The sequence below is a fragment of the Vibrio sp. A1-1 genome (assembly GCF_021728175.1).
GTDB lineage: Bacteria > Pseudomonadota > Gammaproteobacteria > Enterobacterales > Vibrionaceae > Vibrio > Vibrio diabolicus.
Genome location: NZ_JAKKCL010000002.1, coordinates 57,672 through 115,342 on the forward strand (window position 1 = coordinate 57,672; position 57,671 = coordinate 115,342).

The following is a 57,671-nucleotide window of genomic DNA, read 5'->3' on the forward strand; positions in this document are numbered from 1 at the left end:
TTCCAAGTAACATTTAATCAATAAATAACTACAAGTCAGTTACTTTGCCATAAAAAAACCGACAAAAGGCAATGCAAAAGGAGCACTACCCATGACCGCACTCGCTGTGACATTGAAGAACTGGTTCTTCACTCGCAACAGCATGATTTTGAACGCGAATATCGTATTGTTCATTATCTTGTTTAATACCCTACCCTTTGAGCCACAAGTAGTAACCGGCCTGAGCATCTTAGTTTTTGTTGCTATTCTTTGGCTAACCGAAGCGATTCACGTCAGCATAACTGCGCTACTCATACCATTACTTGCGGTATTTTTAGGCGTGTTTAACACTCAGACCGCACTGAACAACTTCTCCAACTCCATCATCTTTCTATTCTTAGGTGGTTTTGCACTTGCTGCAGCTTTGCATAAACAGAAGTTAGACCAAGCTATTGCTGATAAAGTGCTGTTACTCGCACGAGGCAAAATGTCTGTCGCTGTATTCATGCTATTTGGTGTGAGTGCTGGCCTGTCAATGTGGATTTCAAACACCGCCACTGCCGCTATGATGCTGCCCCTTGTACTGGGTGTGATGACAAAGCTAGACGCGAAGAAAAATCACAATACCTTTTTGTTTGTTCTGCTCGGCATCGCTTACAGTGCTTCGATTGGTGGTATTGCAACGCTGGTTGGCAGCCCACCAAACGCCATTGCAGCAGCTGAAGTTGGCCTAAGTTTTACTGAGTGGATGAAGCTCGGTGTGCCTATCTCATTAGTACTAATGCCAATCGCTATTCTCGTGTTGTACACCATGACTAAGCCTGACCTTAGCCACAAGTTTGATCTTGACCATCAACCAGTCGAGTGGACAAACGGCAAAATGATTACGCTGGCGATTTTCTTACTGACGGTCACGTTGTGGATTTTCAGTAAGCCTATTAACGCTATGCTAGGTGGCTTCGCTAAGTTCGATACCCTTGTCGCAATAGGTGCGATCCTTCTGCTTGGGGCTTCTCGCGCCGTCGAGTGGAAAGATATTGAGAAAACAACCGACTGGGGTGTGTTAATCCTATTTGGTGGTGGCATCTGTTTGAGTAACGTCCTAAAAGCAACCGGTACAAGCGTATTTTTGGCTCATAGCTTGTCGGGCTTCCTTGAGCAAGCTGGTATCCTTCTGACGATTCTTGCTGTAGTTGCTTTTGTTGTCTTCTTGACTGAGTTTGCAAGTAACACCGCTAGTGCTGCACTACTGGTCCCTGTATTTGCAACCATCGCAGAGGCCTTAGGCATGTCTCCGGTCATTCTCTCTGCATTGATTGCCGTCGCCGCTTCTTGTGCATTTATGTTACCAGTTGCGACGCCTCCAAATGCGATTGTGTTCGGTACGGGTCATATCAAGCAAAAAGAAATGATGCGAATTGGCTTCGTCTTAAACATTGCCTGTATTGCTGCACTAACGCTTTTCGCTTGGTTGTTCTGGTAAAAAATAGCAAGTTCGATTAGCACTACACTGCTGCTCACGGTAATCACATCGATGACCCAAACTTCCCCCTAAGTGGTGTTCAGCAGTTTCCCTCTTGGTGGCCAGTTGGCCACCTTTTTTAATTCCTTTGAGTGACGAATCGTTAGGCTTGCTTCTTTTCGCAGGCAAGCAAACCATAATGAACCTCGACCCGGTTGCGACCATTGCGCTTCGCTTGGTAAAGCACTTCGTCTGCTCTCGCCATGGTTTCGGAGACGCGTTCATTTTGCATCTGGGCAACGCCAATGCTGCATGTTAATGATTCACCGTGTACCCACAAATGACTCTCCACATTTTTGCGAATCATTTCCGACTTCTTCACAGCTTGCTCAATATTGGTGTCAGGGCAAAATACAACAAACTCTTCTCCCCCCCAACGAACAAGTCGGTCATCTGGGTAGATGGAACTTGCCACCACCATGACAAATTCGCGCAATATGTCATCCCCCATTTGGTGCCCAAATTTGTCATTCACCTTCTTAAATTTATCCAAATCCATATAAAGGATACTGAATGTACTATGCCCCCAGCGAACTTGACGTGATTGCTGCTCAAGCCAGTGCTGAACTGCGTGACGGTTCATCGCTCCCGTCAACGCATCGCGATGCGCCAACTCTGCAAACTCATAGTTTTGAGCTCGCAACGTACCATTCACCTTCTCTAAATGACGATGACGTTTTTTCGCTTTTTCATAAGCGACTCGATTTTTTCGTAATTCGTGCAGCGAAAATGCCAGCCCAAGCGCCATCCAAGAGAGTAAGAGCGCATACAGTAACGTTTCTTGTGCAAGGTAAGCGCCTTCAAACTCAATTTTATCAATCACAATTTTGTGCTCGCCAAGTGCCGCACCAGATCCGGTCGCTATATCAATACGTGTGATGTTTGAAAATTCAGGTGCTGAGTGTTCAATTGCGACTTTGTTGTCTACTAACCACCACGTCATCACCTGTAAATTTTTAATCGGAATTTCGATGATGTCGTTTGAACCGGACGGAGAAAACTGCATGCCATTGTATTTAATCGTGTACTCGTCGTCTGGTTTGGAATACTCAGGGTTATAGTTGCGCAGATATAAACGCAAATCATGGCTCGGATTGGGCCCCACCCCCGCCTCTTCATATCTCACTTTCAATCGAATCGTATGGTAATTGGAAAGGTCAATCCCCTGTGTTGGCGTTGTGGAATCGGTATAAACAGAGATTCCGCAATAAGGCCAAGCATACGAGCTTTGCTTTAAGTCACAGCTGAGAACTAGGCTTTGCTTATCGTAAAAAATATCAGCCTCACTCAAGCCACCTTCGCTGGCGTCTTTAGTCGCATAGATATTGAAATGTTCTGGTGTAATGGTCAGCTTTCGTGTATCGCCAAGAACACTATAAAGCGCAACCAAACTAATAGTGCAAATAGAGAGGGCAAAGATAAATTTATGGATCCACTTCATGGGCGAGTGACCTGCTCAGCTTATATACAACACAATGTACTCAATGATTTTTCGAACTTCAAACAAAGTCATTTATCAAGAAACAAAATTACTTTTAGCTTTCGTTCTTACTTTCGATACATGGTAACGTGTTTTGAACCGTTATCACGTTTTTAAATCTCTCAAAAATGCGGTTCACTTGTTATTTGCGAAGCATTTCACAGCCGTATTTCCTAACCCATGAAGGCCAGTGCATAACATTTCCGAGCGATACATTTCGCTTTAATGTGCCTGTCAACCCTGCATCTCATCACCACTTCGGATATACTGTGCAAAAACACAATAATGAGTAATGTCATGTCATTAATTGCAACTGGTACGCTAAATAAAATGCGTGCATCTCTGGACGGTGCTGTCAGTTACCGTCTACCTGTTGGTGAGGAAGAAATTGATCTATCGCCGTTTCTGGGTAAAACGCTCACACTGACTCACACGGGCAATATTTTTTGTTGCTCATGTGGTAAGAAAACGAAAAAGAGTTATTCGCAAGGCCATTGTTTTGTCTGTATGAAAAAGCTAGCAAGCTGCGATATGTGCATCATGAAGCCAGAGACTTGCCACTACGACCAAGGGACTTGTCGCGAGCCACAATGGGGCGAAGAGAACTGCATGGTGGATCACTTTGTCTACCTATCCAATACATCCAGCTTAAAAGTTGGTATCACTCGTCACACGCAAATCCCAACTCGTTGGATTGATCAAGGTGCGACTCAGGGTTTGCCAATTTTTAAGGTAAAAACTCGACATATCTCCGGATTAATTGAAGTTGAACTGGCGAAACACATCGCAGATAAAACCAATTGGCGCACACTGCTGAAAGGCGATGGTGAACCAATGGCACTGCAAGATCGTTTTGCTGAGCTATTACCTTTAGTCGAAGATAAGATTGCTGAGATAAAACAGCAATTCGGTGAAGATGCAATTGAAATATTAAGCGAAAGCATTACCGACCTTAGCTATCCGGTGCAACAGCACCCAACTAAGATCACCTCGCATAATTTCGATAAAAACCCGGTTGTTACTGGCACTTTGCAAGGCATCAAAGGTCAATACCTCATTTTTGACACTGGCGTGATCAACGTAAGAAAATTCACTTCCTATGAAGTGGAAGTAAGCGCCTAGCTGCATATACATATATATATATAGCTGGTTTGTTGAAATAAAAACGAAAAAGCTCGAGTTTGACTCGAGCTTTTTTTCTATCAGGAAGATATAATCAGTTACGCATCAAGGATGTTTTCTAGTACATCGAACAACATGTCGACTTCTTCTATTGTGTTGTAATGCATGCAACCAATTCGTACCACACCACCCGACTCTTCTAGACCAAGTTGACGAACTAAGCCCAGCGCATAAAAGTGGCCGTTCCAAACACAGATGTTGTGTTCACCCAGCGTTTTCGCGATAAACTCTGGAGAATATCGGTCGAATGTTAGCGCAAAAGTTGGTGTGCGGAGCTGGCTATCTTCTTTCGCAATGCCAAATAGATTGACACCATCTAGTGCACTCAGACGCTGTAAGAATCGCTCACTCAAGCGTTGCTCATGTTGTTCATACAATTGGTAACTTTGCTCCAATCGTTGACGAAGGGGTAAACTGGCTTCACCAAATTGAGCCAGATACTCAACCGCAGCAACGACACCAGCAAGACCTTCAAAACTTTGCGTCCCCGTTTCAAATCGGCCTGGGCCAATATTGGTAGCAGGCTCGACTTTGTACGGACGAATACTGTGCAGCCACTGATCGGCTATGTAAGCAATACCAACGTGCGGGCCGAAAAACTTGTAAGCTGAGCAAGCTAAAAAGTCACAGCCTAACGCTTGAACATCAACCAAATGATGCGGCGCATAATGAACGGCATCCACATAAACTTGTGCCCCAACGTTGTGCGCCATGCTTACTACTCGCTGCACATCCACGATAGAACCAGTCGTATTCGATGCATAGGTCACCGCTACAAGGCGCGTTTTATCAGAAAGAAGACTGCTTAAATTCTCCAAGTCCAACGTACAATCATCTTCGTTGATACGAACCTGATGAACCGTAACGCCTTTATCTTCTGCCGCTTGCTGCCAGCTAGACACATTCGAATAGTGGTCCAAAGCAGAAACAATGATCTCATCTCCCTCTTGCCAATCTCGGCTAATCGCACGACTAAGCTGAAAGGTTAACGATGTCATGTTCGCACCGAAGACGATATTGCCAGATGACGGCGCGTTAAGCAGAGCTTGCGCTGACTCGCGTGCGTTTTGCATCACGTCAACCGTCTTTTGGCTAGAAAAATAATGCCCGCCTAAGTTGGCGTTGAAACGACCTAAATACCCCACCATGCTGTCTAGCACTGATTGAGGTACCTGTGACCCGCCTGGACCATCAAAAAACGTCACAGGTTTGTCGTTATGGTATTGAGCGAGTGCCGGAAACTGCTCTCTGATCAGATTAAGATTGAAGTTCATTGCGCTTATCCGTAGCCGTGAGTACAAACACATCCATATGACCCGCTTCATCATCAATGACAGAACGGATTGGGCACGCGTTGTGCCACAGTTTACTGTCTGCCAATATTGCAACCTCACCCGTTTCTAACACCTTACGGAAAAATGGGGCTTGGTTATGACTGCTGTACAGCATGATGTCGCCACCAATGATGTTATGACGTCCCACGCCAACCATTGCAATGTGATCAAAACCGTCTTGGTGTACACCTTCAGGTGCCACTTGAGTTTCTTCTTCTAGCGCTGTGATTCGGATTTGGTGAATTTCTATTTCCTGGCCGTTAGGCAGATGATTCGCATTGACAAACAATTCGCACATTTCTCGGAAACCATCACTGGTGAGAATATCCTTCTCAATCGGCTCAAATTGTCTTACAACATCACCTTGGAATCGGTTGATATCAGACGATTGAACAAAGCTGTTTTTGTTTAAGTCAATGACTTTGCCATTATCAAAACCAACCACAGAATAACGCCTTAGTCGATACTGACCATCTGCATGCTCGGTACGAGGCAGTTCTTCAAACGATGGGGAAAGCTGCTCAATTGCTGCCATGCTGAGCTGTGTTAAATGCAGAGTATTCTCACGTGAATGTAACATCATTGTCTCCTTTAATGAGGCACATTAATTAACATTTAATTTACACACTAGGTTACGCAAATATTCTGCAATTGCCAGCTTTTAACGTTGATAGCTTCAACAAAATAACAAAAACAACATAACAGACCAATCCAAGGCACAAACACAGAGCCATGTTTCAGTTTTGCGCTTTGGCGATATTTGAAACTAGACTTCTCTACTACGAATAGAATTTTATGCTAGAAGTCAACGTTCTTTATCAATCTTTAGTGGGTTCTAATCTATAACCAATTATTCGATCACAATCGTTGTTTATGCTTTTAAAGCACTAAGAATTTCCATACAATCGAGGGAAATGTTCAGCCCTTTTTGGAGCCATAATGAGCGACGTAAAACATTGTAAACTATTAATTCTTGGTTCTGGTCCAGCAGGATACACAGCTGCCGTCTACGCAGCGCGTGCCAACCTAAACCCTGTGCTTGTGACGGGAATGCAACAAGGTGGTCAGCTAACCACCACTACTGAAGTTGAAAACTGGCCCGGCGACGCTGAAGGTCTGACAGGTCCTGCATTGATGGATCGCATGAAAGAGCACGCCGAGCGTTTCGAAACTGAAATCGTGTTTGATCACATCAACGAAGTAGAACTATCACAACGCCCATTTCGTTTAAAAGGCGATTCTGGCGAGTACACATGTGACGCATTGATTATTTCTACAGGTGCATCAGCAAAATACCTTGGCCTTGAGTCTGAAGAAGCATTTAAAGGTCGCGGCGTTTCTGCTTGTGCAACCTGTGACGGTTTCTTCTACCGTAATCAGAAAGTTGCAGTTGTGGGCGGTGGTAACACTGCTGTTGAGGAAGCACTTTACCTATCTAACATTGCGTCAGAAGTTCACCTGATCCACCGCCGCGATTCATTCCGTGCAGAGAAGATCCTTGTGAAACGTCTGATGGATAAAGTTGAAAGCGGTAATATCGTTCTTCATACCGATCGAACTCTCGATGAAGTACTTGGCGACGACATGGGCGTAACTGGCGTTCGTATTAAAGACGTCAACACAGGTGCGACTGAAGACCTTGAAGTGATGGGTGCGTTTATTGCGATCGGCCACCAGCCAAACACACAAATCTTTGAAGGCCAAGTAGACATGAAAGATGGCTACATCATCGTTAAGTCTGGCCTAGAAGGCAACGCGACACAAACTAGCATTGAAGGTGTATTTGCAGCAGGCGACGTTATGGACCATAACTACCGTCAAGCTATCACATCTGCAGGTACAGGTTGTATGGCGGCATTAGATGCTGAGCGTTTCTTAGACTCACTTGGTGACAAATAACTTTTCACATTTGTGTCATATCCTTAAAGCCCAGCGGTATTCCCGCTGGGTTTTCTTTTGTATACTACCGCCTCATTAAAACAATTATCATTAAGCCTTCACGATGGATAAGAAAAAGCAAAGCAGCTTGAATAAGTGGCTGAAGCAACAAAGTAAGTTAGCCAAGCGCTGGCTTATGATTGCGATAGGCCTAGGCGTACTTTCAAGCGTGTTTTTATTGGCTCAAGCAGCCCTGCTCGCCTCCATTCTGCACCAGTTAATCATTGACCAAGTAGACAAAGCCGACCTCATTTGGCATTTTGTTGGGCTTGGTGGCACGGTTATCGGTCGAGCTACTTGTACCTGGGGTCGAGAGCTTGCCGGTTACCGTTGCGGTGAGCAAATTCGAGTTTATATTCGCCAACTCATTTTAGATAAAGTTCATAAACTTGGGCCAGCTTACATCAAAGGCAAACCTGCCGGCAGCTGGGCGACGCTCATCTTAGAGCAGGTAGAAGATATGCAAGATTTCTTCTCTCGCTACTTGCCTCAGATGTCATTATCGGTACTAGTGCCTTTCATTATTTTGGTTGTCGTATTCCCAGTAAACTGGGCGGCAGGCTTGATCTTCCTAGTCACTGCACCACTGGTGCCTATTTTCATGGCACTGGTTGGGATGAAAGCCGCAGAAGCAAACCGCAAAAACTTTAAAGCGATGCAGCGTTTGTCCGGTCACTTTTATGACCGCTTGCAAGCAATGACGACCATTCGCTTATTCGATAGAACAAAATCTGAAACTGAAACTCTGAAGGGTGCTTCGGAAGTCTTTCGTACTCGTACCATGGACGTTCTGAAAATCGCGTTTCTATCTTCTGCGGTTTTAGAGTTTTTCACTTCCATTTCTATCGCAATTACCGCCGTCTACTTTGGCTTTAGTTATATCGGAGAGCTCGATTTCGGCTACTACGGCACAGGTGTTACGCTGTTTGCTGGCTTGTTCATTCTGATTCTTGCGCCAGAGTTTTATCAGCCATTACGTGATTTGGGCACGTTCTACCATGCGAAACAGCAAGCGGTTGGCGCAGCAGAAAGTATTGTCGAGTTTCTAGATTTGGAAGTCGATCAAATCAAAGATGGAACCCAAGCGTTAGATAAAAACAGCCCTATCCATATTGAAGCAGACGAGTTAACCATTTTTAGTCCGGAAGGTAAGCAGCTCGCAGGTCCCCTATCCTTCTCTCTTGAAGCCAACAAAAGTACGGCTTTAGTTGGACCAAGTGGTGCAGGTAAAACAAGCTTGGTAAACACCATCCTCGGTTTCATGCCTTATCAAGGTAGCTTGAAGATTAATGGTTGTGAATTGTCACAACTGGATCTAGCCACATGGCGAGAGGCCGTAAGCTGGATTGGTCAAAACCCAATGCTATTACATGGCAGCATTCGAGATAACGTCACGTTAGGCAAACACAACATTCAAGATGCAGACGTTCATTCTGTTTTGAATGACTCTCATGCTGCTGAATTTGTTGAAATGCATGGGTTGGATTACCCGATATCTGACCGCTCTGGTGGTTTATCTGTCGGTCAAGCCCAGCGTTTAGCGTTGGCTCGCGCTATGCTACAAAATGGTCGTTTTTGGTTATTAGATGAACCGACCGCAAGCTTAGATGCTCGTAGTGAAAAACTCGTCATGGAAGGCATTAACAAGTACGCACATGCCACAACGAATTTGATAATTACTCACCAGTTGGCACCTTTACAAAGCGTATCGCAAATTCTTGTTATGCAGGACGGCCAGATTGTTCAATGTGGTGATTACGACACACTGTCGACAGAAGATGGCTTATTTAAAGACATGTTGGAAGCGAACCTCGCACAACGTGAAACAGACAAGGGGAACTTAGATGCGTGATTTACTCCCTTATCTAAAACTCTATAAGAAACATTGGTTTGGTCTTTCTCTAGGTATGCTATTGGCATTTCTGACCTTAGCTGCATCTATTGGCTTATTAACGCTATCGGGTTGGTTTATTTCAGCCGCTGCGGTGGCAGGCTTGACGGTAGCTCGTGAGACCTTCAACTACATGTTACCAGGTGCCGGGGTACGCGGCGCTGCAATGGCTCGAACCGCAGGTCGATGGGGAGAACGTGTCGTTAGCCACAATGCAACGTTCAAACTGCTTACCGATCTACGTATCTTCTTCTTTAAGAAACTTGCACCACTGATTCCGGGTCGTGTCTCTACGATGCGTGATGCTGATCTGCTCAACCGCCTAGTGGCGGACGTAGATGCGATGGATCACGTTTATCTTCGACTTATCAGCCCTGTCGTGATTGGTATTTTTGGGATACTAAGTTTAACGGCTGTCCTGGCATTTTTTGACTGGCATCTCGCCCTGCTGCTTGGTTCGATTCTTACCGTCATGTTGTTTGTATGGCCGGTGCTGTTCTATAAACTGGGTAAAAACAATGGCGAGAACCTCACTTATCATAAAGCGCAGTTGCGAGTGGCGACTCTGGACTGGCTTCAAGGCTACAGCGAACTGAGTATCTTTGGAGCAGAAGAGCGTTATCGCAATCTCATTCTAGAGAAGCAAAAGCAGCTTTTGTCTAATCAGTTTGTGAACGCGAATTTAACGGGCATGGCTTCAGGCCTGCTTATGCTTGTGAACGGTCTTACACTGGTTGTGATGCTTTGGTTTGCTGCAGACGGCGTAGGAGGTCATGCTCCTGATCCTTGGATTGCGTTGTTTGCATTTGCAACGATGGCAAGTTTTGAAATTTTGATGCCTATTGCGGGCGCGTTCCAGTACCTGGGGCAAACGTTGACTTCTGCTCGTCGTTTAAATGAAGTAATTTTGGCTGAACCTGACGTTGTCTTCCCTGAGCAATCGAAACATAAAGGCACAACGTTAGACATTGAATTCGACAACATTGACTTCACTTACCCTGACGGTCAGCAAAAGGTGCTGAAAGAATTGTCACTCTCACTACCGTTGGGCACTAAAACAGCGATTGTAGGTCAAACAGGTTCAGGTAAATCAACACTCATTCAGCTTCTTTGTCGCTACTGGGATGTTAACCAAGGTGAAGTTCGAATCGGTGGTACAAAACTGCAAGATTGGAGCGAGTCTGACCTGCGAGAAGCAATGACAGTGGTCAGTCAACGCGTTGATGTACTGAATGGAACACTGCGTGACAACTTACTTATGGCCGCTCCAGAAGCAAGTGATGAGCGACTGTCTGAGATTCTTCAAAAAGTCGAACTTGGTGGCCTTCTTGAGGCTCCAGGGCTAGATGCTTGGTTAGGCGAAGGTGGTCGTCAGTTATCTGGTGGAGAGAAACGCCGAATCGGTATCGCTCGCGCATTGCTACGTGATGCGCCAATCCTACTCTTGGATGAACCAACTGAAGGTCTCGATAAGCGTACGGAACAGAAAGTGATGGCGCTTTTCAATGAGCACTTTGCTAATAAGACAGTGATATTCATTACACACCGACTAATAGAGCTAGAAAGCATGGATAGCATCTGTTTGATGGAACAAGGTGAGATCATCGAACAAGGCGATCATCCAACGCTACTCGCTCAAAAAGGGCGTTACTACCAGCTATTACAGTCTCTATAATTCGATTTTCAGTGACGAGAAGGGCTCATCAAACGATGAGCCCTTTTGTTATTCCTGTATTGTTAATTGCCTAGTTAAGTACGTATAAAAGGCTGATTTACCGACCTGATTTTTTGAGATAAGCCGCCATTTCATCTTCCGGAACCATCCCTCCACCTGTTGCCCAAACAAGATGCGTTGCGTTTCTGAGTTTTTCTTCGTCAAATTGCATTCGAGACTGATAAGCATGATTATTCGAGACGTGCACTACCCCAACCATACCGGCTAATGCAGAAGGCTCTAGATTAATGCCTTCTAGTTCACTTAACTCACCCAAGTGGTGATACATACGAGCATCATCAATGGTGTAAAAGCCATCAATTAGCCTTTCCATCGCTCTACCGACAAAGCCCGACGCACGCCCTACTGCCAATCCATCAGCAGCGGTCATGTTGTCGATACCCAAATCTTGTACCGCAATCTCGTCATGCAAGCCGGTATGTACGCCCAACAACATGCACGGAGAGTGCGTTGGCTCTGCGAAAATACAATGAACATGATCACCAAACTCGACTTTCAAACCAAACGCCACGCCACCTGGCCCACCGCCAACACCACAGGGTAGATAAACAAACAGCGGATGATGCTCATCAACCACAATTCCCAAGTCATCAAACTGCTGCTTAAGACGCTCACCCGCAACAGAGTAACCTAGAAACAACGTCTGCGAGTTTTCATCATCAATAAAGAAGCAGTTAGGATCTTGCTCTGCTTCTTTACGACCTTGCTCAACGGCAACACCATAGTCTTGCTGGTACTCCATCACTTTGACGCCATGTGATCGGAGCTTATTTTTCTTCCACTCCCGCGCATCAGAAGACATGTGAACCGAGACTGAAAAACCAAGCTTTGCACTCATGATGCCAATGGACATACCGAGGTTACCCGTTGACCCAACAGCAATACTGTACTGCTTAAAAAACTGCCGAAACTCATTGCTGAACAATTTGCTGTAATCATCGGTTTCGCAGAGTAAGCCAGCTTCAAACGCCAACTTTTCGGCATGGGTGAGCACTTCATAAATGCCACCTCTCGCTTTGATAGAACCAGAAATTGGCAGATGACTGTCTTTTTTGAGCATTAAACGACCCAATATTGGCGTGTCGTATTGCTGCTCCAAACGCACTTTCATCTTGGGAACATCCACCACAGAAGACTCAATGATGCCATGCGAAGCTTCCGTTTCGGGAAACGCTTTCATCAAATAAGGCGCAAATCGTGCTAGCCGTTCACTCGCAGCTTGAATATCTTTCTCATCTAGCCCCACATAGGGCAAACCTTCTGCTAAAGAGGTTATGTTTGGGTTAAACCAGCAAACCTCCTTAAGATCGATAAGTGGCGCCAAGAGTGGGAACTGCTTGATCAGCGCTTCAATATTCGCCTTGGTCATTTTACCTTCCTGGAGTGATGTGAGTTGAGATAAACAAAAGCGCCGCAATTGCGACGCTTTCATGAATAACAGTGAATTTGATTTTATGCGTAGTTTTTCTCAAACTCTTGCATAAAATCGACTAACGCTTGTACACCTTCTAGCGGCATGGCGTTATAAATGGAAGCTCGCATACCACCAACGGCTCGGTGCCCTTTTAGTGATTTCAGCCCTTTGGCATCGGCTAGTTCAAGGAAGGTTGCATCCAGTTCAGGTTTCGCAAGTTGGAATGGCACATTCATCAAAGAACGGTTTGCTGAGTGCACGCCATTACGGTAGAAATCAGACTGATCGATGTAATCATACAGTAGTGCGGCTTTATCGCGGTTCACTTGCTCGATCGCTTTTACCCCACCCTGCGCCTTTAACCATTTAAAAACTAGGCCAGACAGGTACCATGCAAAGGTTGGTGGCGTGTTGAACATTGATTCTTTCTCAGCCAGAACAGTGTAATCCAAGATACTTGGCAGTACCTGCTTCGCCATACCTAACAAGTCGTCGCGCACGATAGCGATAGCAATGCCTGAAGGACCAATGTTTTTCTGAGCGCCCGCATAAATCACACCGTATTTCGATACATCAATCTCACGAGAAAGAATCGTCGAAGACATGTCAGCAACGATTGGTTTGTCGGTGACAGGAAGATCGTTAATCTCGATACCGTCAATGGTTTCATTTGGACAAAAATGCACGTAAGCCGCTTCTGGAGCAATTTTCCATTCGTTTGCAGGTAGAACGGCTACTTTTCCGTTGATTTCTGTTTTTGCATCAAATACGTCTGGCTCGCAGTATTTTTTCGCTTCAGCTACCGCACTTTCAGCCCAATAACCGCCGTCGATGTAAGTTGCCGTCTCGGCATCACCAAGTAGGTTTAGAGGAACAGCAGCAAACTGAGCACGAGCACCACCTTGGCAGAACAGCACTTTATAGTTGTCCGGAATATTCAGAAGATCACGTAAATCTTGCTCGGCTTCTTCTGCAACTTTGATGAACTCTTTGCTTCGGTGGCTGATTTCCATGACCGAAGTACCAAGACCTTGCCAATCAATTAGTTCCTGTTGTGCTTGCTGCATAACTGCTTTAGGCAGACCTGCTGGCCCTGCACTGAAGTTAAATACGTTGTCCGTATTTTGTTCCATGATGCTCATTGCTCCTGCTATGTAAATATTACGAAATTAATATCACGTTTTCGCAGCGATAAAAACAAGAAAAGAGGTCTTACGACCTCTTTTTAAAGACTAAGCGTTAAATTGGATTAATTCCGCAACAATACTTGGCTACTGTTGTTGCATCAAGGCAGGCATAAGTAGCGCCACTAATGGGAACTCATGTCCATTTTCGAACTTCAATTTGCCTTCACCGATTTCTGCTTTGAGTTGATAACCGCCCTCTACTTTCTCGATCAACTCCATTATTAGCAGCTCATCAATTCCTTCTTGAATAAATGGGTAGTGCGTCACTAATTCGTCAGAGAAGTAAGTGCTGAGCTCACCAGTAGTCGCCGTCATCAACTTCATTGGGTCTTGAGTAATGTGGTCAGTACCTTCAGGAATGGATAATTGCCACTCGTTATGGAACTTACCGTCACCAAACGCAAGTGAAAGCTCATTCACGGATAAATCAAAACCTTTGCTAAACAGCGTGTCAACATGCGGCAATAAGCTCGCAATTTCCTGCTCGTCTAACATTGGAGAGCTTTGATAGATAGACATAATTTGGTCAAATGACTGGCTATCCACATCTGCAATTGAGAAATCCAACTTAAAGTTATCGACATCCGTACCATCAGTTAAACGCAGTTTCTTAGCATCTAGGTTCAGCTGACTGTTCAGCTTATCACCAGACTCATTCATCGTAGTGTTGCCGCGGTAACTTGCATTCTCAATCAAAAAGACAGGCGTTAAGTTCGAATCAACCACATCCAGCTTCTCTAGAGAAAAAGATTGCTCACCCAGCCAATAGCCTTTTGCTTGCTTACCTTTACCCTGACCTGTCAATGCATTCAGATGAAGCTCTTCACCGTTTTCAAAATCCACTTGAACAGAAGGAACAGAAACTTGGTAATTGAGATCACCCAATACCGTCACATCCCCTGTCACTTTTGCAGGGCTTGTAGAAACAGAAACACCTTGCGCTTCGTTACGATAATGCCAACTGTCTAGGTCAAGGGTGAATGCCGTATTGCCATTTAGTTGGGTCTGACTATGCATCGTGAGAGGCAAAAAGTCATTGTCCACCAATTTTGAATCTGCTGTTAGGCTTGTTAGACCATGGCTAACATCACTGGTTACATCAAACGTCGTTGGCATGCCATCACGCTCTAGCTGCGTTTTAAGCTCAGGGTCAACAACTGAATAACGAGTCAGCACGACTGAAGACAAATAGCCACGCTGATACTCGACCACCTCGCCTTTAATCATTTCATCATTCATATTGGTAATACCATCTTCAATGATGGACTGACCAATTTGTCCGACAGCCAATGGCCAACACAGCGCTAATGAGATAGCACCACCAATGGCGCCGATTTTTTTAAGATTTTGCATAACGTCACTTATTAGGTATTTTCGGTCAGTCTACCCCAAACCTTCTGCGGAGAAAACATTGAGACAAATCAGACTATTGATGCTTATTCTAGTCCATTAATCAGGAATCATACTTGGCTCCCACTCATCATGTCCTTTTATTGTTAAAGTTTGCGTGGCGAAGTTTTAACCGGAGCTAAAACATCTGTGAATCGTTATGCTGTGTTGTGTCTCGACAACAACCCAATCAGTGCTGAACAGTTTCGATTGGAGCTGTCTGCCTTCTCAAGTAAGTTTGATATTTTTTCTGTCGAATCGATAGAAGAGGCTCAAAGCGCTTTAGAGTATCTAGAAGAAAGAGAACAGACTGTTGCTTTAGTTATAGCGAGCCATCACGCTCATTTTAATGGCGTGGATTTTCTTATTGGTTTAGACCGGATGCCGCATACCGAGCAAGCAAGAAAAATTCTTATTAGCTGCTCGTCTGATATAGAGGCAATTCTCACTGCCGTTAATGAGGGCAGGCTCGACCACTGCCTCACTAAACCTTTGCCAGATCACGTCTTATTTAACACAGTGCAAAAAGAGCTGACCCAATTTATATTGCGAAACGGTAAAGAAGACCTGCTAAGTTACAGTCAGATATTGGATCATCACAGCTTGTTGCGAGCGCACATCAATAATCAGATGAGCCATTATCAAGCGGGCTTTTTACACGACTACCACTCGATGTCTGATGCCGAGTTAGCCGAGCAAGTGATCTCCGCTCTCCAGCAGTTTTTCAAAGATAACGACGAAACAAGAGCGTGCCGTACATACTCACCTGAACACTTATTAACCGTGGAAGGCGAGCCAAATAGCTTTTTGTGGTTTATTACCGATGGTGAAGTGGCTCTGTACAAGCGCGATGAACAAGGCATGCAGCGAGAGGTTGTACGCCATAACAAAGGTAATATTGTCGGAGGCATGTCGTTTGTTACTGGGGAATGTTCTTTCTCGACAGCCCTAACGCTGACAAAGACAGAGGTCATCAAACTCGATCGCAACGTATTCAATAAAGTGATGCAAAGCGACTCAAACTTGCTGCCTCTTTTTACAAACTTGCTCTTACGCCACTTCAACCGTCGATTACAAAGAAGCATCAACACCAAGTTGCAACTTCAAAAAACGCTCGAATCGCTGGAGTCTGCCCACCAGCAACTCATTGAAAGAGAAAAAATGGCGATGCTCGGCCAGTTGGTTGCGGGCGTGGCGCATGAACTAAATAATCCGATAGCAGCGATATTGAGGGGCGTAGAGAATTTAACGCATACGCTAGAAAGATTACTTAACGAAGTACCCAGTTCCGATATACAAACCAAAGGCATTGAGTTGTTGAGCAAAGCTCAAACCGCAAAACCCGCTTCAACCGCTGAGCTCAGATCACGCGTTAAAGCACTTAATCATGCCCTTCCAGACCGAACATTGGCAAAGAAAGTGGTGAACCTTGGGCTAGAGTCAGATCACGAGTTACTCACTCAACTAACGAAAAAACAGCAAGTGTCTTCTCATGTTCTCGATACTCTTGAGCAATACCACAAAGCAGGTTCCACTCTTCGCTCGATTAACGTCTGTGCTGCGCGAATTGCAGATATGGTGAAAAGCCTTAAAGGTTACGCACGCTCAGATGATGAGACCCAGCACTATGCTGATATTCATGAAGGTATTGAAGACACCTTGGTGATCTTCGAAAACAAACTAAAAATGCATCAGGTTTCCACTGATTATGCGGATTTACCTCCTATCCTTTGTCAACCAATCGCACTCCAACAGGTATGGACGAATTTGGTCTCTAACGCCATTGATGCATTTCCGGAAAAAGGCGTTTTAAAAATACAAACACGTCTTGCAGAAAAAGATAATACACATTACGCCGTTATCTCATTTGAAGATAATGGGTGTGGCATTCCTGAATCGCAAAGAGAAGCCATTTTCGAGCTCAACTTCACGACGAAAAAAGAAGGTAACTTTGGTTTAGGCATTGGGCTGTCCATCTGCCAGCAAATCGTGACAGCACATAAAGGATGGATTGACGTCGAATCAGAGCTCGACAAGTTCACACGAATGACAGTCTGGTTACCAGTCATCGAAAAAGGAGATGAAATATGACCAAGTATTTAATTTTATGTGTCGATGACGAACGAGAAGTCTTGGATAGCGTGCTCCAGGATCTCGCTCCCTTTGAGGAACATTTTATTGTCGAGGGAGCGGAATCAGTCACTGAAGCAAGGCAAGTGATCGAGGAGATGGCGGAAGAGGAAGTTCAGCTTGCGCTCATTTTATGCGACCACATTATGCCGGAGCAAACTGGGATTAGCTTCTTAATCGAACTCAGTCAAAATGGTGACACAAAAGCGGCCCGCAAAGTCTTACTTACAGGACAAGCTGGCTTAGAAGACACCGTTGAGGCCGTCAATAACGCAAGTCTGGACTATTACATAGCCAAACCATGGAGAGGAGAAGAGTTGAGAAAAGCAATCGTGTCTCAGCTTACTGCTTTTATGATTGCAAATGATGATAACTTACTATCTTGGACTCAAGTCCTTGATTCTGAGGCGATCCTCAATGCCATGGCTGAACGCAGAGCAAGCTTCGGCGAGTAATATGCGTGGCTCTAGCTTGAATGTCACCAAAGCCAGCTGATCCACGTTATTTCGCGCAATAGCGCGAGTATGGAAAAGCATCACTATTTATCCGATTGATGCTCTTAGACGTTATGTATATGGCGTAGTTTTTGCTTAAACCAACTAACTATTAAGTTAATTGACAAAACATCGACACATTTTTGTTGGTCGTGGACCTTCCTTTTTATTATGATGTCGGACAAATCAGATTACGGTTCAAGTGGTTGCTTGAATCCATGGAAATAATGAACAAGGTTTATCGTTAGTTATGCGTAAAACACTATTAGCCGCTGCCTTACTAGTGGCATCAAGCCATGCCCTAGCCGCAAACGACCGCAATGCGCCAGCAACTATGAGCAACTTTAGCTACGACTATTTCGAAGCACGTATTGGCGCAAGTCCTGTGACATTTGGTGCTGGATTCAGCAAATCAATTCACCCTAACGCACATGTTATTGCTCGTATCGACTCTGAGTTTGAAAGTGATTTTGACTCAGCCGCTGGTTTTGGCTTTCATTCGCCACTAAACAACTGGGCTGACCTTACAGGTGAAATGCTAATGCGCGTTGTACAACCTTCAAGCGATAGCAGCACTGACGTAGGTATGGAACTGAACTTAGGTGTTCGTCAATGGTTAGGTCCTCAATTAGAAGTAGGCGGCAAAGTCGGCTACGTATCTATTGATAACGATGACGACTGGACCGGTGCAGCATACGCTCGTTTCCACTCAACTGAGCTTTTCTCTCTAGGTGCTGAAGCGCGTATCAACGACTTTTATGGTGATCAGGTAATGTTCACCACGCGTTTTAAGTTTTAAGATTTGTGCTTTAAGAAAAGAGCAAATTAAAAAACAAAAACCGAGGCCCATGCCTCGGTTTTTTTGTCTAATCTAATGACTAACTCAATGAAGTGGTCAAAAACTTCAATGTCCTTTTTCCGCTTTCAACACTTGCCTTTACGACCCGCTAACTCCATCAAAACGAGTCAATCATCGTGCGTTTAGCTTGCTTACTCACACAGCGCCAATAACTGCTTTTTACGCGGCTCTTGAATCAGTTTCCAATGAACACCGTCAGTTGCACCAGCGAATTTCCAAAGCAACTTAACATCAACGTCATTGCCATAAGCCACTTTAACTTTGTTGAAGACTTTTACAGGTCCAAGTTCTAAAAAGGTTTCTACGTCATCAACACCTGCTTTCTTGACCATTCGCTCAAGAGTTAACTGCATATTTGGCAGATCTCTCAAACGTCTACTGGCAGAAGACTTTTGATATTTTCGTTCCTTAATTGAGTATTCAATTGATTTTTGTACCAGTTCATCGAGCCCTGCATATCCGGATTCAAATAAATCTGTTACGTCATAATAATTTACGGTTGCCGTCGTCTGTTTTTTGACGTGCTTATATTTTTCGCAATTCAGTTGAGTAAATACTTCGTCCAATCCATTACCACCACGTAAGTAGCAGCAATCATTGCTAACAAGCGCAAACATAGCGTCATCGGTGAATAAACCGATACCACCGAACATAGAACGTTTTTGATACTCACTAAAGTTGCGTACATATTTAAAAAAAGCTTGGTCTGTCATGTCCATTGACCTCTTTAATCTGAATAAATTACCCCGATTAGCGATGTCACCAGATAAACAGCAGCTTATAGCGAATTATAAATGTCGATTTGTTGGCGATATTTTTGTGAGTTGTGCTCACCAACTTGCTTAATCATACTTAACGTTGAAAAATAAGTTAGGACATAGGTCACATATAAAAAAGTATATATTCTGCATACGTGATTAGTTTCACACTTATTATTCATGTGGTGATATTTTTTTGACGCACGGCATGCCCAAAACACGCCATCATTATGATCTCGCTGGCAATTACGAGCACGTGATACGCATTTAATTGATAAAGAATACGCTGTAAGGGTACACTGTACGAAAGATCTCAAGTACAGCGTCACAATGGAACATTTATCATTTTTTTGGCTGCCAAATAATAAAGATAAGCTTATAAACGCACTGGAATCCGAGTTTGCTCAGCTGGTAGAACAGTCCATCTCAACGGGTAAGATTTCATTACCCCCTATTCCTGATGTCGTGCTTAAAATTCAGCAGTTATGTGTCGAAGAACACACCACTATTTCAGATGTTGCTAACTGTTTGTTAGAAGATCCCGGCTTGGCGGCGGTCGTTCTGCGAGTAGCAAACTCTGTAATTTTCAATCGTAGAAACATTACCTGCAACGACTTAACCACCGCGGTATCTCGCCTTGGTATACTGCGCGTGCGTGATATTGTTACCGCACAAGCGATTGAACAACTTAAACATTCAGTAAATTTAACCAAAGAATGTAATGCTATCTTGGTGAAAAGTGCAGCGGTATCCCGAGAACTCGGTGCCGTCATGGTGATATTGGTTCAAGCGTTTCGTAAACACGAGCCAGGTACTTACGGGCACTTGGAGCAAGAAAAAGCATTGCTGGTTGGTCTGCTAGCCGATATCGGTTTGTTTTGTCTAATTAACGAGTACCACCTGTACTTAGATAGAGGCAATTACCTAGATCCTGAAATTGCGTTGCAAATCTTCCAAACTCGTTGTTCAGCAACAAGCAAACTGGTGCTCGAGCGCTGGGGATTTGACAATGACTTTAGAGAGGTCTCCTCAAACGAGAAGTACGAGCAAACGCGACCGGAAGTGAGTTATTTAGACATTGCAAGAATCGCGCATCACCTATTGATGTTCCGCAATCATGATGAACGCATTGATGAACACGAAGTTGAATTCAACTTAACAGGTGCAGAGGTCTTGTATGAACTCAGCAATATGAGTGATACTGACTTCAATGACCAAATACGTGCAGTGCTAAGTGCTAGCGGCTTGTAATTTATCGTTTTCTCACACCTAATTCGCGATAAACGATTCGCTCAAGGCTGAGCAGCGTTTGGTATTTGGTGAAATATCTCTCTAATTTCAACCGATAAATAATTTGATTTATGTGTGTTGGTATTATCTCAAAAAAGGAATCATAGAGCTTTATGTTCTCAGGGATGCTATTTATTTTCGCTCCACTTGTTGTGGGGTATCTAATTCCTATATCTCGAGCCTCGTTACTGGAGAAGATCAATCAATCAACGTCCTACCTTATTTACGTCATTTTGTCGTTGATGGGACTAAGCCTAGCAGCGCTCGATAACTTAAGTAGCAACTTACAGAGTATTCTCCTCTATGCGAGTACTTTCTTTTTATGTTTAAGTACCTGTAATCTGTTGGCGCTGCCTATTATCGATAGGATTATTCCTCTCCAGACCAATCAGAATCAAAAGAAGCTGCCACTATCCTCGATGGCTTTAGAATCAGTAAAGCTGATTGTTGTCGTTGGTGGCGGGCTAGTAGTTGGTCTGCTGTTACCCATCGATTTAAGTTGGGTGGATACAGCGAGCGAATGGATACTCTTCCTGCTCCTATTTTTTATTGGTATTCAGCTTCGCAATAGTGGTCTTACTCTTCGCCAAATTCTATTAAATAAACAGGGTATGGCCATTGCGGCAGTTGTGATCGCAACATGTATGCTTGGTGGCGTTATTGCAGCGATACTTTTGGACCTTCCTCTCTATCAAGCCCTCGCGATGGCTTCAGGGTTTGGCTGGTATTCACTCGCAGGAATTTTGATGGGAGACGCTTTTGGCCCCGTGTTTGGGGGGGCATCTTTCCTGATCGAATTGATGAGAGAGCTGGTCGCGCTGGTAGCCATTCCTCTCTTTATTCGTAGCTATCCGTGCACAGCAATTGGTTATGCAGGGGCAACAGCGATGGACTTTACACTACCTGTCATTCAGACTACAGGTGGTGTGCGTTGTGTCCCAGTTGCCATCGTTAGTGGGTTTATTTTGAGTTTACTGGTACCAGTTATGATGCTTTTCTTTGTATCACTTGCTAGCTAGATCTCAGGTTTTCGCTTTAACATCCATTACAATACGGCAAAAATTCAAATACCCAGTTAACGTCAAAGTGATCAAGGTTTTGGCAATAATCCGCTTTCCTTTTGTCAATTAGCCCAATGATTTATCACGACTAAAGAGAAAGAAGGGTGAAACATCAACTTATGTGCCTTGCGTTAATAAAGGGATAACAACCAGAAGGAAGAAGAATGAAACGCTTTGTCGTTGCAGCGCTCCTCGCTACAAGCTCAACTTTTACGTTTGCCGCAGATCAACAATGTCTTGCTAGCAAATACGACGGCTATGTTGATGCCTCACTACAGTGGTATCAAGATCTTGTTGATTTGACGGTTACCCAGTATCCAGATCTAAAAGAAGTTAGCCAGTGGTTCTTGGACGGCCGTAAACATCACTTTGAATTAAACCGTGAAGCAGTTCACTATTTTCTAGAGAACGATCCTAGCCGTGTTGCAACAGAACAGCCAATCGAAGCATGGCTAAAATTAGAACAACACGACGTTAAGCAGCTAGCAAGCCGAAGTGATAAGTTAGGTGAAGTCGCAAAACAAACGTTTAGTGACCGTCAATCGACTAACCATCCAAAAAACTACGAGCTTCGTTCAGCATTCGCCGACCTGCTTAGCCATCCACAACAAATTGATACCGCGCTTAATAAGTACAATCAGTCAATAGAGAAGATTGAAAAGCAGAAGTGTGATTAATTAATCGTTGGGGATGCTCGAAAACACCGAGTGTTTTAACACATTAAAATCAACGATTTTTTAATGCGAAGATTGTAACCCTCACCTAAAATTTTCATTTCAGCAACATGGGTTTCAACAATTAAAACGGGACTTTGCGCCCGTTTTAGTTTAGATTGTGCCGCTCGCATTACCAAAATAACTACAAAGATTCTTTGCTATGGTTAAGGAACAAAAAACCGCTGACGTTAGCTTTGAGAGCTTGCTAAAGATCTTCACTGTCCCAGAAGGTCCTGACTCAACGTTAACCAAAATTGACGAGAGCCTCTCGCGAAATCTAAATCAATTTCTTCGTGAACACATCGTGGCAGAAGAAAAGCCTTTACGCGAAATCGAAAAAGACTTTTCTTCTGCTCAGATTCCCGAGCAGCCAGAGTTCGTGTCAGATCATACAGAACACTTACTCGACACTTTGGTGTCGCACTCCGTTCACACTTCTTCACCAAGCTTCATTGGTCATATGACATCGGCGCTGCCTTATTTCTTGATGCCACTGTCAAAGATCATGATCGCCTTAAACCAAAACCTGGTAAAGATAGAGACTTCTAAAGCCTTTACCCCGCTTGAACGTCAAGTTTTGGGCATGCTACATCGCTTGATCTATGGTCAGAGCGATACGTTTTACGATCAGTGGATGCATAGCGCAAACCACTCATTGGGCGCATTTTGCTCCGGCGGTACCATTGCCAATATCACTGCACTTTGGGTAGCACGTAACAAGGCGTTAAGAGCCAATGGTTCATTTAAAGGCGTTGAGAAAGAAGGCCTATTTAAAGCCATGAAGCATTATGGCTACGATGGCTTAGCGGTATTGGTGTCTGAGCGTGGTCACTACTCCCTTAAGAAAGCAGCCGATGTACTAGGTTTAGGTCAAGACGGATTGGTTGCGGTTAAAACGGACGCCAACAACCGTATTATTGTCGACGACCTTAAAGCGAAAATTGTTGAACTAGAGAAACAAAACATCAAGCCTATTGCTGTTATTGGTGTAGCTGGTACAACAGAGACAGGTAATGTCGACCCGCTACCTGAAATCGCAGAAGTCTGTCAAGCTCACGGTTGTCATTTCCATGTGGATGCCGCATGGGGTGGCGCAACACTTATGTCTAATCACCACCGTCACCTTCTTAACGGTGTGGAAATGGCAGACTCAGTAACCATTGATGCGCACAAGCAACTCTACATCCCGATGGGCGCTGGTATGGTTCTGTTCAAAGACCCTGACGCAATGAAATCCATAGAGCATCACGCTCAATATATCTTGCGTAAAGGCTCAAAAGACCTAGGCAGCCATACATTAGAAGGCTCTCGTTCGGGCATGGCAATGTTAGTCTATGCCGCAATGCACATCATCAGCCGCCCTGGCTATGAGCTGCTGATAGACCAAAGCATTGAAAAAGCTCGCTACTTTGCAGATTTAATCAAGCAGCAAGATGATTTCGAATTGGTTTCTGAACCAGAGCTTTGTCTCCTCACGTACCGCTACTTGCCGCCATTCATCCGTGAGGCATTAGCAAAAGCGGAAGGTTCACAAAAAGAACAACTGAATGAACTGATTAATGAATTAACACAGTTTATTCAAAAGCGTCAGCGCGAAACGGGCAAATCGTTTGTTTCACGTACAAGACTGAACCCAGACCAATGGCAGCGCATGAACACAATTGTGTTCCGAGTGGTTTTGGCAAATCCGCTGACGACCAAAGAGATTTTGAGTTCGGTGCTTGATGAACAGCGTGAAATCGCCAAGCAAGCGCCAAATTTGATGGAAAGAATTCAGCAGGTGGTCACTGATATCCAATCGTCTTAATGGCCCGAAAGAGTTACATCAATTTGAAATTTTTTTTCGTTTTGATGTAACTCAAACATCATTCTCGTGCGACTGGCGCAACAAAACATCGATTACACATCCAATTCTGTAGTTTTTACAACATTTTGTTTGAGGCCTGTCAAATTCTCACTAAATAGTATCCGTTATTGGTTTAGACTGATTGAAGATCAGGTTTATACTGATTCTATGGCGCTGGTTGTTTTCGTTAACGCCCCACTCTACTCTGGAATCTTCGTGTTTCCTTTCGTTAACAGAACCAGCGAGTTGTTCTCTATACCCTCGTGAACACTATGAATACATTAGAAAAAATTCAAAAAAACCTGGAGAATTTCAGTAAGTCAGAGCGCAAAGTTGCGGAAGTAATTATGGCGTCTCCACAAACTGCAATTCATTCAAGCATTGCAACGTTGGCTAAAATGGCTGATGTTAGTGAGCCCACTGTAAACCGCTTCTGTCGTCGTCTGGACACCAAGGGCTTTCCAGATTTTAAGCTTCACTTGGCACAGAGCCTAGCCAACGGTACCCCTTACGTTAACCGTAACGTGGAAGAAGACGATGGCCCAGACGCGTACACCCATAAGATTTTCGAATCGACCATGGCGTGTTTAGATGTCGCGAAAAACAGCCTAGATCCAATGCAAGTGAACCGTGCGGTCGATTTGCTAACGCAAGCGAAGCGCATTTCATTCTTTGGCCTTGGTGCATCATCTTCTGTAGCCCGAGACGCACAAAACAAGTTTATTCGCTTTAACATTCCAATTACTTGTTTTGAAGACATTGTCATGCAGCGCATGAGTTGTATTAACTGCAGTGATAATGATGTTGTGGTTCTTATTTCTCACACAGGTCGAACGAAGAGTCAGGTCGAAATAGCAAACCTTGCTCGTGAAAACGGCGCGACGGTCATTGCGATTACAGCAAAGGACTCACCGCTAGAAAAGGCAAGTTCACTCGCTATTACGCTTGATATTCCTGAAGATACCGACGTCTATATGCCAATGGCGAGTCGAGTTGTACAGATGACGGTGATTGATGTACTGGCAACTGGCTTCACACTCCGCCGTGGTACAGGTTTCCGTGAGAACCTAAAACGCGTAAAAGATGCGTTGAAAGATAGTCGCTATGACAAGCTAAGTCAGTACTAAGTCCTGCTGTTTAGTGAAAGATTTAATAAAGGGGAGCTCGACGCTCCCCCTTTTTTCAATGTGTTTTAGATCAATACATCAACCCAAGTCGTTCACACTCGATAAGTCCGTTCTTGATTCAAGCACTTCTACAGAGCTCACGTGTTGTGTGCTCTCTGCCACACACTCTCCACTGCAATCACAGACTTGCTGCAATATGTATATCAAACGTTCCTGATTAAGGGGTAACGGGTTGCCTTTGATCGCCATCGACTTAAGCGCATCGTTCGCCACTTGTTCAAAAGAAGTTTGGCATACTCCGAATTGGCCAAGTAACGGCAACGCTAACTTATCTAACACCATATTTACCCAAAGAACCCCATCGTGCTCATTCGCGTTCGCACGATCGGTAACCAATTGGGCAAGCTTACGATAACGACTTATCACATCATTCCTGCCAGCGAGCTTCGCGGCGTTAATATTTTCCTGCATCACGTGCGGTGCAAGACGCGCCGTGATCACGCTGTGGGGAGCATCTAACTTACCTCCTAACGCCGACGCAAGCCCATGCGCAGCACCTAATTTGGCATTAGTAATGGCCATGCCACCGAGCAACGCAGCGAACGATAAATCCGACCGAGCCTTATGATTATCTTGCTTACAAGCAGCAATCACTGAACGGCTTAAACGACGAAGTCCCTCTTCGCACACCATATCTGTAAGAGGGTTTGGCTCACCACACACATACGCTTCCATCAAATGAGTGAACGCATCCATCGCGCCACGCCCGGATGTGTATTGATCGGTTCCATAAGTGAGCGTCGGATCCACAATGGCAACGTCTGCCAGCATATCAGGGCTTCGAAGACTCACTTTCACTTTATCTTGTCCAGACTTCAACACCGCATTTCGAGTCACCTCTGAGCCCGTGCTTGCTGTCGTAGGAATTGCAATAAAATGAAGAGGTTTTGCCTTTAATGGTACGTTTCTTCCTACCACTTCGACGTAATCGTAAACATTGCCTTGATTAGGAATAATAGCGGCTAGGGCTTTACCCATATCGATGACACTGCCACCGCCAATAGCAATCACCATATCAGGCTGGAATTTTCTACCGAGTACCGCGGTCTCTTCTACCATTGTGATATAAGGTTCGCCATTGATTGCTACGTGTTGGTAACGCATATTTTGAGCTTTAAGGTAGTTAATGATGGGCGTGGCTCGTTGGGTGTCCTTCCCAGTTACCAGCAAAACACTGTAGCCAAATTGGTTGATAACGGATAATGAAGACTGAAGTGCACCTTCACCAAATATAATCCTTGTTGCAGTCATAAACTGAAACATACACATCCTCCCAAAATAATATACCCAAATAACCTCTTGCCCTCTGATTTAACACTTATGTAAGAGTTGAAGTCATTTGCGTATAGCCAGATTAGATTGCTATGTTTTTGAATAAAAAAAATTGACCAATTCCACCTTGCCATCATTAACCCCTTAAAATGTATGTTTTTTATGCGTCACTTCACATACTTTAGAGCCATAGAATAAGGGAGCGCGTTTAGTTTTTATTCGATAGATTTCACCTATAGAACCAAGAGGTAATTGCTGCTTTATTTCCGTATCTGGATCGGGCATAGTTACTGCAACAAAAGAGAGCGCACTCAGCCGCTATGTTTTGTACGCTTTCAAAAAAGAATAGATTTAGGAGAAATAAGATTATGTTCGTTGTTATCTTTGGTCGCCCTGCATGTCCTTTCTGTGTTCGTGCAAAAGAACACGCAGAAACGCTAAAAGCGAAGCGTGACGACTTCAACTACCGTTACGTTGATATCCATGCTGAAGGCATTTCTAAAGCAGATCTTGAGAAAACAGTTGGTAAACCAGTTGAAACTGTTCCTCAAATCTTTATCGACCAAGAGCACATCGGTGGCTGCGACGAGTTCGAAGCATACGCGAAAGAGCACCTAGGTCTATTTGACGAATAATAAAGACAGTTTTTAAGAAAGCCGCTTCATGCGGCTTTTTTATTATTTTTCAGTTGGTTATTACCTTACGTCAACTAATGGTAAAACCTAAAAAAATTCACTTATCTTTTTGCTATATTTAGTTACAATTCACAATTCTTAATCTTTTTGGCACACACTTTACCGAGCCACACAGTGAACATAGACGTCGTATACCTTCTTGAGCAAAACCCTATCCTTCTAATCTTCGTCGTATTAGCCATTGGCCTTGCCATCGGAAAAATCCGATTTGGCAAATTACAACTAGGCAACTCCATAGGCGTTCTTATTACCTCGTTGGTAATGGGTCACCTTGGCTTCTCATTCAATGCAGAAGCATTAACCATTGGCTTTATGCTGTTTATCTATTGCGTTGGCATTGAAGCTGGACCAAACTTTTTTGGCATATTCTTCAGAGATGGTAAGCATTACTTTATTTTAAGTATGACCGTTCTCGTGTCCGCAGTCAGCTTAACGTATGGCTTGAGCCACTATTTCGGCCTCGATTTTGGCTTGTCAGCCGGTATGATGGCTGGCGCGTTGACAGCAACACCTGTACTGGTTGGTGCACAAGACGCTCTTAACTCTGGCCTTGCGACTATACCGCGCAATATGGATTTTTCTTTGGTATTAGAAAATCTATCCGTAGGTTACGCGATGGCTTATCTGGTCGGCCTAATAAGCATGATCATGTTCGCGAAGCTGTTGCCAAAACTACAGAAGCAGAATCTGTCTGATTCTGCGCAGCAAATTGCTCAAGAACGTGGCCTTGGAAATTCAAGCCAAAGAAAAGTGTACTTACCGATTATTCGTGCTTACCGAGTCGGCCCAGAATTGATTGACTGGACTGACGGCAAGAACTTGCGTGAACTAGGCATTTATCGTCAAACTGGCTGTTACATTGAGCGAATCCGCCGTAACGGTATTCTCGCCCATCCAGATGGTGATGCTATTTTGCAAGAAGGTGATGAAATTGCACTGGTTGGCTTCCCTGATAGCCATGCTCGCTTGGATCCTAGCTTCCGCAACGGTAAAGAAGTATTTGATCGTAACTTGCTTGATTTGCGCATCGTTGAAGAAGAAATTGTCGTAAAAAGTGACGCTATCGCAGGCAAGCGCTTATCGGATTTAAACTTGTCTGAGTTTGGCTGTTTCTTAAACCGCGTGGTACGTGCGCAAATAGAAATGCCGATGGACTTAGACATTGTTCTCGCTAAAGGTGACGTCCTTCAGGTGAGCGGCGAGAAAAGCCGAGTACATGGACTCGCGGAAAAAATCGGTTTCATCTCGATCCACAGTCAAATGGCCGATTTACTCGCTTTTTGCAGCTTCTTTATTTTGGGTATTCTGTTTGGCCTCATCACGATGACATTCGGCCAGGTTTCGTTCAGCTTGGGTAACGCGGTAGGTCTTTTGTTATCTGGTATTACACTTGGTTTCTTACGAGCAAATCACCCTACTTTCGGCTATGTCCCGCAGGGGGCGCTGAATATGGTCAAAGATTTGGGTTTGATGTTCTTTATGGTGGGAATAGGTCTAAGTGCAGGCGGAAAGATGTTCGAGCACTTGACCCAAGTTGGTCCAAAGGTGATTGGTTTAGCATTCATTGTTAGTGTTGTGCCTGTAGTACTGGCCTATTTAGTGGGCGCACACATACTCAAGATGAACCGTGCCCTGCTCTTCGGTGCCATTATTGGTGCCCGAACTTGTGCCCCAGCTATGGATGTCGTCAACGACTACGCTAAATCCACCATCCCTGCTCTTGGCTATGCGGGTACCTATGCGATTGCTAATATTCTGATGACGTTAGCCGGTACGATCCTGATAATATTAAGTTAATAACTTTGACTGATGAAAGCAAAAAAGGCGCTCAATGAGCGCCTTTTGTATATCGGTTGTCTAATCAGTCATTCGATTAGATTTGGATAAAATCAGCTTCAACCGCTGGATTTACATCCGCTTCGTAATCTACGCCTTCAACACCGAAACCAAATAGTTTCAAGAACTCTTCTTTGTACTCTACGTAGTCAGTCAGTTCTTTTAGGTTCTCAGTCGTAATTTGAGGCCATAGCTCACGACAGTGCTGCTGAATGTCGTCACGAAGTTCCCAGTCATCCAGACGTAGACGATTCATCTCATCCACTTCTGCTGCGCTACCATCTTCTTTGTACAGACGTTGGCTGAACATACGGTAGATTTGTTCCATACAGCCTTCGTGTACGCCTTCTTCGCGCATTTTCTTGAATACCATTGCAATGTACAGTGGCATAACAGGAATTGCGGAACTTGCCTGAGTTACAACAGATTTAAGTACAGCAACATTTGCACTGCCGCCTGTCGCTGCTAACTTGTCGTTTAGCGCTTTCGCCGCACGATCTAGGTCCATTTTCGCTTTACCTAGTGCGCCATCCCAGTAGATTGGCCAAGTTAGCTCAGTACCAATGTAGCTGTACGCGACTGTCTTACAGCCTTCAGCAAGAACACCAGCATCAGACAGTGCATTAATCCAAAGTTCCCAGTCTTCACCGCCCATAACGGTTACTGTGTCTTTGATTTCTTCTTCTGTTGCAGGCTCAACACTTGCTTCGATGATCACATCTTTGTTGGTATCAACGGCAGTTGATGTGTAAGTTTCACCAATAGGCTTAAGCGCTGAACGAACTAGCTCGCCAGTTTCTGGCATTTTACGTACTGGGGAAGCCAGTGAGTAAACCACCATATCGATCTGACCTAAATCTTCTTTGATCAGTTCGATAGTTTTCTGTTTCGCTTCATTTGAGAAAGCGTCGCCGTTTAGGCTTTTTGCGTACAGGCCTTCTTCACGCGCTAGCTTTTCAAAAGCAGCTGCATTGTAGAAGCCTGCCGTACCTGGTTTCTTCTCAGTACCTTCTTTTTCGAAGAAAACACCGATAGTTGATGCACCGCCACCAAATGCCGCAGCGATACGAGAAGATAGACCGTAGCCACTTGATGCACCGACAACAAGAACGCGCTTAGGTGCGTTTTTGATTGGGCCTTGCGCTTTAGTGTACGCAATTTGTTCTTTTACGTTAGCTTCACAACCAACAGGGTGCGTTGTAGTACAGATAAATCCACGAATTCTAGGTTTGATGATCATATTCAACTTCCTTTAAAAAACCTTGTTAGGATAAAAGTTTCGTCGGGATTTCGCATCTAATTTCTGTAAAAATGCTCTGAAAAGGCAAGTGGTTGGAGCACTATCCCAACATCCACTCTGCAAGAACACAAAAAAGCACCTCATTGAGGTGCTTTTCTTAGTATTAACGGTTTACTATGCCGCCGGGTTCAAATGCGACTTTTTTGGGCAATCGGTTCGTACTTCAGAAAAGTCATGACTAAAGTGGTCAACTTGAATCGCCTTGTAACGCAATTTGTCTGCCGCCATTATTTGGTCAATTTCTTGCTCAGTTAACACGCCAGCTTCAAATGCTTGCTGCAGACGGTCGTGTAGCAGACCTTTACGAGCCACTTTCCCATCCTTCGCCGCCTTCATAAGCTTACGCTCTAATGGTTTGATTTCGTACATTGCGAGGAAGGCATTCTCCATTAAGCCTACGCTGTCGTCGTCGGATTTTCCGATGTAGCAAAGATGCGTGAGTCGATCGCGTTGTGCTCCTGGCGTCATCATCGCTTCCGCCAGATTCACACACAGTTCATCGCTTGGCTTATTAAAATGATTACCAAGTGGGAATAATAACCCTTTCAGCACACCGCCAACGTATTTCACAGGGAAGTTGGTATAAGCCTCATTTAATGACTTAGATGCGTTATGCAAACAGTGTTGAACAGCGTAATGAACGAAGTCCAGATCGCCTTGTTGACGTCCTTCATCTTCATACTTTTTCAGTGCGGCAGACGCCATATATAGATAGCTTAAGCCATCACCCAGACGTGCGGAAATCATTTCTTTACGCTTCAAATCACCGCCTAGTGTTAACATCGCGAAGTCAGCACTAACAGCAAGCGCTCGGCTTAATCTTGTGATTTCTTTGTAGTACTGCTGTGTTGGGCCACTCATGTGTGCTTTGACAAACCGAGAACCAGTTAGCGCCGCGCCAAATGCACCAAATGTATTGCCTATCGCATGTTTGATGTGTTTAAAGAGCAAGTTGTCAAATTCTTTCGCCCCTTGTTCAGAATCTGAATTCGCCGCGGCTTCCATTTCTTTCAGTACATATGGGTGACAACGAGTCGCACCTTGACCAAAAATCATCAGGTTACGAGTCAGAATATTCGCGCCTTCAACAGTGATAGCAACTGGAATACCGAGATAATGTTTAGCAAGATAGTTCATTGGGCCATCTTGAATCGCACGACCCGCATGGATATCAAACGAATCATTTAGAATAGTACGCGCGATTTCCGTCATGTGGTACTTGGCAATCGCGGTTACGATCCCAGGTTTTTCTTTCATATCGAGAGAAGTCGTCGTCAGCGTACGTGTCGCTTCTAGTAGGTAAGTAAGACCACCAATGCGCCCCATTGCTTCTGCGACACCTTCAAACTTACCGATCGACATACCAAACTGTTTACGCACGTAAGCATAAGCACCAGTTGTACGTGTAGTAAGATGACCAATCGCTGTCCCAAGCGCTGGGAGAGAGATACCACGACCAGCAGAAAGACACTCAACCAGCATACGCCAACCTTTACCTGCGTAATCAGCGCCACCGATCAACCAGTCCATAGGGATGAAGACATCTTCACCACGAGTCGGACCATTCATAAATGCAGAACCCAGAGGATCATGGCGCTCGCCTATCTCGACACCTTCATGGTCAGCGGGGATCAGCGCACATGTGATTCCAACCTCTTTCTTATCACCAAGTAGCCCTTCTGGATCCTGTAGCTTAAATGCTAATCCGAGCACTGTCGCCACTGGCGCAAGTGTGATGTAGCGTTTATTCCAGCTAACTCGCACGCCAAGCACTTCTTTGCCTTCGTGAGTGCCATAACAAACTACGCCTTTATCTGGTATACCACCGGCGTCAGATCCCGCTTCGGGCCCTGTTAATGCAAAACAAGGAATGTCGGTACCATCAGCAAGACGAGGCAACCAGTAATCTTTTTGCTCTTGCGTGCCATAGTGCGATAAAAGCTCACCTGGACCAAGAGAGTTCGGTACCATTACCGATACCGCGGTACTGATACTTCGAGTCGCAATACGAGAAACAATGGTTGAGTTCGCTAAAGCGGAAAATTCACGACCACCATACGCTTTTGAAATGATCAGTGAGAAAAATCGCTCTTTACGTAAGTACTCCCATACTTCAGGCGGTAAATCCCTGTCTTCTTTGACAATCTTCTGGTCATCAAGCATTTCTAGCAGGGTTTCAAGCTCATTATCCATAAATGACTGCTCTTCTGCTGTCAGTGTCGGCGTTGGGTAACGGTGCAATGTAGTGAAGTTAGGCTTGCCTGAAAATAGTTCGGCATCCCACCACACACTACCCGCTTCCATCGCCTCTTTCTCGGTGCTAGAGAGAGGTGGCAATACTTTTTTGAACACTTTAAAAGCTGGGTCACTAATCCATTTTCTTCGTAGAGAGCTCATAGTTCAGATCCTTTTGTTCACGTAACCGCTCTGGGCATAATTTTATTATTGGTTTAACTTTCTTATTTGTCTTGTGCCAACTGCTTCGCTGACATTCCTGCTGACAAATAAGGAATCAGCAAGTCGACGACAGATTTCACATCCACTTCCTTTTCAAATTTACTTTCAGCAAGCTCCGAAAGAGCCTGGCTTGAAGCCATCGTAAATACGCAGGTACCTAGCGTGAAGTGCAGTCGCCAAAACAGCTGCTCCTCACATAGTTCCGGGTTTGCCTTCATTATCGAGAAGGTGAAGAGGTTAAGTACCTCTTCATATCGAGTGGTGATGAACCAACGCAGATGACCTTGTACGTCTGTGTAACCACGGCCAATTAACAACATGAATAATGCAGTACCATTGGGGCGCACATCATTTAATGTACGCAAAGGTAAACGCAATGACTCAAAGACGTCGTCCATGTCGTAGCTATCACGCGTATTTAACTCAATTAGTGAGGTTTTAATGCTAGGCATGAGCGCTTCTAGGTATCTATCTAAAACCGCTCTAACTAGCGTTTTTTTATCGCCAAAGTGATAATTTACCGATGCTAAGTTGACGTTCGCTTTACCTGTTATCGTTCTTAGCGAAGTATCATTAAAACCATGTTCAGCAAAGAGTCCTTCTGCGACATCGAGTATTTTTTCTTTTGTTGATGTTCTCGGGGCCATTTTAATCACTCGTATTAAACAACTGTTTGAAAATATACTCCCGAAACTTTAGATTAACAAATGATTAACATCACACTTTCACCAATTGGTCTGACCATAACTTAGAAGGTGTGATCTAATCTTTTGAATTTAAGTCTAATAAGCAAATGATGCTCGCCTGAAGAAAATGACCAAGTTTCGCAAACCATCGTATTTGAAACGCTAGCAATGTCGTTAGGCGGTCGGAGCAGGAGGTGCGGGTTTGAAATGCAATTTAAGTTTATAGCTACAATAGAAAAGAGGGCTATCGAGTTTCAAACCGCCATTAAGTTGGTTACGCTGTTCGCCTCTTCTCTTACTTCTTTACGATACAAGCGGGCAGAAAGAATTAAATCGAATTTTTTTTGAAAAAAAATGGAACTGTTTGGAAAAGGCTCGGTCTGAATAAATGTAACAACTAGGGCATTTTAAGTTTCACTGGCCGTCAAACTTGTTTCCATCTAATTGTTACGTTGCTGCTTTTTTCTTATTAACTCCTATGTTTGTATCCGCCCAGTCAAATTTTCGGCTGGGCTTTTTTTCGCCCGCAGATCTACCACCTAACGTTTCGATGATTCCGTTCATCTCCATGGTCTAGACATCCGCTCAATACGAAAGTGTCGCTATTAAGTCGCTGATGTACTGAACTATGGGTATAAAAAAGCCTCCCGATTGGGAGGCTTTACAAAATAGCGCATTTTTATCTTACGCTTGCGCTTTCTTAGGCAAAGAAAAGTGCAGTAAGGCATAGCCAAGTAATGCTGCTGTCGTCGAACCCATTAAGATGCCTAGTCGAGCATAGGTATCAAATTCAGGACTTACATTTCCGAACGCTAAAGAGGAAATGAAGATAGACATTGTAAAGCCAATACCACACAACACAGATACCGCAAAGATATGCTTGAAGTTAACCCCTTCAGGTAACTTAGCAACGCCCATTTTTACCGCTGCCCAGCTAAAGGTAAAGATACCTAGAGGCTTACCAACCAGTAGACCCAAAGCAATACCGAGTGGCAGCATTGAAGTTAGACCTGACATCGATACGCCTTCTAACGAAATCCCCGCATTGGCAAATGCGAATAGAGGCAGAATACCAAATGCCACGTATGGGTGAAGCGCGTGCTCCATATGTTTAAGTGGAGAATGTTCGCCCTGCTTTCCCTTTAGTGGGATAGCAAAACCAATCACTACACCTGCCAATGTTGCGTGAACACCAGATTTAAGCACCGCGAACCATAAGATCGCACCGACGATCATGTATGGCGTAAGTTTTGTTACTTCCTTCGCATTCAACATGAATAGGACACCAGTCATGATGAAGCCAACAAGCAACGCCATGGTCGACAGGTCACCGGTGTAAAATAGCGCGATAATAACAACCACACCTAAATCATCTATGATAGCAAGCGCCAGCAAGAACACTTTTAGACTTACTGGTACACGCTTACCTAATAACGCCATGATACCTAAAGCAAAAGCGATATCTGTCGCCGCTGGAATTGCCCAACCAGAAATCGCCTCAGGATCGTTGGCATTAAAGGCTACGTAAATAAGAGCAGGAGCTAACATACCGCCAACCGCTGCAATCGCAGGGAAAATTGCGGTTTCTTTTGATTTTAACGCACCTTCAAGTAACTCTCGCTTAACTTCAAGGCCAATGAGTAAGAAGAAAACAGCCATTAGGCCGTCATTAATCCAGTGAGAAACTGACATACCAAATACATAAGTATGCAGTACAGATTGATAAGTTTCGCCCAGCGGTGAGTTAGCAATGGTCATCGCAATTGCCGCTGCAATCACGAGAAGAATACCACCAGCTGATTCCATTTTGAAAAAGTCACGAATGACATCGTTCATGGTTTCGTCCTTATATTTATTATCTTAATAAACGATTAACAAAGAATAATAAGAGTGTATAGCGGTCGAAAACTTTAGAATAATCGCTTCTTCAGAGTATAAACTTCGATTTTTCCGATATGAAGTTTACTATACATCGTATTTTCCAACATAACACTCAATTTTGATCACAGCGCGTACTTGTTGTTATCGCGCCAAATGTTTATCAAGATTATGAGAAAATCAGCATAACATGGCATGTACTGTCATGATAACCCCATACTTTTGAGAAAAATTCAGGAAGTTTCATCCACTAAAAAACCACCCATTAGGGTGGTTTTTATCAGAATTTAATAACCAGTGAGCTGCATAAAGCCCCAAGCCTCGTTGGAGCCAGAAGCTAAGGTAGGACCTTCCCAATACGGTATAACAAACGGAAGCCACATATCTGATTTGATAATACGAGTGGTCAAGTTAATTTGATGCTTTGGAATATTAATAATCCACTGCAAAGGCAGCCTTCTTCCATTTGATAAACTGGTCACTTGCATTGGTTTAATACTGATATCATCATCTGAGAGATTAATGACTTTACCTGAGCGTGTGGACAAGGTGCCAAATACATGCGGTGTTTGTCCATGGTGGCGATAGCGGCTGACTGTCAGTGCTCGACCATCATCTAAATTGAATACAAACCAATCCCAACCCTGTTGCCCTTCACCAATTAAGCCACTGCCCCACTCTTTCTGAGCCCAAGCAGAGCCAGCAACAGAGAAGCGTTTGCCATTAATGTTCAAACTCCCTTTCACCTTTAAAAATGGCGCACTAAAACTGAAAGAGGCAACAGATTGCAACGCATGTTTAACCTGAAAACCTTTGTCTCCATTCACGACAAAGGGGCCATTTGTCATAGTATTGAGATCTAAACCAAACGCATCGGTAGTCACATTCAAGTTACCAGGGAAAGGCGTTGCACCAAGTGAACGCCACGTCCAATTATCAATCCATAACCTGAAAGGACGATTAGTCATGCCAGCTTGGCCTATCCCGCCTCTCGCTACACGTTGCTCTTTCCAGACGTGCGAACCATGGCTAACGACAACATGTGAAATATACAGTTGAGGGTTTTGCCATCCGCTGGTTTCTCGCTCATCCGTCGCGACCCTGAAGTAGCTCCATTGAACGTTGTATATTTTCCCTTGTTCATCTTTCAGTTTCGCAAAGTAGTGCCACCATTCATGTTGGTACTCGGGATGAAAGCGAAAGTCTGACGGTAAAGAGACATGCTCGTCAGGTAATACAGGTTCGAAAATCGTTTGATTTTCACGCGTTAGAATAGAATTAAGCTCGCTTTCTTGTGTCGCTGTCGCTTCCAACCAAAAAGTTGAGTAAAAAGCAGCCCCAGTCAAAAAGGCAAACGTAATAACAATGATCGTTGAAACTAACAAGCGTTTTTTAGAGCCCACTTTTTTCATTACAACGCGTCCCTTAATGACTTCATTGGCGTACTCTTAATCATTCTAATAACTGGCAATGCGCCGGCAATCATGATGGCAAGCATCGCCCAAGCAATAGTTTGAGCGTATTCCCAAGGGATCGTTTGAAGCTCCAGAGACCAGCCGAATGATTGCTTAATGATAATATCAACGATTAAGTGTGCAAGTGCCAAACCAAGTGGCACCGCAATAATCGCGGAAATAGCCCCGAAGACAAACAACTGCAAACCACCTAATGCGACAAGTTCTTTTCCGGATACTCCCATACATCTCAGCAAAGAGAAGTGCCGCTGCCGCGACAACTCGCCCGCCAATGTCGCGAAGAATAAGCCAAACACAGCAATAATCAGCGTGATGTTGCCCAAGGTTCCTGCAATAGCGAAAGTATGATCAAATACCCTCATTGCCTGACTATAAATATTACCATTATCAAACACACGGTCTTGCGGGAGGCGGAATACATTTTCTAAGCGATTTTTCAGACCCTCCCCATTAACGCTATCTTTTAACACTACACCAAGGCCAACATTGCCCGTCCCTGCAAATGCATACAGCCAATTCCGGTGCGACATCATCACCTGGTTATACGGGTTTCCATAATCGTAATAAACACCAACGACTTGCCAGTCTCCACCTAGTGGTTCCTGCAAGTTAATGAAGTCTCCTGGGCGAATATCCAACTTCAAGGCCATCGATTCACTCACCATCAAGCTCTTGGTCGCGTGCAGTTGATACCAGTAATTCGGGACACCTAGTTTTACCGTCAGTGCATCTAGCTCACCTTCAGAAGAGCCTGTACTCACCACTTGCAAGGCACCATGTTCGGTTGGCATATCTTTTTCCCAACGCCACCAAACCGAGTTGACTTCTGGTTGGTTTTGCAGCCACGCACTCATCCGAGCTGCTGAGTTATTTGTCGGGTAGATATAAATATCCGCTGCCAATCGCTGGCTGAGCCATTTATCGGTCGTATCCCTAAAACTGCCTACCATCGTTTCTACGCCGATATTTGCCGCCAGTGCCAACATAAACGCCATTGTTGCCACACCGCGATAACTCATGCTCGCAGCCGCATCGGCAAAAAACCAACGTACACGTACCCAACGCATGGTGTAAGAAAAGCTCTGGAACATATGCCACATAATAAATGGCATGAACAAGGCCACACTAACCAACATCAGCGCAATAATGGCAAAGCCAGTTTCTTGTGTTTTCGGTGCTTGATACACTGCGATTGCCGCGACACAAAACGCACACGCAGCAAGAGCCTGCCAAGAGAACTCACGCCCTGCAAATCGCATTAATGACAGTCGAGAAGATAGACGAATTGGCTGTGACTTCAACAAACGAATCAATGGCCACAAACACGATATTAATGCGCCCATCGCTGCCATGATCAGACTATATAAGCTGGACTGCCAAGACCATCCTATTGTTAAGCCTACGTTGGCATCGTACAAATCGCTCAGGCTCGATGAGACTGCAGGGATCAGCTCATTTGCCAAGATCAAACCAAAAAAGTTACCACACGCCCACGCAATAAAGACGAGCAACGACAACTCTAACAACAATGCTTGAGCCAACTGCGTTCCGTTGACCCCCGTCTGTCTCAAAATACCCACCAAACGTTGTCGCTGAATAAATGACAAAGACATCGCTTGATAAAAAATAAACAACCCGACCAAAAATGACAGCATCCCCATCGCGGTGAGGTTCATGTGGAATGCATTAGTTAGCGATTCAAGCTCCGTGCGCGTATTCCTAACGAGCGTCATGCCATTAGGTAGCATATTTTTCAGTGCTATTAGCTTTTCCTCTGGCATTTCACCACAAGAAATCGCAGATAAACCTGAGCTCCGCTTGAGCATACGCAACAACGATATATCAGTAACCAACCGAGTCCCTGAGAGCATTTTGTTTTTATCGACTTGAATCGGTCCGAGACGACTTCCGTCATTCATCTCAATAAAGTCCCCATCCTGCCAACTCATGTAAGCGGCCAAATCTTGACTAACTAGAATGGGATAAGGAGGTTTCATTAATGATAGAACGGGCATCTCACCCAAAGATTTGCCTTGCTGCAATGGAATCATCGCGACAGGATCAATCCCCACCAGCATCAAGCTCATATCGGTTTTAGCATCTAGATGTAGCACGTCAAACGGCGCACATTGGTTAAACCCAGCTCGGCGCAACTGGATATAGAAACCTTGAGGGATTTTATTGGCAGAGTGTTTAGTTCGGATTCGGTATGGCAAAGGATTGGAGAAAAGCTTTTCTCCTGTCGCATAACTTTGTTTTGCATGCTGATTGATAGAAGTAACACCAACAAGAAGGGACACGCCTAAGGTTAACCCTAGCCAGACAAGAATAATTTGTAGTGGGTAACGACGGTAATGACCGAGTAGTGCCTTAACTACGGGCCATAACATGCAGTTGCCCTCCTTGAAGTCGAATCTTACCTTCCATATGGGCCGCCACTTTTTCACTGTGCGTCACTAACAGCAAAGTACACTCCAGTTGGCGAGCGAGACTCGTCAATAAGCGCATTACCGCTTCTGCGTTTCGCTCGTCTAGGCTACCAGTTGGCTCATCAGCGAGTAGGATTTTAGGTTCCATATAGAGTGCGCGAGCAATAGCAGCACGTTGTTGCTGACCACCAGATGCTTCTTCCGGGTAACGGCCTAGCAGAGGCATTAAATCCAGAGCAGAAAGAATTTGACGCCACAGCTCTTTATCTTCTGGCAAACCTTTTAACTGACGACAAAAACGAATATTGTCGGCAATATTGAGCGTAGGAAGCAGGTTGAACTGTTGGAAGATATTACCAATATTGTTGCGGCGGTAAAGGGTTCTCAAATGCTCTGGCGCATCATGCATGGCAAAATTTGGAAACTGAACTTCACCAGAGTCTGCAGTATCCAGTCCGGCAATTAAGTTCAGCAAAGTACTTTTACCCGAACCACTTTCTCCCATCAGAGCGACTTGGTCACCTTGCTGTAATGTTAATTCTGCCCCTTGTAATACAGGGTGAAATTCTCCCCCGTCTACATAGCCTTTACATAGGTCTGACAGTTTTAACATTGATTATGCCGCTCGGATGGTATTTAAAAATTGGGATCAGAATCTACACTAAAATCCTGTTAGTAGAAAGTATTTTGAATGCTTGATCACACTACGAGAGTACAAATGCAACTCGATTCACTTTCTGTTCCTAATTTTGTTGACGTATTGAGCAGATTTTTGCAGCTGCAGAAAGCTCTGTTTACCTCTATTGACCGATAAGGTTTTTCATCCATTTTCGGCTCACCATTCTTGGCAGACAAATCGTCCACTTCACAACTTCCTCGGTCAAAAAGAGTAAGTAAACCCATTGCGGCTCCCAACCGAGCTGAATCGCTGCAAATGCCGCGAGTGGAATCCCAATCACCCACTGCGCAAGAATGTCTTGATACAAACAAAACTTAACGTCGCCACCCGCACGTAATACCCCAACAATGACCATCATCGGCACCGAGCGTAATACGACACCTAAAGCAAGAATCACCATAAACTGTTCAGCTAACTGGCGAGTATCCGCTGTCAGTGCACTAAACGCATTAAGGATCCATTGATTGGACACTATCAATACAACTGCGACCACAAATGCGATAAACACATTCAAAATGACCGTAGCCCAAGCTTGGTAATACACAGGTTCAAAGTTTTTCGCGCCGAGTTGGTTACCCACTAAAACCGCAGCTGCATTCGATAGGCCAATCATCATAGCGAGAGAGATTGACTCAACGGGCGTCATCACCGACAACGCTGCCAAACCTTGCACACCCGCTTGTCCCATGATGGCATGGTAAGCGAACAATCCACCAGCCCATGCCAAAAAGTTAAATGTAGTCGGTAAGGAAAGGCTCAAGAAACGCGTTATTTTGTCTAAAACCAAACCTGCGCGTATATCATCCCAACCAAATGCAATTATGTGTTTCTTCAGCCATAAATAGCCAAATAGACAACCGACTTCGATAGCGCCACTGATAACCGTTGCAATGGCTGCCCCTGTAATCCCTAAAGCAGGAAAACCTAAGTGACCAAAAATTAACACCCAGTTGAGGAAAACATTAGACAGAATGCCTATGCCACTAAAAAATGTGCTCAGCCCCGGTTGGTGCATCGCTCTCAAGCCCACCGACATACTAGCGACACACGCAACAGCAAACATGCTAACGGATGAAATAATTAGATAGCTGGCCCCTAACTCAATCACTTCTTGTGAGTCTGTAGTCAGTTTCATAACTGGCTGTGGGAAAATAACAAACAAAGCAACGGCAATGGCGGCAAACACCATGGCTATCATCCATGTTAAAGCGGTACTGCGACGTACCCCGACTTTATCGCCTGCCCCCCAATATTGTGCGGTCAGTAACGCACCACCCGTCGTCACCCCAACTAACATGATGGTAGTAACAAACGTCGCGCGCGCCGCTACCCCAACAGCGGCTATTTCAGCTTCACCAAGTTGGCCGAGCATAAGCACATCAACGAGGCTTCGGCTAGAAAACATCATGCTTTGCAGTGTAATTGGTAGCGCGATCGCGAATAAGCGACGTAAGAATGCTTTATCTGCATGTATTGAGAGTTGAGAGAGAAAAGTCACAAGCGCTCCAACGACAACTTATTGATAGAATGGGAAAAGTGTCTCATGATTATACTCTGTGGTGTTTATTCCACCAACGATTAAAAGGACAGATAATGAAAAAGGTGTTGGTGCTAGGCGCCTCGGGTTACATTGGTTCTCAACTTCTTCCGTTACTTTTAGACAAAGGTTACGCCGTCACGGCTGCGGCGCGACATATCGATTATTTGGAGTTAAGGACTCGGCCCCATCCTAATTTAACGTTGCGGTATCTGGACCTAGCCGACGCAGAAGCCACGCTCGCTGTGGTGAACGATTTTGACTTGGTATTTTTCCTAGTGCACGGAATGGCACAAGGCGATGACTTTGTTGAGTACGAGCTAAACCTTGCTTTGAACTTTAAATACGCATTGGAGCAAAGCCGTGTCAAACATGTCATTTATTTAAGTGCCATCCAACCGCAAACCGGAAACTCGCGCCATTTAGCCGCACGCAAAGCCACTGGAAAGATCATTCGACAATCCGGTGTTCCAGTAACTGAATTGCGTGCTGGCGTCATCATTGGCCCCGGCTCCGCGGCTTTCGAGATCATGCGAGATTTTGTCTACAACTTACCTATTTTGATCGCGCCTAAATGGGTCGACTCAAAAGCCAACCCTATTGCCCTACCCAACCTCAATCACTATTTATTGCAGTTGGCCGAAGCATCACCCCCAGAAGAAAGCCAAATTTATGAAGTTGGTGGGCCAGATACACTCAGCTACCGCGAGCAGTTTAAAGTCATTTGCCGAATCACCAACAAGCCTTATCGGCTGTGGTCGACACCGTTGCTTACCCCCAAAATGGCATCGTACTGGCTCGGCTTGGTCACCTCTGTACCAGCAAACATCGGCAAAGCATTACTCGCGGGGTTAGAGCATGACTACATTGCCGATTCCAAAGCGATTGAAGCACGATTTCCGCAAACGCTGATCAGCTACGAGCAAGCGGTATCCGATACCATCCAAGATGAAGGCACGTTTGTGCGCAGTAATGTTTGGGGCTTTGAGCCAGCGGCACTTCGTCGATGGCAACCGGGGTATGGCTACTACCCTAAACAAGCCGGTGCGAGCATAAAAACTCAAGCCTCCGCTGCGGCATTATGGAAAGTGGCTCAAAAAATCGGGAGTCGTGAAAAAGGCTATTACTTTGCCAACATTTTGTGGCGCACACGTGAATGGCTCGACATCTTTTTTGGTGGCGGGAAACCGATTCGCGTTTCTCCTCCGGGGCCGGAGCTCAAAGTCGGCGATTTTATTGACTCTTGGAAAGTGATTCGCTGCGAGGAAGATCAGTTCCTCTCCCTGTTTTTTGGGATGAAAGGCCCAGGGCTTGGACGTTTAGAAATTACCATCAAAGACCATGGTGATGAACGAGAACTGGATATCACCGCTTGGTGGCACCCACAGGGGTTTCTCGGGCTGCTTTACTGGTTTGCCATGATGCCAGCCCATCTATTCATATTCAAAGGCATGGTCAAAGCCATCGCGAAAGAAGCCGAAAGTATCAGTATTACTCCTCAGGTGGGACAGTCTCTGGAGAATCTAGAGAAATAGGCAGGTGATGGGCAATCCCCGCATGGCAATCAATGCACGATTGATCTCGACTTTCCATCATTTGATGTCGACGCGCAACGGTTCGTCCTTGCGCTTCGAAATCCATCTTGTCAACGGAATGGCAATATCGACACTGCTTTGATTTATTCTCGATAAACTGCTGTGTGACTTCAGCAGCCAACCTCGGACGATGCTCCGCCTCGAAGTTCTCTAACGTAATTTCTCCAGTCAGTTTGTGATAGATGTCGGCTGTAGCGCCGATTTTCAATGCGATTTTAGCAAAAAACTCCCTAGGGACATGGCAATCACTGCACGTAGCGGCAACCACACCCTGAGCATTTTTGAAGTGTGGAGATGCTTGGTACTCCTCAACTATCGTATCCATCCCAATATGGCAACTGTAACAAAACTCGTTGCGATTGGTGTAATCCATACCAAAGTGAAAAACACTGAGGGCCGCCCCACCAAGGATAAACGCCAATAAGCCACCAATTGGTATGCCGAGCATCCATTTTCTGTTTGGTTTACGCCATAAACTCATTGGTGTTCATCCCAAAGCAGCGCTAGCGATAACTCGCATAGTATTCTACGAGCGCGTTTAAATCATCGGCACTAAGCCCTTTGAACGCCTCATCCATTTTTTTATCAACGGAGCGTTTGCCTTGCTTAAACTGTTGCAACGTAGTGGCGAGATAGTCCTTCTGCTGACCAGCTAAAATCGAAGCTTCATCCAGAGCGTTACTGCCACCATCCGAATGACAGTTCTCGCAACTTTTCGCGTGGATAGCCTTACCTTTCATCGCTAACGCTTGATCAAAAGACTGCTTAGCTGGCACAAACTCAAGCCCAGCATAATGCTTTGCTAACTCTTCAATCTGCGCCTCAGATAAAGATTTAACTATCGACACCATGTCGCCTTTTTTGCTCGTGTCTCCGTATACGTGATTAACCGAAGCTGAGGGTCTGCCTTCAAGGTAACGCAACATCTGGTCAAAAAAGTTGAACTCGGGAATCCCTGCGATGGTAGGAATATTCGTGTCTGAGCTAACACCGTCTGGCCCATGACAGGCTTCACATTCGTATTGTGAAATTAGCTCACTTGGTGATGCTAAACTGTGGGAAACCAAAGCAGAACTGATGGCTAACACTGAGGAAATTTTTAGTGAGAATTTAATTATCTGGTGCATATTAGACTGACTCCGTAGTAATTATCTTTATTAATCAAAACCAGACAGCGAATAAACGATAAGAAAATCAATTTATAAACGCGACTTAAAACCAACGATATCCAAGATAAAAATATTAAGCCGTCAACTATTTAAAGTAGCGTAGTTCAATACCCTTACTTTTTCTGCACCGACCTCTTCAAGAACAACAAACTTCAATGCAAACAATTGATTTAAAAACATAATAATTTAAAATAAAAATTCACACACAAAAGTAGCGGTTTATTTTAATAATATTTCATATTGCGTCTATACTCTTACAAGCCATGTATTTCGATTTATTCAAGTGATGTAAATATGGATATTTTTCTTTTGGCTTGAATATAAAATTAATATTTCAATCAATCGTTTATTGAAATATTCAACCATTCCTATGCATTCCCACTTACTTTAGGACGAATCGAGAGGGACTATGAACGGTTTAAAGTCGATCGCGACATTAATATTTTTTATTTTACTGCTCACCGGATGTGGTCCAGACAGCAAAAACGATCAGAATACACCACCACCTGCAGTTGGTGATTTCGAGATCAGTGTTTCCAAGCCATCATTGGTCACTCAAGAAACCGGAGAAACCAAACTGGTGGTCAATTTTACCGTCAAAGACGCCAGTGGCAGACCTCATGAGCTAGACGAAACGAGAGATTTTCGCATCGCACTTCTTAAAGCAATGCCCTCTCGTGTCGATACACAAAACTCGAGCGATCCAGCCTTTGCCTTCAATGGGCGTCATGGAAACACTTATTGGAAGAGTTTCCATCACTCAAGCAACACCGCAAATAACCGTGCCAGCATGGAGAGTGTTTGGGATGGAACACTAATAAAAACAGACGAGGGGTATCGCTACACGTTTGCCATTCCTGACGTTTTAAAAGTGTCCGATCCTTATACTGCCGACTCTTCTAGCAACAATGGTTTTATTGCTTGGGATGCGGATAAACTCCACCGAATCGTCATGGCGTATGGCGAGCAAGGCAACGGTTTTACCTACGTGTTTGAATGGGTGCCGCAAGAAAGTTCAGATACGGCTGTCTCCCGCAATGTGATTGAAACAGGCACCTGTGAAAACTGCCATATGGGCGAACCGCTTCATCATGGACCGGGCTATCGCTCAATTGATAACAACATTGCCGTTTGTACCGCTTGCCACAATGACAGTAACCCTGGCGCTGCGCCAGCCAGACGCCCTCTCGCTGCCATTGTTCATCAATACCACGGTAATGTTTTCAAATTAGGTAGCGACAGAAATAACACCGAGACTTACAAACAGCCTGTCGACGAGAATGACGTGCTCGTTACCGACATCAATGGTTTAGTCATTGAAGGCAACCCTTTCCCGCAAGATGCCCGCAACTGTACAACCTGCCATTCAACCGATGTCGCGAAAGCATCAGACGCCAACAATTGGTTTGAACACCCAAGTCAAGTTGCCTGTGAGACCTGTCACTTGTACCGAGACAGAGGCGCGCATGATAACCAAATCGGTACGGGTTGGGTAAGAAACGGCGAACCACAAAACTCCTGCTCTGGCTGTCACCGACCTTATGACCGAGACGACAATGGCGCTCCAATCATCGGCCAAGACGCAAGCCGAAGTGCTAAAACGGTTCACGTAATGCGTTTAGAGAATCTTGCAAAGGCACGTGATTCGCTTGAAATCAACGTTGAAAGCGCGCGATTTATTGATGACCAGTTTGAGGTTGAACTAAGAGTGTCGAAAGCGGGCACAGGTATTGGATCCATCGACGAACTGACACCTTTCATCAATGAACATGGCCACCTCAATTTGTTGCTGAACTGGGATAACGGCCAAGGCCCGATGGTCGCAAACAACAGTCTCAACGTCGCCGATGATGGCGCACTTGGTGACGGCTGTGAGGCTCAAGGAGAAGGCCTATTCTTGTGTCATAAAGACTTCACTGACGCTGCGATTAAGCCAATCTCCAACTCTACGTTGACGGTTAACATCGCCGACATGCCACTTTGCGCCAACCGTAGAGATGGCGAGCTCGCCGAATGCGTCACGTTTGAAGGCATCGATCTTATCAAATCGCCTTTCGTCATTGCCGCCAATAACGCATCCGGCTCGTTTGATGTGTCTGGTATCAACAAGCAACACAAACTGCCAGTGGGCGCGGACATTTCATCGTGTAACGATTGTCACAAAGAGCTGACTATCCATAAGCTTGGTGAGCATCCACATGCCGCCACCGACTTCCAACAATGTAAAAATTGCCATAACTCTGAACGTTCTGCGTTTTATCCTGGGATGGCGGCTGATCTAAAGTACCACGTACACTCATTCCACGCCTTTGGCTCCGCTCATAGCGGTGAAGCGCCTTTCCCTGGCGCAGTCAACAACTGTGAGGCCTGCCATACCAATGCTCAATACAACTTACCTAGCCAACAAAATACGCGCCCTTCTCTGGCGAGTGGTAAGTACTTTAGTCCTGCATTAGTCGCCTGTGGCGCGTGTCACCTAGAGTCATCTTTAGCTAATGCTGACCCGGATAGTGTGGCAGGAGATGCGACTCTGAACCATATGCTGAATCACGGCGCCGTATTTGGAGCAGACACAGCAGCACAAGCCATGGGCTCCGAGCAATGTGCAACTTGCCATGCCATTGGTCAGTCACAAGGGGTAGATAAGGTTCACAAGGTATACGACTACCGTTGAATTCGTCATTGAACACAATGCTTTGACAATTAAGGACAAGAAAAGGAAGAGCTATGAAAGCAATGTTTCTGCGGTGGTTGGTAGCTGGGATACTTGGGTTAGGCGTCATCTTCACCGTCAGTTCGGAAGATGTCGCCGAGCCAGAACCCAAAGCGGCGACGTTAACTCAAGTAGAAATTGAAACTATATTGGACACCAAATTTTCTGAGGGGAAATACTCACGCCGTGGAGCAGATGGCTGCCTTCGTTGCCATGACGATACCTCAGACAAACCTGCAACCGGTATTTTCGACAACATCCACGGCAAGTCAGCGAATTTGCATGGGCCAATGAATGATAAACAATGTGAAGCATGCCATGGCCCAGCAAACAATCACGCGCGCAATCCGCGAAAAGGACAAGTTCGTGAGCCGATGATCACCTTTGGGCCAAACTCCCCTGTTCCGGCCGAAAAGCAAAACAGCGTGTGTTTATCTTGCCACCAAGATGCGAAACGCTCGACTTGGCATAGCAGTGAGCACGCTTTTGAAGGGCTGTCTTGTGCAAGCTGTCACCAACTGCATCAAAAAAACGATCCGATGATGGTTGCCGAAATGCAAGCAGACAAATGCACCGATTGCCACTCCCGCACCAAATCGGATATCCACAAACGCAGTCGTCATCCTATCATTGACGGCGTCATGACTTGTTCTAGCTGCCACAATCCACATCAGGCATTAAATGAAGCAAGCCTGAACTGGTCAACCGTCAATAACGCTTGTTACGAGTGTCATGCAGAAAAACGCGGCCCATTCTTATGGGAGCATGAGCCTGTAACTGAAGATTGTACATCCTGCCACACACCTCATGGTTCAGTGAACAAAGCCCTGCTCAATAAACGGCTGCCAATGCTATGTCAGGAATGTCACCGTGTGCCACATGCAAACGTAGCCATTCCTGAAAACGACTTGAGAGTGCGCGGCGGAAGTTGTTTGAACTGCCACAATCAAGTGCATGGCTCTAACCACCCACGTGGTCAAACATTAAGTTATTAGGAGGGAGGCATGAAACTATCTCAACTGTGCATCGCTATTTCCCTTGCTTTTGCTGTGCAAGCACACGCCAACGATTATTCGTTACAACGTTCTCAACCAGCCGACACTAGCCGCTGGCAGTGCAGTGGATGCAGCAGCGACGGCACGTGGAGTGGAGAAGTCAGCGCTGGCGTCGGTTACCTTAACAACGATGGTTCCTCGCGATTCTATAATTGGAATCCACCCGTTTACGGTACACACTCTGACAATAAACACTTTAACGCGAGCCTAAACGCCGATATCGAACAATATGAAGACGATGGGTTCTACAATCGAATCGTCGTCGAAGATCTTGGTTTGCAACGCTTCTTACTGCAGTGGGAAATGGGCCAGTACGACGGATTACGTATCCTCGGCAGTTACAGTGAAACTCCGTATTTCTGGAATCAGTCCTCACTCAGTGCGTATCATCCAAGAGAAGATGCACTCGTTAGTGGTGACCTATCGAAATATGAAAACTCAGTGACGCGAGAGACGTTTAAGTTAGAACTCAAGTACACACCACATACGCCATGGAAGCCATATGCATCCATGAAGCACGAACGTAAAGAAGGCACCACTTCACTTTATTCATCGACCATTCCGGGTTACGCCAACGCGCCGGGATTCATACCCAAAGCCGTCGATCATGAAACTTTAAATACTCAAGTAGGAGTGAGCTACATTGAAGATTTGTGGCTGGTGGATATTGCGTATCGCGGCTCGTTTTTCCGCAATGACAAGTCCGCACTCTATTACGGAGGCATTACCAACCCTTACGCCAATCACCTTGCGTATGAGCCTGACAACGACTTTCACCAATTTGCTGTCACAGGGAATTATCGGTTGAATCAACAAACGTTCAGCGGCCGCTTACTTTGGTCACAAACGTCTTCTGAAGGCGGGTTAAATCCGTTTCCGCAGTCCCCCGTTAACTCCAATACATTCCATGGCGAAACCAACACTTGGCAAATGAGCGCGGATTACCACAACAAGCTTTCGAGAGACACAGCTTTCGCCATTTCTGTGGACTATTCAGACAAAGACGATAACTCCGATAGAAACACCATCATCGGATCGACGAGAGAAAAATACGACCACACCAAAACCAAACTGGAAGCAACACTCAAGTATCGTGTTACTTCTGATGTAAAAGTGAATACGGGTTACCATTTTAGACAAGATGAGCGAAGTTATGCTGATAGGAAACGTACCGATGAACAACGCGTTTTTGTTGGGGCCCAGTACAGACCAAATAGACCGTGGCAATTAGGCGGTAAAGTCTCCTACTCTTTTCGCGATGGCTCTGATTGGCAGGACGACAGCAGCGACTCGCCTAATTTGCGCCAATACTATTTAGCCGATAAAGAGAGGATTGAGCTCCGTGGCGACGGCGGCTATGACGTAACAAACGATGTCCAGTTACTTGCTGAGCTTTGGTACGGAAACGACGACTATGTTAAACCCGATATAGGTTTAAGCGAAGGAGAAGATTACGGCTACGATATCAGCGTCAACTTCAATTTACTCGACGGACTAAACGGGCATGTTTTTTACAATCAACAGGTCATCCGCTCCGAGCAACAACAAGCAAACTCTGACGTTGTCGGTTGGAATCGCTACACCACCAAACTCAAAGATGACATCACAACCATTGGCTTTGGTGTGAGTAAAGAGCAGCTACTAGACGACAAACTTTCTATCTCGTTTGATTACAGCTACAGCCAAGCTGATGGAAAATCTTCAACCACATCTGGTGGCTACCAATATCCTGATAACGAGGCGAACTCGTACCGATTTGAAGTCATCGCTGACTATGAAGTATCTGAAAATCAAAACGTGCAGCTTAACCTCCGTTATGAAGACTACTCAGAAGAGGATTACTTGTTTAATAACGAAACCGAAACGATGGGCGACGTTTTGCAAAGCTATGAAGGTTTATATGGCGGAGTCTATTGGAAATATCGCTTTTAAATACAGAGTGACGTAACAAAAAAAGTATCAGACGTTTCAAACGCCTGATACTTTCGTATTTCAATTCTACTGCTGTGAGAAGTTTATTAAGCTTGGAAGCTCAACGGAATCTCAGCCAATTGGTTACCTTCGTTTGCAGGAAAGATAAGGTACTCGCCGTGGTATTTCACCATCGATTTGTAGTCCGTCACTTTATGCACCATAAAGCCCGCTTGCGCTGCTTTCTCAACAAACTCAGCATGGTTGCCACGTACAAACCAACTCATTGGTTTGACGAGCAGCTCGCCGTCGAAGCAGCTTTCGCATTGATCTGCACATAGCGCCAAAGAGTTTTGACCTTCCGTGAAGATTTGGATTTTGCCACAACCAACAAGTTGCTCAGACGTTGATACTTCCCAACCCGCTTGCTCCATCACATCTAAAAATGCTTCGACGTCAGAGTCTTTGATCACTTTTGAATCTTCATCTTCAGGAAAAAACTGAGCGTAAAAAGCGGAAATACGCTTGAAGATAAACAACAAACCAGCGTCATTACCCTTTGAACGACCCGCTTTTTGCCAACGTGTTAAGTCATCGCCTACGGCTCGACCGAAACGCTGAGATTTAAGTGCTTTGGTAACCCAGCGCACTAAATAATGGTTATTCGCAACAGGGGCATTGGCTAACTTACCTGAGCGATGCTCTTGATCTAACTCTTCAAGTGCTGAGTTAACTAAGTTTTGAATTTCTTTGGTGTAATTCGACATTACGCCTTTCTTCCTAAAGTCCAATAAAACAGTGCTGAAAGCACAGAACAAGCAAACATCACAATGATCATCGGCCAAGCAACATTACCGGGTAGTGATGCCACCAGCGCGCCAACCAATGAGCCGATACCGAATCTTAACGTCCCCGCCAGAGACGACGCTGTACCCGCCATTGATGGGTAGCCACTTAAAAGCAGCGCCATCGCGTTACTACCTATCGTCGACAATGTACCGATAAACAGCACAACAAAAGGTACGATGCCCCATAATCCGAAGTCCATTAACCAACTTACGAATAAACCAATCCCCGCCAAAAGTTGCACGAACAACCCAAAACGAAGCATGGCATGAGAGCCAACTTTCTTCACCAAGCGACCATTAATACTGGTCATGATGATCATCGCAACAATGTTCAAACCAAATAAATAGCCAAAGTGGTCTGGTCGAACACCATATAAATCAATATAAACAAACGAGCCCGCAGTCAGGAATGCAAACATTCCGGAAAATGAAAACGCTCCAGAAAGCATCAAACCTATCGCTTCAGGGTTGGAGCATAATCTGGCGTAGTTTCTCATCGTAGTGCGAAAACGAAGCGGCTGACGATTTTCTGGTTTCAACGTCTCTGGGATTTTCCAAAGTACCAGTAGAATTACCACCACAGCGAAAATGGCTAATACCCAAAAAATAGAACGCCAACCAAACCAGATCGCTAGGTGACCACCTATCATAGGCGCGACCAAGGGTGCCATGGTGATAACTAAAGTGACGAAGGACATTGCACGGGCAAAGTCTTCACGGTCAAACATGTCACGCACGACGGCTTGGATAATGACCGCCGCTGCCGCGCCAGCAAAACCTTGCGCTGTTCGCACATAAGTCAATGCATCGATGCCGTTTGTGGTCGCACTCACTACCGCCGCTAATCCAAAGAAAAGCACACCCAAAATCAGTACAGGTCTACGGCCAAAACTATCGGCAAGCGGCCCATGAATTAACTGGCCAATCGCAAAACCTGCCGTATAAGCCGTCAACGTAATCTGAACCGCGCCAGGCGCAACACCCAAATCTTTCGCGATGGTTGGCATTGCAGGCAGATACATGTCGATCGCCAAAGGCGTCAAAGCACCAATCGCTCCTAATACAAGAAACAATAGAAAACTGATTTGGGATTGCGGAGCGCTTTGAGCTTTTTCTGTCATTCTTTTACCTCTTGTTGGAGCCCTTTCGTCAATACTTTCAGAGCAAAATGAACGTAACGGACGGTTCTCATATCGCTGATATCTAGAAGCCAAAGGCCTGTTCTATCAACGTTCGAGAATCATAAGGGCAAATATGTACCAAGGTGTGACCTTGACGAACTCGACATAGAAAAGCGTGTGAAAGCGAAGTGTGTTTATGGGAAATAAACACAATGCAGTAAAAATGATGGAATTGATTCCACCATTTATTCACCACAGCCGAATGCTTTGCAATAAGAGTATGCATGGCTCAGATAAATGCAAAGGCATATCACTCAGATGAGTAAGCACACCGGAATTGTCTAGGCACTAATTTTGGTAGGAAAATTAATTTTGAGCCAATTCCTACCAAAAAACTAGTTCCAATTGGGAACTAAAGAATTTCCCATGCCGATAATTAATTCCAAATAGAATCAATTTCTTCCTGCGTGAGGTAGCGATAATCACCAGGTTCTAGTGCCTCATCGAGTTCAATCGAACCAATACGCTCACGATGTAAGTACTCAACTTTATTTCCTAACGCCGCAAACATGCGTTTCACTTGGTGATACTTACCTTCCACAATAGTTAATAATACTTCATTCTCTGCCTCGTTCACGATCTCCAAACGAGCAGGCAATGTTGCTTCTGATTCATTGCGCAAAATGATGCCTTGTTCGAGCTTTTCCGCGTAATCTGGCTGAATCGCATCGACGAGCCAAACACGGTACGTTTTCTCACACTTATGCTTAGGTGAGGTAATACGGTGAGACCACTTACCATCATCCGTAATCAACACCAAGCCAGTTGTGTCGACATCTAATCGGCCCGCAAAGTGAAGGTTTTCAATTTTAGGCTCATCAAGCAATGCGAATGCAGTTTGGTTGTAGCCATCTTCATGTGAACAAACAAAGTCAGCAGGCTTATACAACATAATGTAACGAGGACCAGGAGCACCAATAACGCGGTCTTCCCACATTACTTCTGCACCTTCAGGTACTTTAAATGCACCACTTTTTTGAACCTCACCGTCAACGGTGATGTCACCACTTTTGATGATCTTTGTTGCCTGTTTGCGCGTTGCACCCAGAGCGTCACACAAATATTTATCTAAACGCATGAATACCTCATTGAATTATACCCAAGTAACCTCCAAATCTCGGTTTAAAGGTCACTTGGGTATAAAAGTCAGGTATTATAGCGTTCCTCGTTCGAATAGTTGAGCAATTTCACATATTTTCATGTACACACTTCGCCCTTATCAAGCCGACTCGGTTAAAGCAGTCATTCACTACTTTCGTAAACACTCGACACCAGCAGTGATCGTACTGCCTACTGGTGCCGGAAAAAGCTTGGTGATCGCAGAGCTTGCTCGCCTTGCGAAAGGGAGAGTGTTAGTCCTCGCTCACGTTAAAGAGCTGGTCGAGCAAAACCACGCGAAGTATGAAGGTTATGGTTTAAAAGGTTCCATCTTCTCAGCAGGATTGGGGCGAAAAGAAACTGACCAGCAAGTCGTGTTTGCTTCGGTTCAATCGGTCGTACGTAACTTAGATTCGTTCAAAAACCAGTTTTCTCTGCTCGTTATTGATGAGTGCCATCGTGTGCCGGATGACAAAAACAGCAGCTACCAAAAAGTTATTACTCACTTACGAGAACTGAACCCAGGCATTAAGGTGCTGGGACTAACTGCAACGCCCTATCGTTTAGGAATGGGCTGGATTTATCAGTATCACACCCGAGGTCAAGTACGCACCGAAGAGCCTCGATTCTTCCGCGATTGTATTTTCGAACTGCCGATCCGTTACTTGCTCGACGAAAACTTCCTCACTCCGGCACGAATGATGGACGCGCCTGTTTTGTCTTATGACTTCTCGCAACTGAAACCCGCAAACACCGGACGCTACAAAGAAGCAGAAATGGACATGGTGATCGATAAAGCCAAACGCGCCACTCCGCAAATTGTTGAGCAAATCATGCAATATGCGAGAGAACGTCAAGGTGTCATGATCTTCGCCGCGACTGTCCGACACGCACAAGAGATCCGCAGTTTACTGCCAGAAGGCGAAACTGAAATCGTCATTGGTGATACACCTACGCCGGAACGTGACGCGATCATCCAAGCGTTCAAGAATCGTCAAATAAAATATTTGGTCAATGTTTCGGTACTGACTACCGGGTTTGATGCGCCGCATGTCGATTTAATCGCGATTTTGCGACCAACAGAGTCAGTCAGTCTATACCAGCAGATTGTAGGGCGAGGATTACGCTTATCAGACAGAAAATCAGAATGTTTAGTGCTTGATTACGCAGGCAACAGCTACGATTTATACCAACCTGAAGTCGGTGATCCCAAACCAGACTCTGACAGTGAAATTATCACGATTCCCTGCCCGGCTTGCGGATTCAATAACAACTTCTGGGGTAAGTTGGATAGTAACGGTTTCTTGGTTGAACACTTTGGCAGACGTTGCCAGGGTTACTTTGAAGATGAAGACACAGGCGAGCGTGAACACTGTGGCTACCGTTTTCGTGCCAAATACTGTGGTGAATGTGGTGCCGACAACGATATTGCTGCGCGCATTTGTCATGAGTGTGACGCAACGCTTGTTGATCCAGATAAAAAATTAAAAGAAGCCCTTAATCTGAAGGATGCATTAATCTTTGAATGCACAGAAATGGACCTGTCAGTATTCAAGTCCAGTGATGGTAAATCTCAACTCAAGGTGACATATTCTGGCGAACCATACCAAGGCGAAGGCAATGCGTTAGTTCATGAGTTTTGGTCATTGAGTACCAAAAAACAAAAACAAACGTTTAAAGACCAATTTGTGCGCCCTCACTTGGCAGACAAGCATCGCCCTTTTGAAGAGGCTTCACCGACACGTGTTGTTGCCAATCAACATCGTTTCCGTTTGCCTCAGTTTGTTATTGCAAGGAAATCCGGTCGCTTTTGGAAATTGCGAGACAAAATTTTTGAAGACGAGTTGAAATAACCTCTGCAACATTTAGTAAAACTGAACTCGATGATTCACTCTCTGTTCATCTATATCCGATATACTGCGGCTAACGTTCTAGAAAAGGTTTGACTATGTATAAAGCAACGACTTCTCAACATTCTGCGTTACTTTTCGGCCTTATCACGACATTGATGTGTGCACCAAGTTTCGCCAAGCATGACGACTACTATGCATCACAAAATGGTCACGCCATCGTGCAAGATGTCGAAAAGCCTGGAACACGTATTGAATTCGATGAAGATCAAGATGAGGTCTATCGCGCGGTTCAACAAGGATATATACGACCATTTTCGGACCTTTACGCCGCAGTAGAAAACGACCTATACGGCCGCATCATCAAGGTCGAACTTGAAGAAGATGATGATGCTTGGGTGTATGAATTGAAAATCCTGTACAACAATAGCGTCTTGAAAGTTGAGTATGACGCCGCCACGCTGGAAATGCTTGAGATCAAAGGTCGCAGCTTTAACAAAGCGTTAAAGCCACAAAACAACTAAACTGGTCTAATGCGTAATCCCGACACAATGCGTAGCTTACTTCGATAACACTCCAAACATAATAAGAATCACCAATATGAAAATACTTGTCGTTGAAGATGACCCTCGTTTAGGCGAGCAAATCATCGAAACATTAGAAAGTACCGGCTGGGTACCAGAATTATCTCAAGATGGCATAGACGCTCTGTATCGCGCGACATCGGAAGAATGGGACGCTATTGTTCTTGATCTAGGACTGCCGAAATTGGATGGCCTTACCGTGCTAAAAGGCATTCGAGATGAAAACATCAATACCCCTGTCGTTATCCTGAGTGCTCGCGATACCCTAACGCAGCGAGTTGAAGGTCTAAACGCAGGTGCAGACGATTACCTAACTAAGCCGTTTGAAATGGTTGAGCTTATCGCTCGTATTCGCGCGCAACTGCGAAGAGCATCAGGTAACGCCTCTCCTGTGATGCAAATTGGCGACTTGAGCTTGGATACGCGCACTTCTAAAGTAATGTGGCAAGGGCAAGCAGTAAGCTTAACGGCGCTGGAGTATAAAGTGGTCGCTTACTTTATGCATAACCCAGAAAAAGTAATTTCTCGCACCGAACTCGTCGAGCACATTTACAAACAAGACTTTGATCGTGACTCCAACACAATCGAAGTTTTTATCGGCCGAATTCGCAAAAAAATCGCGCCAAAGATCATCAAAACTGTCCGAGGGTTGGGATACCAATTAAATGCCGAATAAGAACAGGCTACCGTTGAACGCAATAAAACGACTGAGTATCAAAAGTCGCCTCGTTTTAGCGGCGATCGTTTGGTTGACGGCAATGATCCTCGCAGCTGGTGTGACGATACCGACCCAAGTGTACAACTATATGGTTGACGACACTCGCTCACAGCTGAGCATTTTTATGGATGAAATCGCCGCTCAGTTAGAAGTCGATGAGACTGGGCACCTCTCACTCGCTGCTCTGCTCTCAGATCCTCGATTTAACCGACCTTACAGTGGTTTATATTGGAGTGCCTCTACCGAGACGAGTCTCGAGCGTTCTCGTTCTTTGTGGGACAAAAAAATCGAATACAAAGGTCTGGATAACGATGCTTACGGCGCGAGAGGCGAAAGGCTGATTACCATAGAAAAAGCTCTGTACTTACCAGATTACGATGGGCCTATCCATATCATTATTGGTATTGACGAAGAGCCTATCAAAAGCACCCTGCAAACGCTAATCGGGCAACTCTGGCTTATTTTAGGCTTATTATTCGCAGGGGTTCTTGCCGTCATTTTGCTGCAAATTGCATGGTCATTGAGTCCACTTACAAAGTTACAAAAAGAGTTGGCCGAGCTGAAGTCTGGTAACAAAAAGAGTCTAGAAGAAACCTATCCGAAAGAGATTTCTCCTCTTATCTTCGACCTCAACGCTCTGCTTTTCCATTATCAGGAATTGTTAGAACGAGCTAGGAATCATGCAGGCAATCTTTCACACGCGCTAAAAACCCCACTTTCTGTCCTAAAAAATGAAGTGCAGACGTTAGAACCTGATACGCAATCCCGCCTGCGTACTCCGATCAATCAAATACAAGATCATATCGATTACCATCTGGGCCGTGCCCGCATGGCGGGGTCTATGAATATTTTATCAGTGAAATCGAACCCAGCAGAGCGTGTGGATGCTATCTCAATGGCGTTTGATAAAGTGTATGCGAGCCGAGATATCTCCTTAATTAATGAACTTGATTCAGAGCTGAATGTAGCGGTAGAGCAGACCGATCTCGACGAAATGCTGGGTAACTTGCTTGAAAATGCCTATAAGTGGGCCAACAACATGATTCGTGTGCACTCCTCTCAGGATAAAGACAATATACACATCATCATTGAAGATGACGGACCAGGTATCCCTAAAGAGAAACTGAGTCACGTAATCAAGAGAGGCGTTAGATTGGATGAAGCGACCCCTGGGTCAGGTCTTGGTCTAAATATAGTCAGTGAAATGGCACACAGTTACCGAGGTCAATTAACACTGGAAGCGAGCGCTTTAGGTGGCTTAAAAGCATCTTTAGTCTTACACCTCAGCCGAACATAAAGCATATAACGCATAA

General features: G+C 44.9%; 44 protein-coding genes. 23 read left to right on the forward strand and 21 right to left on the reverse strand.

The annotated features are described in order from the left end of the window. The first annotated feature begins 91 nt into the window (after window positions 1–91). Window positions 92–1,462, forward strand: coding sequence for a DASS family sodium-coupled anion symporter (locus L3V30_RS04355; RefSeq protein ID WP_005395853.1), 1,371 nt, complete (start codon window positions 92–94; stop codon window positions 1,460–1,462). A gap of 142 nt (window positions 1,463–1,604) precedes the next feature. Here L3V30_RS04355 and L3V30_RS04360 read toward each other — a convergent pair whose 3' ends face one another. Continuing rightward, the gene (locus L3V30_RS04360) at window positions 1,605–2,942 is read right to left on the reverse strand and encodes a GGDEF domain-containing protein (RefSeq protein WP_237308409.1); all 1,338 of its coding nucleotides are present in this window, start codon (window positions 2,940–2,942) and stop codon (window positions 1,605–1,607) included. A 336-nt stretch (window positions 2,943–3,278) separates the two neighbouring features. Between L3V30_RS04360 and L3V30_RS04365 the strand changes: the two genes are divergently transcribed. Then, window positions 3,279–4,103, forward strand: a complete 825-nt coding sequence (locus L3V30_RS04365) for a DUF2797 domain-containing protein (RefSeq protein WP_005393189.1) — start codon at window positions 3,279–3,281, stop codon at window positions 4,101–4,103. Window positions 4,104–4,201: 98 nt separating this feature from the next. Here the strand turns inward: L3V30_RS04365 and L3V30_RS04370 are convergent, their stop codons facing one another. Both L3V30_RS04370 and L3V30_RS04375 read right to left on the reverse strand, forming a co-directional pair. Next, a complete protein-coding gene (locus L3V30_RS04370; protein WP_237308410.1) occupies window positions 4,202–5,437 on the reverse strand; it encodes a cysteine desulfurase-like protein in 1,236 nt (411 codons plus the stop codon). After that, window positions 5,421–6,077, reverse strand: coding sequence for a 2OG-Fe dioxygenase family protein (locus L3V30_RS04375; protein WP_005393193.1), 657 nt, complete (start codon window positions 6,075–6,077; stop codon window positions 5,421–5,423). The genes L3V30_RS04370 and L3V30_RS04375 overlap by 17 nt, the downstream gene beginning before the upstream one ends. A gap of 359 nt (window positions 6,078–6,436) precedes the next feature. Here L3V30_RS04375 and trxB point away from each other — a divergent pair, with 359 nt between their 5' ends. From trxB to cydC, 3 genes are all read left to right on the forward strand, one after another. Next, window positions 6,437–7,396 (forward strand): thioredoxin-disulfide reductase, encoded by a 960-nt coding sequence (gene trxB / locus L3V30_RS04380; protein ID WP_005393195.1) that lies wholly within the window; start codon window positions 6,437–6,439, stop codon window positions 7,394–7,396. Window positions 7,397–7,499: 103 nt separating this feature from the next. Beyond that, window positions 7,500–9,287 (forward strand): cysteine/glutathione ABC transporter permease/ATP-binding protein CydD, encoded by a 1,788-nt coding sequence (gene cydD, locus L3V30_RS04385; protein ID WP_006742614.1) that lies wholly within the window; start codon window positions 7,500–7,502, stop codon window positions 9,285–9,287. Further along, window positions 9,280–11,001: a cysteine/glutathione ABC transporter ATP-binding protein/permease CydC gene (cydC, locus tag L3V30_RS04390; protein ID WP_237308412.1), complete on the forward strand. Its 1,722-nt coding sequence runs from the start codon at window positions 9,280–9,282 to the stop codon at window positions 10,999–11,001. The genes cydD and cydC overlap by 8 nt, the downstream gene beginning before the upstream one ends. A gap of 97 nt (window positions 11,002–11,098) precedes the next feature. On the opposite strand, the gene L3V30_RS04395 is transcribed toward cydC, so the two are convergent. From L3V30_RS04395 to L3V30_RS04405, 3 genes are all read right to left on the reverse strand, one after another. Continuing rightward, complete coding sequence (locus L3V30_RS04395; protein ID WP_225461575.1) at window positions 11,099–12,430, reverse strand: D-serine ammonia-lyase; 1,332 nt, start codon at window positions 12,428–12,430, stop codon at window positions 11,099–11,101. A gap of 83 nt (window positions 12,431–12,513) precedes the next feature. Beyond that, window positions 12,514–13,608 (reverse strand): 3-phosphoserine/phosphohydroxythreonine transaminase, encoded by a 1,095-nt coding sequence (gene serC, locus L3V30_RS04400; RefSeq protein WP_074191151.1) that lies wholly within the window; start codon window positions 13,606–13,608, stop codon window positions 12,514–12,516. 138 nt (window positions 13,609–13,746) lie between these two features. Beyond that, entirely contained in the window at window positions 13,747–15,015 is a 1,269-nt protein-coding gene (locus L3V30_RS04405; protein ID WP_005393205.1) for a DUF945 family protein, read from the reverse strand. A gap of 186 nt (window positions 15,016–15,201) precedes the next feature. Here L3V30_RS04405 and L3V30_RS04410 point away from each other — a divergent pair, with 186 nt between their 5' ends. From L3V30_RS04410 to L3V30_RS04420, 3 genes are all read left to right on the forward strand, one after another. Then, window positions 15,202–17,142, forward strand: a complete 1,941-nt coding sequence (locus tag L3V30_RS04410) for an ATP-binding protein (protein ID WP_237308414.1) — start codon at window positions 15,202–15,204, stop codon at window positions 17,140–17,142. Next, window positions 17,139–17,636: a response regulator gene (locus L3V30_RS04415; RefSeq protein ID WP_012841921.1), complete on the forward strand. Its 498-nt coding sequence runs from the start codon at window positions 17,139–17,141 to the stop codon at window positions 17,634–17,636. The genes L3V30_RS04410 and L3V30_RS04415 overlap by 4 nt, the downstream gene beginning before the upstream one ends. 289 nt (window positions 17,637–17,925) lie before the next feature. After that, window positions 17,926–18,474 (forward strand): hypothetical protein, encoded by a 549-nt coding sequence (locus L3V30_RS04420; RefSeq protein WP_005393208.1) that lies wholly within the window; start codon window positions 17,926–17,928, stop codon window positions 18,472–18,474. 191 nt (window positions 18,475–18,665) lie between these two features. Here the strand turns inward: L3V30_RS04420 and L3V30_RS04425 are convergent, their stop codons facing one another. Next, a complete protein-coding gene (locus L3V30_RS04425) occupies window positions 18,666–19,253 on the reverse strand; it encodes a TfoX/Sxy family DNA transformation protein (protein ID WP_005393210.1) in 588 nt (195 codons plus the stop codon). Window positions 19,254–19,622: 369 nt separating this feature from the next. Between L3V30_RS04425 and L3V30_RS04430 the strand changes: the two genes are divergently transcribed. The 5 genes from L3V30_RS04430 (at window position 19,623) to L3V30_RS04450 (ending at window position 25,332) form a co-directional block, all read left to right on the forward strand. After that, a complete protein-coding gene (locus tag L3V30_RS04430; protein ID WP_005393212.1) occupies window positions 19,623–20,543 on the forward strand; it encodes an HDOD domain-containing protein in 921 nt (306 codons plus the stop codon). A 152-nt stretch (window positions 20,544–20,695) separates the two neighbouring features. Continuing rightward, window positions 20,696–21,601, forward strand: coding sequence for a lysine exporter LysO family protein (locus L3V30_RS04435; RefSeq protein WP_006742620.1), 906 nt, complete (start codon window positions 20,696–20,698; stop codon window positions 21,599–21,601). Between the two features lie 206 nt (window positions 21,602–21,807). Further along, window positions 21,808–22,320, forward strand: a complete 513-nt coding sequence (locus L3V30_RS04440; protein WP_012841922.1) for a hypothetical protein — start codon at window positions 21,808–21,810, stop codon at window positions 22,318–22,320. Between the two features lie 199 nt (window positions 22,321–22,519). Beyond that, window positions 22,520–24,166: a pyridoxal-dependent aspartate 1-decarboxylase PanP gene (panP, locus tag L3V30_RS04445; RefSeq protein ID WP_005393216.1), complete on the forward strand. Its 1,647-nt coding sequence runs from the start codon at window positions 22,520–22,522 to the stop codon at window positions 24,164–24,166. A gap of 311 nt (window positions 24,167–24,477) precedes the next feature. After that, window positions 24,478–25,332 carry a MurR/RpiR family transcriptional regulator gene (locus L3V30_RS04450; RefSeq protein WP_005378021.1) on the forward strand — a complete coding sequence of 285 codons (855 nt, stop codon included), beginning with the start codon at window positions 24,478–24,480 and terminating at the stop codon, window positions 25,330–25,332. Window positions 25,333–25,410: 78 nt separating this feature from the next. Here the strand turns inward: L3V30_RS04450 and L3V30_RS04455 are convergent, their stop codons facing one another. After that, window positions 25,411–26,655, reverse strand: coding sequence for an iron-containing alcohol dehydrogenase (locus L3V30_RS04455; protein WP_005393219.1), 1,245 nt, complete (start codon window positions 26,653–26,655; stop codon window positions 25,411–25,413). Between the two features lie 377 nt (window positions 26,656–27,032). On the opposite strand from L3V30_RS04455, the gene L3V30_RS04460 reads away from it, so the two are divergent. Together L3V30_RS04460 and L3V30_RS04465 are read left to right on the forward strand one after the other, a co-directional pair. Further along, a complete protein-coding gene (locus L3V30_RS04460) occupies window positions 27,033–27,299 on the forward strand; it encodes a GrxA family glutaredoxin (protein WP_005378026.1) in 267 nt (88 codons plus the stop codon). A gap of 174 nt (window positions 27,300–27,473) precedes the next feature. Further along, window positions 27,474–29,156 (forward strand): aspartate:alanine antiporter, encoded by a 1,683-nt coding sequence (locus L3V30_RS04465; protein ID WP_006742623.1) that lies wholly within the window; start codon window positions 27,474–27,476, stop codon window positions 29,154–29,156. Window positions 29,157–29,232: 76 nt separating this feature from the next. Here L3V30_RS04465 and fabV read toward each other — a convergent pair whose 3' ends face one another. The 8 genes from fabV to L3V30_RS04505 form a co-directional block, all read right to left on the reverse strand. Then, window positions 29,233–30,435, reverse strand: coding sequence for an enoyl-ACP reductase FabV (fabV, locus tag L3V30_RS04470; protein ID WP_006742624.1), 1,203 nt, complete (start codon window positions 30,433–30,435; stop codon window positions 29,233–29,235). A gap of 174 nt (window positions 30,436–30,609) precedes the next feature. Next, on the reverse strand, window positions 30,610–32,892 hold the full coding sequence (locus L3V30_RS04475) for an acyl-CoA dehydrogenase (protein ID WP_237308416.1): 2,283 nt from the start codon (window positions 32,890–32,892) through the stop codon (window positions 30,610–30,612). Between the two features lie 62 nt (window positions 32,893–32,954). Beyond that, on the reverse strand, window positions 32,955–33,599 hold the full coding sequence (locus tag L3V30_RS04480; protein WP_005393225.1) for a TetR/AcrR family transcriptional regulator: 645 nt from the start codon (window positions 33,597–33,599) through the stop codon (window positions 32,955–32,957). A 723-nt stretch (window positions 33,600–34,322) separates the two neighbouring features. Next, window positions 34,323–35,474 (reverse strand): Na+/H+ antiporter NhaA, encoded by a 1,152-nt coding sequence (gene nhaA / locus L3V30_RS04485; RefSeq protein ID WP_006742626.1) that lies wholly within the window; start codon window positions 35,472–35,474, stop codon window positions 34,323–34,325. A gap of 329 nt (window positions 35,475–35,803) precedes the next feature. Continuing rightward, on the reverse strand, window positions 35,804–36,928 hold the full coding sequence (locus L3V30_RS04490) for a lipocalin-like domain-containing protein (protein WP_237308417.1): 1,125 nt from the start codon (window positions 36,926–36,928) through the stop codon (window positions 35,804–35,806). Next, window positions 36,928–39,381: an ABC transporter permease gene (locus L3V30_RS04495; protein ID WP_005393229.1), complete on the reverse strand. Its 2,454-nt coding sequence runs from the start codon at window positions 39,379–39,381 to the stop codon at window positions 36,928–36,930. The genes L3V30_RS04490 and L3V30_RS04495 overlap by 1 nt, the downstream gene beginning before the upstream one ends. Then, the gene (locus tag L3V30_RS04500) at window positions 39,362–40,033 is read right to left on the reverse strand and encodes an ABC transporter ATP-binding protein (RefSeq protein ID WP_005393230.1); all 672 of its coding nucleotides are present in this window, start codon (window positions 40,031–40,033) and stop codon (window positions 39,362–39,364) included. The genes L3V30_RS04495 and L3V30_RS04500 overlap by 20 nt, the downstream gene beginning before the upstream one ends. Window positions 40,034–40,220: 187 nt before the next feature. Further along, window positions 40,221–41,597, reverse strand: a complete 1,377-nt coding sequence (locus L3V30_RS04505) for an MATE family efflux transporter (protein WP_109168465.1) — start codon at window positions 41,595–41,597, stop codon at window positions 40,221–40,223. 95 nt (window positions 41,598–41,692) lie between these two features. Here L3V30_RS04505 and L3V30_RS04510 point away from each other — a divergent pair, with 95 nt between their 5' ends. Next, the gene (locus L3V30_RS04510) at window positions 41,693–43,171 is read left to right on the forward strand and encodes a DUF2867 domain-containing protein (RefSeq protein WP_237308419.1); all 1,479 of its coding nucleotides are present in this window, start codon (window positions 41,693–41,695) and stop codon (window positions 43,169–43,171) included. Here L3V30_RS04510 and L3V30_RS04515 read toward each other — a convergent pair. Together L3V30_RS04515 and L3V30_RS04520 are read right to left on the reverse strand one after the other, a co-directional pair. Continuing rightward, on the reverse strand, window positions 43,128–43,712 hold the full coding sequence (locus tag L3V30_RS04515; RefSeq protein WP_237308421.1) for a NapC/NirT family cytochrome c: 585 nt from the start codon (window positions 43,710–43,712) through the stop codon (window positions 43,128–43,130). The two genes, L3V30_RS04510 and L3V30_RS04515, sit on opposite strands and share 44 nt — an antisense overlap. A gap of 22 nt (window positions 43,713–43,734) precedes the next feature. Continuing rightward, window positions 43,735–44,358: a c-type cytochrome gene (locus L3V30_RS04520; protein WP_237308422.1), complete on the reverse strand. Its 624-nt coding sequence runs from the start codon at window positions 44,356–44,358 to the stop codon at window positions 43,735–43,737. Between the two features lie 451 nt (window positions 44,359–44,809). On the opposite strand from L3V30_RS04520, the gene L3V30_RS04525 reads away from it, so the two are divergent. The 3 genes from L3V30_RS04525 to L3V30_RS04535 are packed head-to-tail and all read left to right on the forward strand — an operon-like array spanning window position 44,810 to window position 50,100. Beyond that, the gene (locus L3V30_RS04525) at window positions 44,810–47,074 is read left to right on the forward strand and encodes an OmcA/MtrC family decaheme c-type cytochrome (RefSeq protein WP_237308424.1); all 2,265 of its coding nucleotides are present in this window, start codon (window positions 44,810–44,812) and stop codon (window positions 47,072–47,074) included. A gap of 53 nt (window positions 47,075–47,127) precedes the next feature. Beyond that, on the forward strand, window positions 47,128–48,108 hold the full coding sequence (locus tag L3V30_RS04530) for a DmsE family decaheme c-type cytochrome (protein WP_237308426.1): 981 nt from the start codon (window positions 47,128–47,130) through the stop codon (window positions 48,106–48,108). 9 nt (window positions 48,109–48,117) lie between these two features. After that, window positions 48,118–50,100: an MtrB/PioB family decaheme-associated outer membrane protein gene (locus L3V30_RS04535; RefSeq protein ID WP_109168469.1), complete on the forward strand. Its 1,983-nt coding sequence runs from the start codon at window positions 48,118–48,120 to the stop codon at window positions 50,098–50,100. 86 nt (window positions 50,101–50,186) lie between these two features. On the opposite strand, the gene L3V30_RS04540 is transcribed toward L3V30_RS04535, so the two are convergent. From L3V30_RS04540 to rsuA, 3 genes are all read right to left on the reverse strand, one after another. Continuing rightward, the gene (locus L3V30_RS04540; protein WP_005393239.1) at window positions 50,187–50,846 is read right to left on the reverse strand and encodes a DUF2913 family protein; all 660 of its coding nucleotides are present in this window, start codon (window positions 50,844–50,846) and stop codon (window positions 50,187–50,189) included. Further along, window positions 50,846–52,048 (reverse strand): Bcr/CflA family multidrug efflux MFS transporter, encoded by a 1,203-nt coding sequence (locus L3V30_RS04545; protein ID WP_005393240.1) that lies wholly within the window; start codon window positions 52,046–52,048, stop codon window positions 50,846–50,848. Before L3V30_RS04545 ends, L3V30_RS04540 begins: the two co-directional genes overlap by 1 nt. A gap of 436 nt (window positions 52,049–52,484) precedes the next feature. Next, window positions 52,485–53,186 (reverse strand): 16S rRNA pseudouridine(516) synthase RsuA, encoded by a 702-nt coding sequence (gene rsuA / locus L3V30_RS04550; protein ID WP_033905117.1) that lies wholly within the window; start codon window positions 53,184–53,186, stop codon window positions 52,485–52,487. Window positions 53,187–53,307: 121 nt separating this feature from the next. On the opposite strand from rsuA, the gene L3V30_RS04555 reads away from it, so the two are divergent. The 4 genes from L3V30_RS04555 to L3V30_RS04570 all read left to right on the forward strand — a co-directional run bounded on the left by L3V30_RS04555 (window position 53,308) and on the right by L3V30_RS04570 (window position 57,655). After that, the gene (locus L3V30_RS04555; RefSeq protein ID WP_237308428.1) at window positions 53,308–55,059 is read left to right on the forward strand and encodes a DEAD/DEAH box helicase; all 1,752 of its coding nucleotides are present in this window, start codon (window positions 53,308–53,310) and stop codon (window positions 55,057–55,059) included. A gap of 95 nt (window positions 55,060–55,154) precedes the next feature. Further along, window positions 55,155–55,580, forward strand: coding sequence for a PepSY domain-containing protein (locus L3V30_RS04560; protein ID WP_012841930.1), 426 nt, complete (start codon window positions 55,155–55,157; stop codon window positions 55,578–55,580). A 76-nt stretch (window positions 55,581–55,656) separates the two neighbouring features. Further along, complete coding sequence (locus tag L3V30_RS04565; protein WP_005378073.1) at window positions 55,657–56,316, forward strand: response regulator transcription factor; 660 nt, start codon at window positions 55,657–55,659, stop codon at window positions 56,314–56,316. After that, entirely contained in the window at window positions 56,306–57,655 is a 1,350-nt protein-coding gene (locus tag L3V30_RS04570) for an ATP-binding protein (protein WP_237308430.1), read from the forward strand. The genes L3V30_RS04565 and L3V30_RS04570 overlap by 11 nt, the downstream gene beginning before the upstream one ends. Window positions 57,656–57,671 lie beyond the last annotated feature (16 nt).

Bases quoted from the DNA above. Each gene is read 5' to 3' on its own strand.
- L3V30_RS04535 (WP_109168469.1), top strand. From the start codon at position 48,118: ATGAAACTATCTCAACTGTGCATCGCTATTTCCCTTGCTTTTGCTGTG.
- L3V30_RS04450 (WP_005378021.1), top strand. From the start codon at position 24,478: ATGAATACATTAGAAAAAATTCAAAAAAACCTGGAGAATTTCAGTAAG.
- L3V30_RS04555 (WP_237308428.1), top strand. From the start codon at position 53,308: ATGTACACACTTCGCCCTTATCAAGCCGACTCGGTTAAAGCAGTCATT.
- L3V30_RS04570 (WP_237308430.1), top strand. From the start codon at position 56,306: ATGCCGAATAAGAACAGGCTACCGTTGAACGCAATAAAACGACTGAGT.
- L3V30_RS04480 (WP_005393225.1), bottom strand. From the start codon at position 33,599: ATGGCCCCGAGAACATCAACAAAAGAAAAAATACTCGATGTCGCAGAA.
- L3V30_RS04405 (WP_005393205.1), bottom strand. From the start codon at position 15,015: ATGCAAAATCTTAAAAAAATCGGCGCCATTGGTGGTGCTATCTCATTA.
- L3V30_RS04440 (WP_012841922.1), top strand. From the start codon at position 21,808: ATGAAACGCTTTGTCGTTGCAGCGCTCCTCGCTACAAGCTCAACTTTT.
- L3V30_RS04545 (WP_005393240.1), bottom strand. From the start codon at position 52,048: ATGACAGAAAAAGCTCAAAGCGCTCCGCAATCCCAAATCAGTTTTCTA.
- L3V30_RS04395 (WP_225461575.1), bottom strand. From the start codon at position 12,430: ATGACCAAGGCGAATATTGAAGCGCTGATCAAGCAGTTCCCACTCTTG.
- rsuA (WP_033905117.1), bottom strand. From the start codon at position 53,186: ATGCGTTTAGATAAATATTTGTGTGACGCTCTGGGTGCAACGCGCAAA.
- L3V30_RS04495 (WP_005393229.1), bottom strand. From the start codon at position 39,381: ATGTTATGGCCCGTAGTTAAGGCACTACTCGGTCATTACCGTCGTTAC.
- L3V30_RS04460 (WP_005378026.1), top strand. From the start codon at position 27,033: ATGTTCGTTGTTATCTTTGGTCGCCCTGCATGTCCTTTCTGTGTTCGT.
- L3V30_RS04565 (WP_005378073.1), top strand. From the start codon at position 55,657: ATGAAAATACTTGTCGTTGAAGATGACCCTCGTTTAGGCGAGCAAATC.
- L3V30_RS04520 (WP_237308422.1), bottom strand. From the start codon at position 44,358: ATGCACCAGATAATTAAATTCTCACTAAAAATTTCCTCAGTGTTAGCC.
- cydD (WP_006742614.1), top strand. From the start codon at position 7,500: ATGGATAAGAAAAAGCAAAGCAGCTTGAATAAGTGGCTGAAGCAACAA.
- fabV (WP_006742624.1), bottom strand. From the start codon at position 30,435: ATGATCATCAAACCTAGAATTCGTGGATTTATCTGTACTACAACGCAC.
- trxB (WP_005393195.1), top strand. From the start codon at position 6,437: ATGAGCGACGTAAAACATTGTAAACTATTAATTCTTGGTTCTGGTCCA.
- L3V30_RS04365 (WP_005393189.1), top strand. From the start codon at position 3,279: ATGTCATTAATTGCAACTGGTACGCTAAATAAAATGCGTGCATCTCTG.
- L3V30_RS04530 (WP_237308426.1), top strand. From the start codon at position 47,128: ATGAAAGCAATGTTTCTGCGGTGGTTGGTAGCTGGGATACTTGGGTTA.
- L3V30_RS04415 (WP_012841921.1), top strand. From the start codon at position 17,139: ATGACCAAGTATTTAATTTTATGTGTCGATGACGAACGAGAAGTCTTG.
- L3V30_RS04525 (WP_237308424.1), top strand. From the start codon at position 44,810: ATGAACGGTTTAAAGTCGATCGCGACATTAATATTTTTTATTTTACTG.
- nhaA (WP_006742626.1), bottom strand. From the start codon at position 35,474: ATGAACGATGTCATTCGTGACTTTTTCAAAATGGAATCAGCTGGTGGT.
- L3V30_RS04475 (WP_237308416.1), bottom strand. From the start codon at position 32,892: ATGAGCTCTCTACGAAGAAAATGGATTAGTGACCCAGCTTTTAAAGTG.
- serC (WP_074191151.1), bottom strand. From the start codon at position 13,608: ATGGAACAAAATACGGACAACGTATTTAACTTCAGTGCAGGGCCAGCA.
- L3V30_RS04490 (WP_237308417.1), bottom strand. From the start codon at position 36,928: ATGAAAAAAGTGGGCTCTAAAAAACGCTTGTTAGTTTCAACGATCATT.
- L3V30_RS04540 (WP_005393239.1), bottom strand. From the start codon at position 50,846: ATGTCGAATTACACCAAAGAAATTCAAAACTTAGTTAACTCAGCACTT.
- L3V30_RS04425 (WP_005393210.1), bottom strand. From the start codon at position 19,253: ATGGACATGACAGACCAAGCTTTTTTTAAATATGTACGCAACTTTAGT.
- L3V30_RS04500 (WP_005393230.1), bottom strand. From the start codon at position 40,033: ATGTTAAAACTGTCAGACCTATGTAAAGGCTATGTAGACGGGGGAGAA.
- L3V30_RS04515 (WP_237308421.1), bottom strand. From the start codon at position 43,712: ATGAGTTTATGGCGTAAACCAAACAGAAAATGGATGCTCGGCATACCA.
- L3V30_RS04510 (WP_237308419.1), top strand. From the start codon at position 41,693: ATGAAAAAGGTGTTGGTGCTAGGCGCCTCGGGTTACATTGGTTCTCAA.
- L3V30_RS04360 (WP_237308409.1), bottom strand. From the start codon at position 2,942: ATGAAGTGGATCCATAAATTTATCTTTGCCCTCTCTATTTGCACTATT.
- L3V30_RS04420 (WP_005393208.1), top strand. From the start codon at position 17,926: ATGCGTAAAACACTATTAGCCGCTGCCTTACTAGTGGCATCAAGCCAT.
- L3V30_RS04375 (WP_005393193.1), bottom strand. From the start codon at position 6,077: ATGTTACATTCACGTGAGAATACTCTGCATTTAACACAGCTCAGCATG.
- L3V30_RS04455 (WP_005393219.1), bottom strand. From the start codon at position 26,655: ATGTTTCAGTTTATGACTGCAACAAGGATTATATTTGGTGAAGGTGCA.
- L3V30_RS04370 (WP_237308410.1), bottom strand. From the start codon at position 5,437: ATGAACTTCAATCTTAATCTGATCAGAGAGCAGTTTCCGGCACTCGCT.
- L3V30_RS04355 (WP_005395853.1), top strand. From the start codon at position 92: ATGACCGCACTCGCTGTGACATTGAAGAACTGGTTCTTCACTCGCAAC.
- panP (WP_005393216.1), top strand. From the start codon at position 22,520: ATGGTTAAGGAACAAAAAACCGCTGACGTTAGCTTTGAGAGCTTGCTA.
- cydC (WP_237308412.1), top strand. From the start codon at position 9,280: ATGCGTGATTTACTCCCTTATCTAAAACTCTATAAGAAACATTGGTTT.
- L3V30_RS04435 (WP_006742620.1), top strand. From the start codon at position 20,696: ATGTTCTCAGGGATGCTATTTATTTTCGCTCCACTTGTTGTGGGGTAT.
- L3V30_RS04430 (WP_005393212.1), top strand. From the start codon at position 19,623: ATGGAACATTTATCATTTTTTTGGCTGCCAAATAATAAAGATAAGCTT.
- L3V30_RS04560 (WP_012841930.1), top strand. From the start codon at position 55,155: ATGTATAAAGCAACGACTTCTCAACATTCTGCGTTACTTTTCGGCCTT.